At 36.7% G+C, this 50,218-nt stretch carries 51 protein-coding genes and 2 tRNA genes; 1 reads left to right on the plus strand and 52 read right to left on the minus strand.

The annotated features are described in order from the left end of the window. Nucleotides 1-281: 281 nt before the first annotated feature. The 43 genes from lysS to metG all read right to left on the minus strand — a co-directional run bounded on the left by lysS (nucleotide 282) and on the right by metG (nucleotide 42,706). Nucleotides 282-1,781 (minus strand): lysine--tRNA ligase, encoded by a 1,500-nt coding sequence (gene lysS, locus CN326_RS00005; RefSeq protein WP_098304938.1) that lies wholly within the window; start codon nucleotides 1,779-1,781, stop codon nucleotides 282-284. Between the two features lie 165 nt (nucleotides 1,782-1,946). After that, nucleotides 1,947-2,945, minus strand: coding sequence for a tRNA dihydrouridine synthase DusB (gene dusB / locus CN326_RS00010; RefSeq protein WP_098304940.1), 999 nt, complete (start codon nucleotides 2,943-2,945; stop codon nucleotides 1,947-1,949). A gap of 23 nt (nucleotides 2,946-2,968) precedes the next feature. After that, nucleotides 2,969-3,172, minus strand: coding sequence for a helix-turn-helix domain-containing protein (locus CN326_RS00015; RefSeq protein ID WP_098304942.1), 204 nt, complete (start codon nucleotides 3,170-3,172; stop codon nucleotides 2,969-2,971). Then, nucleotides 3,124-3,639 (minus strand): 2-amino-4-hydroxy-6-hydroxymethyldihydropteridine diphosphokinase, encoded by a 516-nt coding sequence (gene folK, locus CN326_RS00020; RefSeq protein WP_098304944.1) that lies wholly within the window; start codon nucleotides 3,637-3,639, stop codon nucleotides 3,124-3,126. Before folK ends, CN326_RS00015 begins: the two co-directional genes overlap by 49 nt. After that, entirely contained in the window at nucleotides 3,636-3,998 is a 363-nt protein-coding gene (gene folB, locus CN326_RS00025) for a dihydroneopterin aldolase (protein ID WP_098304946.1), read from the minus strand. The genes folK and folB overlap by 4 nt, the downstream gene beginning before the upstream one ends. A gap of 5 nt (nucleotides 3,999-4,003) precedes the next feature. Next, nucleotides 4,004-4,828, minus strand: a complete 825-nt coding sequence (folP, locus tag CN326_RS00030; protein ID WP_098304948.1) for a dihydropteroate synthase — start codon at nucleotides 4,826-4,828, stop codon at nucleotides 4,004-4,006. A gap of 1 nt (nucleotide 4,829) precedes the next feature. Further along, nucleotides 4,830-5,702, minus strand: a complete 873-nt coding sequence (gene pabC / locus CN326_RS00035) for an aminodeoxychorismate lyase (protein WP_098304950.1) — start codon at nucleotides 5,700-5,702, stop codon at nucleotides 4,830-4,832. Next, the gene (gene pabA, locus CN326_RS00040; RefSeq protein WP_098304952.1) at nucleotides 5,696-6,283 is read right to left on the minus strand and encodes an aminodeoxychorismate/anthranilate synthase component II; all 588 of its coding nucleotides are present in this window, start codon (nucleotides 6,281-6,283) and stop codon (nucleotides 5,696-5,698) included. The genes pabC and pabA overlap by 7 nt, the downstream gene beginning before the upstream one ends. Nucleotides 6,284-6,288: 5 nt before the next feature. Then, nucleotides 6,289-7,686: an anthranilate synthase component I gene (gene trpE / locus CN326_RS00045; protein WP_098305030.1), complete on the minus strand. Its 1,398-nt coding sequence runs from the start codon at nucleotides 7,684-7,686 to the stop codon at nucleotides 6,289-6,291. Nucleotides 7,687-7,914: 228 nt separating this feature from the next. Continuing rightward, nucleotides 7,915-8,838: a cysteine synthase A gene (gene cysK, locus CN326_RS00050; RefSeq protein WP_098304954.1), complete on the minus strand. Its 924-nt coding sequence runs from the start codon at nucleotides 8,836-8,838 to the stop codon at nucleotides 7,915-7,917. Between the two features lie 115 nt (nucleotides 8,839-8,953). Beyond that, the gene (hslO, locus tag CN326_RS00055) at nucleotides 8,954-9,829 is read right to left on the minus strand and encodes an Hsp33 family molecular chaperone HslO (RefSeq protein WP_098305032.1); all 876 of its coding nucleotides are present in this window, start codon (nucleotides 9,827-9,829) and stop codon (nucleotides 8,954-8,956) included. Nucleotides 9,830-9,835: 6 nt separating this feature from the next. Next, nucleotides 9,836-10,624 (minus strand): type III pantothenate kinase, encoded by a 789-nt coding sequence (locus tag CN326_RS00060; RefSeq protein ID WP_098304956.1) that lies wholly within the window; start codon nucleotides 10,622-10,624, stop codon nucleotides 9,836-9,838. A 330-nt stretch (nucleotides 10,625-10,954) separates the two neighbouring features. Beyond that, complete coding sequence (gene ftsH / locus CN326_RS00065; protein ID WP_098304958.1) at nucleotides 10,955-12,874, minus strand: ATP-dependent zinc metalloprotease FtsH; 1,920 nt, start codon at nucleotides 12,872-12,874, stop codon at nucleotides 10,955-10,957. A gap of 86 nt (nucleotides 12,875-12,960) precedes the next feature. Continuing rightward, on the minus strand, nucleotides 12,961-13,503 hold the full coding sequence (gene hpt / locus CN326_RS00070) for a hypoxanthine phosphoribosyltransferase (protein ID WP_098304960.1): 543 nt from the start codon (nucleotides 13,501-13,503) through the stop codon (nucleotides 12,961-12,963). Further along, entirely contained in the window at nucleotides 13,500-14,930 is a 1,431-nt protein-coding gene (gene tilS, locus CN326_RS00075) for a tRNA lysidine(34) synthetase TilS (protein ID WP_141524936.1), read from the minus strand. The genes hpt and tilS overlap by 4 nt, the downstream gene beginning before the upstream one ends. Before the next feature lie 329 nt (nucleotides 14,931-15,259). Beyond that, complete coding sequence (gene spoIIE, locus CN326_RS00080; RefSeq protein ID WP_141524937.1) at nucleotides 15,260-17,737, minus strand: stage II sporulation protein E; 2,478 nt, start codon at nucleotides 17,735-17,737, stop codon at nucleotides 15,260-15,262. 267 nt (nucleotides 17,738-18,004) lie between these two features. Further along, nucleotides 18,005-18,076, minus strand: a tRNA-Glu gene (locus CN326_RS00085). An 11-nt stretch (nucleotides 18,077-18,087) separates the two neighbouring features. After that, a tRNA-Met gene (locus CN326_RS00090) sits at nucleotides 18,088-18,161 on the minus strand. A gap of 166 nt (nucleotides 18,162-18,327) precedes the next feature. Next, nucleotides 18,328-18,810, minus strand: a complete 483-nt coding sequence (locus tag CN326_RS00095; RefSeq protein ID WP_098304964.1) for a S1 domain-containing RNA-binding protein — start codon at nucleotides 18,808-18,810, stop codon at nucleotides 18,328-18,330. Nucleotides 18,811-18,897: 87 nt separating this feature from the next. Next, a complete protein-coding gene (divIC, locus tag CN326_RS00100; protein ID WP_098304966.1) occupies nucleotides 18,898-19,257 on the minus strand; it encodes a cell division protein DivIC in 360 nt (119 codons plus the stop codon). Continuing rightward, entirely contained in the window at nucleotides 19,254-19,907 is a 654-nt protein-coding gene (gene yabQ, locus CN326_RS00105) for a spore cortex biosynthesis protein YabQ (RefSeq protein ID WP_098304968.1), read from the minus strand. Before yabQ ends, divIC begins: the two co-directional genes overlap by 4 nt. Then, nucleotides 19,904-20,212: a sporulation protein YabP gene (gene yabP / locus CN326_RS00110; protein ID WP_098304970.1), complete on the minus strand. Its 309-nt coding sequence runs from the start codon at nucleotides 20,210-20,212 to the stop codon at nucleotides 19,904-19,906. Before yabP ends, yabQ begins: the two co-directional genes overlap by 4 nt. A gap of 54 nt (nucleotides 20,213-20,266) precedes the next feature. After that, nucleotides 20,267-20,548 carry an RNA-binding S4 domain-containing protein gene (locus CN326_RS00115; protein WP_098304972.1) on the minus strand — a complete coding sequence of 94 codons (282 nt, stop codon included), beginning with the start codon at nucleotides 20,546-20,548 and terminating at the stop codon, nucleotides 20,267-20,269. Between the two features lie 12 nt (nucleotides 20,549-20,560). Beyond that, the gene (gene yabN, locus CN326_RS00120; protein WP_098304974.1) at nucleotides 20,561-22,024 is read right to left on the minus strand and encodes a bifunctional methyltransferase/pyrophosphohydrolase YabN; all 1,464 of its coding nucleotides are present in this window, start codon (nucleotides 22,022-22,024) and stop codon (nucleotides 20,561-20,563) included. Nucleotides 22,025-22,035: 11 nt separating this feature from the next. Next, nucleotides 22,036-23,637: a putative polysaccharide biosynthesis protein gene (locus CN326_RS00125; RefSeq protein WP_098304976.1), complete on the minus strand. Its 1,602-nt coding sequence runs from the start codon at nucleotides 23,635-23,637 to the stop codon at nucleotides 22,036-22,038. 377 nt (nucleotides 23,638-24,014) lie between these two features. Then, on the minus strand, nucleotides 24,015-24,551 hold the full coding sequence (gene spoVT, locus CN326_RS00130; protein WP_098304978.1) for a stage V sporulation protein T: 537 nt from the start codon (nucleotides 24,549-24,551) through the stop codon (nucleotides 24,015-24,017). Between the two features lie 135 nt (nucleotides 24,552-24,686). After that, the gene (gene mfd, locus CN326_RS00135; protein WP_098304980.1) at nucleotides 24,687-28,217 is read right to left on the minus strand and encodes a transcription-repair coupling factor; all 3,531 of its coding nucleotides are present in this window, start codon (nucleotides 28,215-28,217) and stop codon (nucleotides 24,687-24,689) included. Nucleotides 28,218-28,450: 233 nt separating this feature from the next. After that, complete coding sequence (locus tag CN326_RS00140) at nucleotides 28,451-28,675, minus strand: anti-sigma-F factor Fin family protein (protein WP_098304982.1); 225 nt, start codon at nucleotides 28,673-28,675, stop codon at nucleotides 28,451-28,453. Nucleotides 28,676-28,746: 71 nt separating this feature from the next. After that, the gene (gene pth, locus CN326_RS00145) at nucleotides 28,747-29,307 is read right to left on the minus strand and encodes an aminoacyl-tRNA hydrolase (protein ID WP_098304984.1); all 561 of its coding nucleotides are present in this window, start codon (nucleotides 29,305-29,307) and stop codon (nucleotides 28,747-28,749) included. Between the two features lie 69 nt (nucleotides 29,308-29,376). Next, nucleotides 29,377-30,330: a ribose-phosphate diphosphokinase gene (locus tag CN326_RS00150; RefSeq protein WP_098304986.1), complete on the minus strand. Its 954-nt coding sequence runs from the start codon at nucleotides 30,328-30,330 to the stop codon at nucleotides 29,377-29,379. 18 nt (nucleotides 30,331-30,348) lie between these two features. Then, nucleotides 30,349-31,728 (minus strand): bifunctional UDP-N-acetylglucosamine diphosphorylase/glucosamine-1-phosphate N-acetyltransferase GlmU, encoded by a 1,380-nt coding sequence (gene glmU, locus CN326_RS00155; RefSeq protein WP_098304988.1) that lies wholly within the window; start codon nucleotides 31,726-31,728, stop codon nucleotides 30,349-30,351. A gap of 323 nt (nucleotides 31,729-32,051) precedes the next feature. Continuing rightward, nucleotides 32,052-32,345, minus strand: coding sequence for a septation regulator SpoVG (gene spoVG / locus CN326_RS00160; RefSeq protein ID WP_000454042.1), 294 nt, complete (start codon nucleotides 32,343-32,345; stop codon nucleotides 32,052-32,054). 153 nt (nucleotides 32,346-32,498) lie between these two features. Next, entirely contained in the window at nucleotides 32,499-32,873 is a 375-nt protein-coding gene (locus CN326_RS00165) for a RidA family protein (RefSeq protein WP_098304990.1), read from the minus strand. A 389-nt stretch (nucleotides 32,874-33,262) separates the two neighbouring features. Next, nucleotides 33,263-34,111, minus strand: a complete 849-nt coding sequence (gene purR / locus CN326_RS00170; RefSeq protein WP_098304992.1) for a pur operon repressor — start codon at nucleotides 34,109-34,111, stop codon at nucleotides 33,263-33,265. A gap of 54 nt (nucleotides 34,112-34,165) precedes the next feature. Beyond that, on the minus strand, nucleotides 34,166-35,035 hold the full coding sequence (ispE, locus tag CN326_RS00175) for a 4-(cytidine 5'-diphospho)-2-C-methyl-D-erythritol kinase (protein WP_141524939.1): 870 nt from the start codon (nucleotides 35,033-35,035) through the stop codon (nucleotides 34,166-34,168). A 185-nt stretch (nucleotides 35,036-35,220) separates the two neighbouring features. Continuing rightward, nucleotides 35,221-35,400: an acid-soluble spore protein SspF gene (gene sspF, locus CN326_RS00180; protein WP_001985066.1), complete on the minus strand. Its 180-nt coding sequence runs from the start codon at nucleotides 35,398-35,400 to the stop codon at nucleotides 35,221-35,223. Between the two features lie 95 nt (nucleotides 35,401-35,495). Further along, nucleotides 35,496-35,771 carry a biofilm formation stimulator Veg gene (veg, locus tag CN326_RS00185; protein WP_098304996.1) on the minus strand — a complete coding sequence of 92 codons (276 nt, stop codon included), beginning with the start codon at nucleotides 35,769-35,771 and terminating at the stop codon, nucleotides 35,496-35,498. A 139-nt stretch (nucleotides 35,772-35,910) separates the two neighbouring features. Next, nucleotides 35,911-36,774, minus strand: a complete 864-nt coding sequence (gene yabG, locus CN326_RS00190; RefSeq protein WP_098304998.1) for a sporulation peptidase YabG — start codon at nucleotides 36,772-36,774, stop codon at nucleotides 35,911-35,913. A gap of 109 nt (nucleotides 36,775-36,883) precedes the next feature. Continuing rightward, nucleotides 36,884-37,759: a 16S rRNA (adenine(1518)-N(6)/adenine(1519)-N(6))-dimethyltransferase RsmA gene (gene rsmA, locus CN326_RS00195; protein ID WP_098305000.1), complete on the minus strand. Its 876-nt coding sequence runs from the start codon at nucleotides 37,757-37,759 to the stop codon at nucleotides 36,884-36,886. After that, the gene (gene rnmV, locus CN326_RS00200) at nucleotides 37,756-38,313 is read right to left on the minus strand and encodes a ribonuclease M5 (RefSeq protein WP_098305002.1); all 558 of its coding nucleotides are present in this window, start codon (nucleotides 38,311-38,313) and stop codon (nucleotides 37,756-37,758) included. The genes rsmA and rnmV overlap by 4 nt, the downstream gene beginning before the upstream one ends. Before the next feature lie 125 nt (nucleotides 38,314-38,438). After that, nucleotides 38,439-39,635, minus strand: a complete 1,197-nt coding sequence (locus CN326_RS00205) for a resuscitation-promoting factor (RefSeq protein WP_098305004.1) — start codon at nucleotides 39,633-39,635, stop codon at nucleotides 38,439-38,441. A gap of 142 nt (nucleotides 39,636-39,777) precedes the next feature. Further along, on the minus strand, nucleotides 39,778-40,545 hold the full coding sequence (locus tag CN326_RS00210) for a TatD family hydrolase (protein WP_098305006.1): 768 nt from the start codon (nucleotides 40,543-40,545) through the stop codon (nucleotides 39,778-39,780). A gap of 178 nt (nucleotides 40,546-40,723) precedes the next feature. Then, nucleotides 40,724-42,706, minus strand: coding sequence for a methionine--tRNA ligase (gene metG / locus CN326_RS00215; protein ID WP_098305008.1), 1,983 nt, complete (start codon nucleotides 42,704-42,706; stop codon nucleotides 40,724-40,726). A 367-nt stretch (nucleotides 42,707-43,073) separates the two neighbouring features. Here metG and CN326_RS00220 point away from each other — a divergent pair, with 367 nt between their 5' ends. After that, entirely contained in the window at nucleotides 43,074-43,358 is a 285-nt protein-coding gene (locus CN326_RS00220; protein ID WP_098305010.1) for a transition state genes transcriptional regulator AbrB, read from the plus strand. A gap of 28 nt (nucleotides 43,359-43,386) precedes the next feature. On the opposite strand, the gene rsmI is transcribed toward CN326_RS00220, so the two are convergent. From rsmI to CN326_RS00265, 9 genes are all read right to left on the minus strand, one after another. Then, a complete protein-coding gene (gene rsmI / locus CN326_RS00225; RefSeq protein ID WP_098305012.1) occupies nucleotides 43,387-44,253 on the minus strand; it encodes a 16S rRNA (cytidine(1402)-2'-O)-methyltransferase in 867 nt (288 codons plus the stop codon). Further along, on the minus strand, nucleotides 44,222-44,512 hold the full coding sequence (locus CN326_RS00230; protein WP_098305014.1) for a GIY-YIG nuclease family protein: 291 nt from the start codon (nucleotides 44,510-44,512) through the stop codon (nucleotides 44,222-44,224). The genes rsmI and CN326_RS00230 overlap by 32 nt, the downstream gene beginning before the upstream one ends. Beyond that, nucleotides 44,499-45,239 carry a tRNA1(Val) (adenine(37)-N6)-methyltransferase gene (locus CN326_RS00235; RefSeq protein WP_098305016.1) on the minus strand — a complete coding sequence of 247 codons (741 nt, stop codon included), beginning with the start codon at nucleotides 45,237-45,239 and terminating at the stop codon, nucleotides 44,499-44,501. Before CN326_RS00235 ends, CN326_RS00230 begins: the two co-directional genes overlap by 14 nt. 146 nt (nucleotides 45,240-45,385) lie before the next feature. Then, the gene (gene yabA / locus CN326_RS00240) at nucleotides 45,386-45,736 is read right to left on the minus strand and encodes a DNA replication initiation control protein YabA (RefSeq protein WP_141524940.1); all 351 of its coding nucleotides are present in this window, start codon (nucleotides 45,734-45,736) and stop codon (nucleotides 45,386-45,388) included. A 14-nt stretch (nucleotides 45,737-45,750) separates the two neighbouring features. Next, entirely contained in the window at nucleotides 45,751-46,578 is an 828-nt protein-coding gene (locus tag CN326_RS00245; RefSeq protein ID WP_098305020.1) for a PSP1 domain-containing protein, read from the minus strand. A gap of 4 nt (nucleotides 46,579-46,582) precedes the next feature. Next, nucleotides 46,583-47,566, minus strand: a complete 984-nt coding sequence (gene holB, locus CN326_RS00250) for a DNA polymerase III subunit delta' (protein WP_098305022.1) — start codon at nucleotides 47,564-47,566, stop codon at nucleotides 46,583-46,585. 32 nt (nucleotides 47,567-47,598) lie between these two features. Beyond that, complete coding sequence (gene tmk, locus CN326_RS00255) at nucleotides 47,599-48,225, minus strand: dTMP kinase (RefSeq protein WP_098305024.1); 627 nt, start codon at nucleotides 48,223-48,225, stop codon at nucleotides 47,599-47,601. 18 nt (nucleotides 48,226-48,243) lie between these two features. After that, entirely contained in the window at nucleotides 48,244-49,653 is a 1,410-nt protein-coding gene (locus tag CN326_RS00260; protein ID WP_098305026.1) for an aminotransferase class I/II-fold pyridoxal phosphate-dependent enzyme, read from the minus strand. An 82-nt stretch (nucleotides 49,654-49,735) separates the two neighbouring features. Continuing rightward, nucleotides 49,736-49,921: a sigma factor G inhibitor Gin gene (locus CN326_RS00265; RefSeq protein ID WP_098305028.1), complete on the minus strand. Its 186-nt coding sequence runs from the start codon at nucleotides 49,919-49,921 to the stop codon at nucleotides 49,736-49,738. Nucleotides 49,922-50,218: the final 297 nt, after the last annotated feature.

The raw sequence follows: 50,218 nt of genomic DNA on the forward strand, positions 1-50,218 counted from the left end.
GCATCATAAATAAAAATTGACGTTTCACGTTGTTTGTTTCGCTCAGTTTTCAAAGAACTTATCTGCCGCTCGAAGCGACTTTAACAATATAACATTTCGTTTCTTTTCTGTCAACAACTTTTTTCTTTCGAAGTTGTTTTCCTCGTTGCCGTTCGTGACAACGAATATAAATATATCAGTTCACAAATTAAATTGCAATAGTTTTTTTAATAAAATTTTTCACCTTATAAAATAACATAAAAATACAATAAAAAGAAAAGCTTTGGAGAAAACTCCAAAGCTTAGTCTTGTTTATGTCTCATTGCCGGGAATAGTAATACATCACGAATAGAAGGTGAATTTGTTAATAACATAACAAGACGATCAATACCGATCCCTAACCCACCTGTAGGAGGCATACCATACTCAAGCGCTTCAATATAATCATCATCCATCATGTGCGCTTCATCATTACCTTGTTCACGCTCTTTTAACTGCGCTTCGAAGCGTTCTTTTTGATCAATTGGATCATTTAATTCTGTAAATGCATTCGCATGTTCACGAGCGACAATAAATAACTCGAAACGATCTGTAAAGCGCGGATCTTCTTCATTCTTTTTCGCAAGAGGAGAAATCTCCACTGGATGACCATAAATAAATGTAGGTTGAATTAAATGTTCTTCTACTTTTTGCTCGAAGAACTCATTAATAATATGACCAACTTCCATTGTATCCTTAATTTCTATACCATGCTCTTTCGCTAATGCACGAGCTTCTTCTACGCTCATTGGGCTCCAGAAATCTGCTCCAGAATATTGTTTGATTGCATCTACCATGTGTAGTCTTGTCCACTCTGGCTCTAAATTAATTTCATATTCACCATATTGAACTGTCGTTGTACCTAAAACTTCTTTCGCAATATGAGCAACCATGTTTTCTGTTAATTTCATGATATCCTTATAATCCGCATATGCTTCATATAATTCAATCATTGTAAATTCTGGATTATGACGAGTTGATACACCTTCGTTACGGAATACACGCCCAATTTCGTACACTTTCTCTAATCCACCCACAATTAGACGTTTTAAATGCAGCTCAATTGCAATACGCATATAGAATTCCATATCTAACGCATTGTGATGTGTAATAAACGGACGCGCAGATGCTCCGCCTGCAATAGCATGCAACATCGGTGTTTCTACTTCAAGATAACCATTGTTATCTAAATATCTTCTCATCTCACGAATAATTTTACTGCGAGTTACAAACGTTTCGCGACTTTCCATACTCGTAATTAAATCTAAATAACGTTGACGATAGCGCTGTTCAACATCTTTTAGGCCATGATATTTGTCAGGAAGCGGACGAAGAGATTTTGTTAATAATGTAAAGCTAGTCACTTTAATTGAAAGTTCTCCAACTTTTGTCTTAAATACTTTACCTTCAATCCCTACTAAGTCACCTAAATCTGCCGCATTAAATAGTTCGTACTGCTCATCACCAACCACATCTTTACGAACGTAAATTTGAACTTGTCCATGTAAATCTTGAATATGTGCAAAACCAGCTTTTCCTTTACCGCGTTTTGTCATAATACGACCAGCTATAGAAACAGGAATTTCTTTCTCTTCTAATTCTTCTTTAGAAAGTTCTCCGTACAAGCTGAATAATTCTTTTGTTGAATGTGTACGTTCAAAACGTTTACCAAATGGGTCCATTCCTTGTTCTCGTAAGTTATGTAGCTTCTCGCGACGAACGAGCAATTGATCATTTAATTCTTCGTGGTTCATGTTATCCATGGTATTGATATCACTCCAGCTCTATTAAATTTTACAATATATATAGTATAGCATTTTCTATCCAACTAGAAAAACTGCCAGCAACGCGCTGGCAGTTCTTATTTCTTAGACGTAATTATAGGTAGTAAGAACAGGAATGTCAAACACCCCTTCTATTTCCTTCTATTATCCAACTTGAATAGATTTTTGTTCCGCTTCTACCTCTTCTACAAATGTTGTCAATAAAGAAGCAAGATCTGCACGTGTATTACAACTATTAATTTCATTACGCACTCTTGCATTACCGCGAACACTCTTTAAATACCATGCAGCATGTTTGCGCATTTCTCGAACTGCAATGTCTTCATTCTTTAGATCAATAAGACGCTCTAAATGCAACATACATACATCAATCTTTTCACGCACAGATGGCTCCGGCATTAATTCACCAGTTTCTAAATATTTTACTGTACGGTAAATCATCCACGGATTACCAAGCGCTGCACGGCCAATCATTACACCATCTACGCCAACTTCATCTAACATGCGCTTTGCATCTTGCGGCGTTTCTACATCACCATTTCCGATAACCGGAATATTGACAGCTTGTTTTACTTGCTTAATGATATTCCAGTCTGCTTTCCCTTCATACATTTGAACACGGGTACGTCCGTGAACTGCAACCGCCTGACCTCCCGCACGTTCAACTGCCTGAGCATTTTCAATTGCAAAAATGTGGTCTTCGTCCCAACCGATACGCATTTTTACTGTAACTGGCTTCTCGACCGCATCTACCACCGCGGCTACCATTTCGTACACCTTGTTCGGATCAAGCAACCACTTTGCACCTGCATCACATTTTGTGATTTTCGGTACTGGACATCCCATATTAATATCAATAATGTCTGCTGTTGTATTTTTATCTACATATTTTGCCGCTTCTACAAGCGTTTCTTTTTCCCCACCAAAAATTTGCAGACTTAATGGCTTCTCTCTCTCATCAATATATAACATGTCTAGCGTTTTTTTATTGTTAAATAAAATCGCCTTATCACTTACCATTTCCGCACATACTAATCCTGCACCAAATTCTTTTACCGTTAAACGGAATGCAGAGTTACATACTCCTGCCATTGGCGCTAGCACAACCGGATTTTTCATTTCAATGTTTGCAATCTTTAACACTCGATTACCTTCCTTCGTTATTCCTACTTCGGCATTAATTCTTCTATTGAAACTTTTAATGTCTTCGCAACTTCTATAACAAAATCGTGAGACGGAACTCGATTCCCTCTCTCCACTTCACCTAAAACAGATACAGATACCCCTAATTCTTTCGCAAACCCTTCTTGTGTATAGCCTTTTAATTTGCGAAAAGCGCGAATGCGTCTTCCCCATTTCTCTGCTTCCATACCGTTACTCCCTCTCGCCTTTTCATTTCTTCTACTTGTGAACGTGAAATGTTTCGGTTAATTTCTTGATTAATTTCCATCAACGGAACGATAACAAAAGCTCTTTCAAACATCCGCGGATGCGGAACAATAAGATTCTCTGCTTCAATATTTTCGTGATTATAGAGCAAAATGTCAAGGTCAATGGTACGAGGCCCCCATTTAATTTTCCTTTTTCTCCCTAGCTCATTCTCCACTTTTTGTGTCATCATCAATAATTCTTGAGGAAATAAATTGGTAGAAACTTTTATAACTAAGTTTAAAAATTGCTCTTGATCTGTATATCCAACTGGATCCGTTTCATAAACAGATGATACATCCTCAACCTCAATAGCCGGATGCTTACGCAACAACTCTATCGCTTGTGATAAATACGTATAGCGATCATCCATATTCGAACCCAAAGCAATATAAACTACATTATTCATGAGCGCCCTCTCTCAATCTCAACCGCCACCGCACGGTAATGTCCCGGAATTGGCGGATCTGGTTTAATAACTTTTACAATACAATTCATAATGCAATCGTACCGCCCTAATATATCCCTTGCAATATTTTCCGCGATACTTTCCAAAAGCTTATATGTTTTCTCTTCTACAACACTTCTACATAACTCGTATAATTCTCCATAATTTACAGAGTGCTCTAAGTTATCAGTTGTTCCCGCTCGCTTTAAATCTAACTCTACAGTTAAATCCACCTTAAATCGCTGCCCTAACTTATTTTCTTCAGGAAATACACCATGATAACCGTAGAACTCCATATCATGAACAAAAATTTTATCCAAATCTTTTACCCCCTTAACATAGCATCCATCATATTCGCCATGCGGGACATCTCTTTCACATCATGCACGCGTACGATTTCACAACCTTTTTGAATGCCAAGACAAACCGTCGCACCAGTCCCTTCTAAGCGTTCTTCTACAGGCAAATCTAACGCATGGCCAATAAACGATTTTCGAGAAGTTGCGAGAAGGAGCGGATACCCCAAAACTTTCAACTGTTCTAGATTTCGCATTACTTCTAAATTTTGCTCAAACGTTTTCGCAAACCCAATACCCGGATCTAAAATAATATTCTCATCGCGCACACCTGCATGTTTCGCAATTGTAATACTTTCATACAGATCAGCAATCATATCCGCCATGAGATTTCGGTAGTTTGTATTATCACGATTATGCATCAGAATAATTGGCACGTCGTAATGTGCTGCTACTTTTGCAATTTCCGGTTCCGCTTTCGCACCCCAAATATCATTAATAATATGCGCTCCGGCTTCAATAGCTTGTTTTGCAACCTCCGCTTTGTACGTATCAATAGATATAGGTATATCTACCGCTTCCGATACAGCTCGAATCATTGGTAAAACACGTCGCAATTCTTCTTCCTCTGACACTTTAGCAAAACCAGGACGAGTAGACTCTCCGCCAATATCAATAATATGCGCTCCGTCAATTACCATCTCTTTTGCATGACGGACAGCTGCTTCCACCTCATTGTAATTACCACCATCAGAGAAAGAGTCAGGCGTAACATTCAAAATCCCCATAATGAATGTCTTTTCATTTAAATTCAAGGCATATTCACCACACTGTATCTCATAACTCCATTGCATATTAGCCCTCTCCTCTTAACAATTCATTTCGACTCCATAGCTTTTCACGGCATGTTTCATATACACGTATAAGCTGATTTGTAACAAATCCTTCTTTACCTGGAAAATGCACTTCTCCGATGCAACAAAGCGGCACAATTTCCTGAATGGAATTCGTAACAAACACCTCATCAGCCGCAAACAGCTCTTCTTTTAAAAATAACCCTTCTCTCACCTCAAGCCCTAACATTTCAGCGGCTACCAATATAAAAGCACGAGTAATCCCATTTAAAATTCCAGTCTGTAATGACGGTGTATGCAATATGCCATTTTTCACGAAAAAAATGTTCGAAACAATCCCTTCCGCAACATACCCTTCTTTCGTAAGAAAAATTCCTTCTTTCGTAGTTGTATTCCCAATCTCACGTTTTCCTAAAATATTATTTAAATAATGATGTGACTTTAAACGAAACTCTCCCTCTGGCGTATTACGGGTTTGCCTTAAAACCACTCCTTCTTTTTCAATTACATCTCCAGGAGCTTGTAAAGGCTTTATAAAAATAATAATAGAAGGCTCTTCGTAAATCTCCGTCTGCAAACCGATTTCACCAACACCAGCAGACACATTCAAACGAACATACGCATTTTGCAAATGATTCCTTACCATTAACTCTTTTAAAATGCTTTTCACATCATCTTTTGTCATTTCCCATGCAATATGCAGCGACGAAAGAGCGGTAATAAGCCGCTCATAATGATCATCTAATAAGAACGGATGTCCGTTGTAAATACGAAACGTCTCAAACACACCAAGACCATATAAATATCCGTGATCATACGGAGATATTTTAGCTTCACTCGCCTCTACAAATGAACCATTCACATAAATTAGCATGTAGAAGCACTCCGGCTATAATGACGAATGAAATTTTGCAGCAATTCCTTACCATGGGAAGTCATAATGGATTCCGGATGGAACTGCACACCTTCAATTGGTAATGTTTTATGACGAAGTGCCATAATTTCTCCTTCCTCTGTCCAAGACGTTACTTCCAAGCACTCTGGTAATGTTTCTTTTTTGACAATTAGAGAATGGTAACGCGTCGCTGTAAACGGATTTGGAATATCAGTAAAAATCGTTTTCTCATTGTGATGCATCAAGGACGTTTTCCCATGCATTAAACGATCGGCACGAACAACATCTCCCCCAAATACTTGAGCAATCGATTGATGCCCTAAACAAACACCAAAAATCGGGATTTCTCCTGCGAAATGTCGAATCACATCCATACTCACCCCGGCTTCATTCGGGCTGCACGGCCCCGGAGAAATCATTAAGAAATCGGGCTGCATTTGTTCAATATCTTCAATTGTAATTTCATCATTACGCTTGACGATAAGTTCTTGTCCTAACTCTCCAAGAAATTGTACTAAATTAAACGTAAAGGAATCATAATTATCAATCATTAATATCATTTCGCTCACCTAACCGTTTCTTCGCTACTTTCTTTCGCACTCCATAAAGCTATTGCTTTCTTTAACGACTCTTTATACTCATTTTTCGGATTAGAATCAATAACAATTCCCGCACCTGCTTGTACATACGCTTGTCCATCTTTTGCAAGTAATGTGCGAATAACAATGTTTAATTCCATATCCCCCGAATAACCAATCCACCCAATCGAACCTGTATAAATACCACGGCGAACTGGTTCTAACTCTTCAATAATTTCCATCGTACGAATTTTCGGCGCCCCGGTAATCGTCCCACCTGGAAATACAGCCTTTACACCATCAAAAGCATCTTTTCCTTGCTGTAATTCTCCGCGTACATTTGAAACGATGTGCATAACATGGGAATATTTCTCAATCACCATGAATTCATCTACTTCTACCGTTCCATACTCACAAACACGCCCTAAATCATTTCGCTCTAAATCAACAAGCATAACGTGTTCTGCACGCTCTTTTTCATTTTCAATTAACTCTTTTGCAAGTTCTTGATCTTCTTGCTCATCTTTCCCACGAGAGCGCGTACCCGCAATTGGACGCGTACTCATTTCATTCCCTTGCTTTTTAATCAACAATTCTGGTGAAGCACTTACAATTTGGAAATCTCCAAGTTCTAAATACCCCATGTATGGTGATGGATTAATTTCACGAAGCTTCGTATAAACTTCTAGCGGATGCGTTTGCAATGTTTTTTCTTGTCTTGTAGACAAGTTCACTTGAAACACATCTCCCGCTCCAATATACTCTTGAATTCTTTGAACAGCTTCCATAAACTCTTTTTCTGTAAATGAAACTGCTTCTTTATTTGTTTCAGGACGAGTAAACGACATCGTCACTTCTGGCACTTCTTGTAACCAAAGCCCTTTTAATTCATTCAAATGTTGTTCAGCTTGTTTCTTATCATTTGTATAATGAGTAATAATCCATAGCATTTGTTCTTTCTGATCATAAACAAACACATCATCAAACAATAAGAAAAATATATCTGGTACATTCACATCATCTTTTGCAAGAGAAGGAATTTTCTCAATATAGCGGATGCAATCATAACTAAAATAACCAATCGCGCCACCTTGAAATGGCGGATACGCATCATTATGTTCCGTTTTCCATTGTTCCATATATCTTTGCATAAGGTGCAATGGATTCCCCTTTTCTATTGTTTCCTCTCCACTTTCCCATATATATAATGTGTCATCTTTCCCACGAACGATTGCTACAGGATCAAATCCAGCAATACTATAACGCCCTCCACGACCACTTTCTAAAATGATATGATGAGGTTTATTTTGTGAAAGAAATTTATATTGTTTAAAAAAGTCTAACCGATACGGAACTGAAATAGCTAAAGATTTTCGTCGCTGCATATAAACACCTCGTTTTATTTTATCCCGCATTAACAGGCAGTAAGACCCCCACCTCAAGATTCAGAGACAAGCGAAGAAGATAGGCGGGGGATAACTGTCCGTAAAAGCCCATTTAGTTTAACTAATACTTATTTTACATGAAGTTTTCTAGTCATTCACTCTTTTCCTATTTTCAAACGAAAAAAGAAAAGCATCCCTTTTTCGAGGAATGCTTTTCATACATTAAGCTTATGATTCAAATTGATAAAGTGGTGTACTTAAGTAACGCTCACCATTACTTGGAATGATAACAAGTACTTTCTTTCCTTTTCCAAGTTTTTTTGCAACTTCTGTCGCTGCATAAATAGCCGCTCCAGAAGAGATACCTACTAAAATACCTTCTTCGCGAGCTACTCTTCTTGCATATTCAAATGCTTGTTCTGTTTTTACCTGAATCACTTCATCATACACATCTGTATCTAACGTTCCAGGAACAAATCCAGCACCGATACCTTGAATTTTATGAGGACCCGGTTTTCCACCTGATAGTACCGGAGAATCAGCAGGCTCTACTGCATAAATTTTGATATCTTTATACTTCTCTTTTAACACTTCACCAGCACCCGTAATCGTTCCGCCTGTACCAACTCCTGAAATGAATGCATCTAATTGATCACCCATTTGTTCAACAATTTCCGGACCTGTAGTTAAACGATGAATTTCTGGATTTGCATCGTTTTGAAACTGTTGCGGTATAAAGTAGCCATGTTCTTTTGATAACTCTGTTGCCTTGCGAATTGCACCGCCCATTCCTTCCGATCCTGGCGTTAACACTAATTCTGCTCCATAAGCACGCAATAAATTACGACGTTCAACACTCATCGTTTCCGGCATAACCAGAATCGCCTTATATCCTTTGGCCGCCGCTACCATCGCTAAACCAATCCCAGTGTTTCCACTTGTCGGTTCAATAATTGTATCGCCTTCTTTTAATAGCCCTTTTTTCTCAGCATCTTCAATCATCGCTAATGCAATTCGATCTTTTACACTGCTTCCAGGATTCATGAACTCTAGTTTTAAATAAATCTCTGCACTACCTTCTTCTACGATGCGGTTCAATTTAACAATTGGCGTTTTTCCGATTAAATCTGAAACTGATTGTGCCACTCGCATCTCCGTCACTCCCAACACCAAGTATTTTTATTGGATTTATATACATATTGTCAAAGAAAAGGTTATTTGTCAACCTATTCAGATGATTCGAAATAGATAAATAACCTTTTCTTCCTTACAAACTTTCTATTAAGTTTGTTATGTCTTCTTTAGAGAACTTGTATCGTTCGTTACAAAAATGACAATGTACTTCTGTCTCTTCTTCCTCATCACGCACTTGCATTAATTCTGTTTTCCCTAAACTCATTAATACGCCTTCAATACGCTCACGAGAACATGTACAGTTAAATTGTACATCCATCGTCTCTAAAATCTTCACATTATCTTTCCCTAATAACTCATATAGCAACTCTTCTGGAGTTAGACCTTGTTCAACAAGCTTAGAAACAGGCGGAATTTTTTGTAGGCGCTCTTCAAGAATTGAAATTGTCTCTTCTTGCGCATCAGGCATGATTTGTAAAATAAATCCACCCGCAGCTAAAATACTATCATCACCATTAACAAGAACTCCAACACCAACAGAAGAAGGCGTTTGTTCAGAAGCAGCGAAATAGTATGTGAAATCTTCTCCTAATTCACCAGAAACAAGCGGAACTTGACCAATAAATGGTTCACGCATACCAATATCTTTAATAACTGTTAAAAAACCTTCTGTTCCTACAGCTTGGTATACACGTAGTTTCCCTTGCTCTGTCGCTTCAAAATCAACATGCGGATTCGTTACATAACCACGTACATCCCCATTTGCATGTGCGTCTACTAAAATCGGACCAAGAGGACCATTGCCTTCTACTTTAATTGTAAGTTTCTGATCACCTTTAAGCATTGCACCCATCATTGTACCTGCCGTTAAAGAACGACCGAGTGCCGCAGAAGCAGTTCTCCATGTATCGTGACGTCTTTGCGCTTCACTCACCGTATTTGTTGTGTGCACACTATAAGCACGAACTTCTCCATTAAACGCTAGCGCCTTTACTAAATAATCTTTCATTCGCATTTATTCACCTTTCTCGTGCTGTAAATTGGCATTACGCTCATATAACATATATAGACCTTTAAGCGTTAAAAATGGATCGACAATATCAATAACATTCGATTCCTCTGCAATCAATTTTGCTAATCCACCTGTCGCGATAACAGTCGGTTCTTGTTTAGCTTCCTCTTTCATTCGCTTTACAATACCTTCTACTTGTCCAACATAACCATATAAGATACCGGCTTGCATTGCACTTACTGTATTCTTTCCAATGATGCTACTTGGTCTTGTAATTTCAATACGCGGAAGTTTCGCTGCCCTATTATATAAAGCTTCAGCTGAAATCATAATACCTGGTGTAATGACACCACCCATATACTGTTTATGTTCGTCAATATAACAATATGTTGTCGCCGTTCCAAAATCGACTATAATAAGCGGGCTTCCATACATTTGAATACCAGCTACCGCATTTACAATGCGGTCAGCCCCTACTTCGCGCGGATTTTCATACTTAATATTTAAACCTGTTTTAATACCAGGCCCCACCACAAGAGGCTTAATTTTAAAATACTTCTCACACATACGCTCTAAAGCAAACATAATAGGCGGTACAACAGAAGAAATAATAATTCCTTTTATATCATGAAAAGTAATTCCTTCGTGTTCAAGTAATTGTTTCACGAGCATCCCATATTCATCTTCCGTTTTATGACGATCTGTTTCCATACGCCAATGTTGAAGAAGCTTACCATTTTCAAACACACCAAGTACTGCATTTGTATTCCCTACATCCAATACAAAAATCATATTCTCACCACTTATCTTATTTAATGTATATTTGCGCAATATGTACAGAACTTATCCTTCTACTTTCAGGCAGTAAGATCCACACCTCAAAATTTAAAGAAAGCTAAGAGGATAGATGGGGGAACTGCCCGTAAGAGCCCGATTAGTTCCACTAACCATCAGCCAGACATGAAGAACCTTCCATTGATAGAAGTTTCACTTTATAACCTCATCATACCATATTTATACACATGTTCAGCTTTCCCATCCTCACCATTTTACAAAAATCCATTTCCCTTTTTCAATATTTAAGTCCAGTTACATCGCAAAGAAAAAAAGGAGTGACAATTGTCACTCCTTCGGTTCTTCTTTATCCCCTGACGCTTCATCTTCTTTTTTCATTGTGATGTTTACCTTTACATCACTTTCAGAAGATGTTTTACGCTCCGGTAATGTACCATGTTCACATAAATGGTTGATTTGCTCTGCATCTAACGTTTCCACTTCAAGTAACGTTTTTGCGATAATATCAAGCTTATCACGGTTTTCAGTAAGAAGTTGTTTTGCACGAGCATAACACTCTTTCATAATGCTTTGCATTTCCGTATCAATGTCATGCGCAATTGCATCACTGTAGTTTTGTTCAGAATGGAAGTCTCTTCCTAAGAATACTTGACCACCCTGTGAGCTACCAAATTGCATCGGTCCAAGCTTATCACTCATACCGAACTCTGTTACCATGCGTCTAGCTATTCCTGTCGCACGTTGGAAGTCATTATGAGCGCCTGTACTTACTTCTCCAAATACAATTTCCTCAGCCACTCGTCCACCAAGTAGACCAGTAATTTTATCAAGTAATTCTGGTTTTGTCATGAAGTAACGATCTTCTTTCGGAAGCATTACTGCATATCCACCAGCTTGACCACGTGGCACAATTGTTACTTTATGAACGATATCTGCTTCGTCAAGTACTACACCAATTACAGTATGCCCTGCTTCATGGAATGCAACGATATTTCGTTCTTTCTCAGAGATAACACGACTTTTCTTAGCTGGACCTGCAATAACGCGGTCAGTTGCTTCATCAATGTCACTCATATCGATCTTCTTCTTATCTTGTCGTGCTGCTACAAGAGCTGCTTCATTTAATAAGTTTTCAAGATCAGCACCAGAGAAACCTGGTGTACGCGTTGCTATAGCACGTAGGTTAATATTTTCATCAAGCGGTTTGTTGCGGGCATGTACTTTAAGCACCGCTTCACGACCGTTTACATCTGGACGATCTACCGTAATTTGACGGTCAAAGCGTCCTGGACGTAATAACGCTGGGTCAAGAATATCAGGTCGGTTTGTTGCAGCAATGATAATAATACCTTCATTTGCTCCAAAACCATCCATCTCTACAAGCAATTGGTTTAATGTTTGCTCACGCTCATCGTGACCGCCACCAAGACCTGCCCCACGTTGACGACCTACCGCATCAATTTCATCAATGAAAATGATACAAGGTGCGTTTTTCTTTGCATTTTCAAATAAGTCACGTACACGAGAAGCACCGACACCGACGAACATCTCTACGAAATCAGAACCACTAATAGAGAAGAATGGAACGCCAGCTTCACCTGCAACAGCACGTGCAAGCAATGTTTTACCTGTCCCTGGAGGTCCAACTAATAAAACACCCTTTGGAATACGAGCACCAACCTCCGCAAACTTACGAGGGTCTTTTAAGAACTCTACAACCTCAACAAGCTCTTGCTTCTCTTCATCCGCTCCAGCTACATCTCTAAAACGGACTTTTTTCTTATCATCATTGTATAACTTCGCCTTACTTTTACCAAAGTTCATAACACGGCTACCGCCGCCTTGCGCTTGGTTAAGTAGGAAGAAGAATAGGATGAAGATAATTACAAAAGGAATGATGGAAGTGAAGAACGTTACCCAAGCACTTGTTTCTTCTGCTGGTTGATATTTCACTTCTGTACCTGGTGCTTTGTCATTAATTTTCTTTTGTAATTCTTCAGTGTTAGGTGCATAAGTTATAAATTGTTGTTCTTGACTATCTGTACTGAATTGTCCTTTTACTTCAAATACACCATTTTTCGGTTGAAGTTGCACATTACGAACTTCACCCTTTTCAAGTTTGGTAATGAATTTATCGTAGCTAATTGGTTTCGTTTTTTGTGTTGAACCATTAAAGTAACTTACAATACCAATTACCACTAAAAATATTAGTAAATAAAAGATGGTATTACGGAAGATCCGATTCATCCCTAACCTCCTCTCACAGCATACAAACTATAATAGTAAATAGTACCATAGAAAAACTTTCCTATCCAATTGTAATGCTTATATTATTAATTTGAATATACGCTCGGTTTTAATACACCAACATAAGGAAGGTTACGATATTGTTCCTTATAGTCTAATCCATATCCCACAACAAATTCATGTGGAACAGTAAATCCAACATAATCTGCTTGAAGATCAACTTTTCGACCAGACGGCTTATCCAATAATGTTACAATCTTCACAGATTTTGCTTTACGATATTTAAACAAATCTACTAAGTAGCTTAATGTAAGACCGCTGTCGATAATATCTTCTACGATTAAAATGTCGCGTCCTTCTACAGAAGTATCTAGATCTTTTAAAATTTTCACTTCACCAGTTGAAACAGTAGAATGACCGTAGCTAGATACAGCCATAAAATCCATTTCAAGATATGTATCTGTTCGCTTTAATAAATCTGCCATAAATGGCATTGCACCTTTTAATACACCGATTGCAAGAGGTACTGTATTTTTATAATCCTCTGCAAGAATTGCACCTAATTCCCTTACCTTGTCTTGTATTTGCTCTTCAGAAATTAATACTTTTTCAATATCTTGATTCATCATTTGACTATCCTCCTGGAAGACTCCTTGCTTTTGTAATGAATAATAATATATGTATCCTTATCTACTGTTTCTTGCGAAATAGCAAATGCAGATCGTTTCAACAATGGAACCCAAATAATATTTCCGCTGGCATCACAAATAATTGGCCAGTCTGCTCTTTTTTCCTTCGGTACTTTCGCCTCGATAAAAATGGACTTTATCTTCTTCGTGCCATTCATACCTTGTATCGACATTCGATCTCCGTTTTCTCTCGAACGAACCATAAGTGGATATGCTATTTCATTATGTTTTGCAATAAACGTCATATCATTCATCATAATAGGCACACAATTGCTGATCTCCACTTCGAGCTCATCACCATTTACTAATGTTACCTTTCCCGGCACTTGTAACATACAAGGAGAAAAAGTAACTTTTTCTTCTCTAAATCGGAAACTACATTCTTCATATGTACGAACAATCTCCAATCCGCCAGGAAAATGAAGCATACCAGAAGGATGGGTTCGTTTGAAAAACTCAATCACCTTGCCAATATGTACAGAAGAAAGTGAAGATGGAATCTTATATTCATAAAGATAGTTTAATATTAGTTGAATCCCTCTCCTTTGTAAAGGTATAGGCATAGATTCAAATGCAGGAATTGATAAGACCATTCTTTTTGCGTCTTTTTCCTTAATTACTTTATTCATTTTTTCAAAAGCTAATTCCTGCAAATATGCTTCATCCTCTTGCATGGACGTACTAAAAGCTTGAAAACGCTCATGAACATTTGGATTCTCCTGCTTTAAATGAGGAAGAACGTGCTTTCGCAATCGATTCCGTGTATACGTTTCCTTTGTATTACTAGGGTCAATGCGAGGTTCAACATCTTTTCTGTTGCAATAATCAAGAATTTCTTCTTTCGTTACTGCCAGCAAAGGCCGAATCAAAAAGCCTTTATTGAAAGCGCGCTTTGCAAGAATTCCAGCATAACCTTGCGGAGTACTTCCACGTACAAGACGCATTAAAATTGTCTCAACCTGATCATCACCATGATGACCAAGAGCTAAATACTGTGCATTATACTTTCTCATTATTCTTTCCAAAAATGCATATCGACATTCTCTTGCCGCAACTTGTGCACTCATTCGATTTTGTTTTTGATATCGCGTCACATCAATTTGTGTTGTTTCACAGGTAACATTAAGATTGTCACACAACTGTTTCACAAATTGTAAATCTTCCTGTGATTCCTCGCCGCGAAACATATGATCAACGTGAGCGACTACAATTTGCAACTGCTTCTCTTCACGCTTCTCCAACAAATAGAAGAAAAGCGCTAAAGAATCTGGCCCTCCTGATACACCTACAACAACAGTAGAATGTGCCTCTAACAAATCATGCCTTTCTACAAAAGCATCTACCTTTTTAACAAATTCATCTTTCAATGCTGCAATCACCTTTCATTGAGCTAGAACGATAGCATACCTTGATATAATGGTACAACTTTTACAGACTTTCTGCAAAACAAAGATGTATAAATTTCACAATTTATCTTACATATAAATTTTTTCTTTAGACTCGGAAATAAGTAAAATTAAACATACGAATATATAACAAACAGGCCTCAGGTATATTCCTGAGCCCTGCTCCAACAAACAGTGAGACCCCCACCTCAAGATTAAGGAAGATAGGCAGGAGATCACTGCTGGCATTCGCCCGATTGGTTCAACTAACTATCAACGAGGATAAAACCCTCATTAATAGAAGTTTCACTTTATTGTGCTTGTTTACTAACAATAGGAATTGTCGCCCATTTCGGCATATTCTTTTTTATCTTCGCTACCACAATTGTCATATCATCATTAATATATCCATTGTCAGTGCGAATTACATCTTCCATAATAATATCAGCAATCTCTTGTGGATCTTCCGTTTCCAATTCTTTAATCTTCCGCTTCATCCACACTTCATGATTCTCTACATGTTTTGCACCTTCAAAAATCCCATCACTCATCATTACTAAAATATCACCGGATTTCAATTGTTCACCGACAACATCTACTTCAAAATCTTCAATAATTCCCATCGGTAAATTACTTGCTTCTATTTTAAATACCTGATTGCCACGTTTTATAAAACTTGGAGTAGAACCAATCTTTAAAAATTTAGCATTTGCATCACGTAAATCAATCATCGCTAAGTCTAACGTTGTAAACATTTCTTCTGTCGTTCGCAATGAAAGAATAGAATTAATCGATTTAATTGCAATTTCCTCATCAATACCTGATTGCAATATCTTTTGCAGTAACTTAACCGTTTCTTTACTTTCCATATGCGCACGCTTTCCATTTCCCATTCCATCACTAATAGCAAGCGCATATTTCCCTACACTTAATTCCATCATGGCATAGGAATCACCAGATACAAACCCTCCTCCTTTAGCCGCTGTAGCAAGCCCTGTATCTACAGAAAATGTTTTCGCTGAACCAAACGACACTGTACTGTAACCATTCGGATATGCCGATTGTTCTTCATGTTTCACAACAACTGTTTCTCGTAAAATATCAGACAACATTGGAGCAACAAGTTTTTCGCACTCCCCATGCTGATTACATGCAGCAGGGATCATCATTTCAATATCAACGCTCCCTCGATCTAAACAATAAATATCAACGTGTTCAACCTCTACTCCAAAGTCACGAAATGCTTGTAAAATTTGTTCCTCTTGTGCTTGATGATTCTCCCTTTCCTTTTGAATCTCTTTAGAAAAATCCGCCATTACTTTCGAAACACCCATAAGTTGTTCCGCAACAATTCTACGATTATCTCGCATTTGTTTCCTTAACTTTTGTCCTTCATAAAAATGCCCTAATTCACCTTCTATTAAACCTGCTACTTTTGTTCCTCTCACACAATATTTTTCAAAATCACGAAGCAGTTTACGATTATTCTGCAATGTACCTTCCTCTGTTTCATCCATAAGTTGCCTCATATAATCGTATGTTTTATCAAAATTCACAACCCAACATTGATCCTTCTTAAAGCATGTTTGGCATGTCTTGGCAGTAATTGTACTTAAAAATAAATCCGTCTCCGTATCCTTATCCTCATCTTCTACATATCCGTATACAGAAAAACTATTAGATAACGCTTCAAACACATTTGCAAACTGATTAATTTTGTTTGCCGTTACATCACGCATTCTTCGCAAATATTGCTGTTGGTCATTAGAATGCTCCTGTGTTCCCGGCATATATTTAGAAAGACGTTCAATGATGAATTTAGGCATCAATAAAAATAAAGCAATCGCTACACCCGATTCTAACAAAGTCGTCACAATACTTGCTTGTTTATCTACGTATAACGTAATTAAACTTGTGCCAATTAACAAACCTAAACTTACACCTATTCGCCTTCCTTCTTTCAATAACCCTCCTAACAGCCCAGAAAACGCCAATAAACTCAATTGATATAAGCTTGCTACATTCGCTAAGCTTAAAATTAAACCTGTTACAACACCCACTGTAGAGCCTGTTGCTGCTCCTGCTACAAAGGCAAACACTAATACTAAATATCTCGTAAAAATATGCTGAACTGATAAATCGTAAATAAACCAATCTGTTGTACCTGTTAGTACAGATGCCAGCAATATAATTAAACAAACAATTTCTTCAGTTTCTAATGATTGTTGTTTTCCTTTTCGTTCTATTAAAAGTGGAACACTTTGCAAGAAAATCATCGTTAGTACGAAGCTTAATCCTGCTTCAATTGTACTAACCAGCAAATCATACATACCAATTGCGCCTTGCGCGAAATAGACAACGATGAGATGAGCCGTTAACGCAGAAATAAATACTTGAAACGGTACAAGCCCAATCGTCTTATTTGTAAAACGACTAAAGAAGATATTATAGACGAAGAATGTAAATATAGATGCAAAGGCAAAGAATAGATTTTCTAATGAAACTGAAAATGCACCAGCCATTACTGCGAGGAATGCAAGAGCCATTTTATCGCGTTTCATCACATATACAGCAGCGAAAAACGGCAAAGCAAAAGGTAAAATGTTCGTTAAAATATATGCTCGTCCTAAAAGAAAACCAACTAACGCAACTACAAATCCCCACCGAAAGAAAATTTGTTCCAGTTTCACTTTTAATTTGCTTATCCACTTTACAGTTGTCATTTGCCCACGGCCTATAGCAAGCGTACTAGAATTCGAATTGACAGTATTCCTTCCTGCTCTTGGCATATTTTGAACACCACCCGCATATTTTATTACTTGTAATTATAAAAGGAATTTTACGGAATTTTTGTCAAAATAACAGTTTGTAGTCCAATAATTGTTCGACTTTTTATACAAAATAGCACCATATATATACAGGCTTACACTTAAAGACCTTATTCGGTGATTGAATTTTCAGAAAATAATAGTTGTTTTTGTAGAAGAAACGCATAACATTCACAATTTCTCAACACAAAAAAAGATCATGCATATTTGCATGATCTTTTTCATTTATGACCCGTACGGGATTCGAACCCGTGTTACCGCCGTGAAAGGGCGGTGTCTTAACCACTTGACCAACGGGCCGTTAAAAAATATAGCGGCGGAGGGGATCGAACCCCCGACCTCACGGGTATGAACCGTACGCTCTAGCCAGCTGAGCTACACCGCCATGTCGTATTTAACGGACAATTAGTATGATATCTTAAATAGCATTTAAAGTCAACGTATTTTAAATATTTTTTTATTCTTTTTTCTACACACTGTTTTCACCATAAAAAAGCACCCTGAGTGAACACTAAGGGTGCTTCTCTTTATTTTAAAATAAACAGCAAGTTTTATCCGCGACGAGCGCCACGGCCGCCACGTTTTGACTCCGTATTACGCTTTAAAGAAGTTAAACGGTCTTCACTGTCTTTTAAAAAGCGAGCCATCTTTTGCTCAAATGTTTCTTTTTGGTTTCGGTTATCACTGCCACCACGATTATCTCTGTTAAAAGAGCGATTGCGTTGAGGACGTCCAGCGCGTTGATTATCACGTTGATTATCGCGTTGATTATCGCGTTGTTCACCTTCTGCTCTTTCACGTTCTTTCGCTTTTTTAATAGATAAACCAATTTTACCGTCTTTCTCAACGTTAATAACTTTTACTTCTACTTGATCACCTACTTTTAAGTGATCATTAATATCTTTTACATAATTATCAGCAACTTCACTAATATGAACAAGACCTGTTAAGCCTTCTGGCAGCTCTACAAAAGCCCCAAAATTCGTAATACCTGTTACTTTACCCTGTAACTTGCTGCCTACCTCGATTGACATAAAAAAAACGCTCCTCCTTAGTGGTTAAAAAGTCAAATTTTATTTCATTATATATAATCTTAAAATATAGTGTCAATACGACACCCACTACTTAGAAATAGGAAAAATTATCTCTTCAGGCTTTGAGAAGTAATAATCTCTTCTAGCAATCTCTAAAACATAGTCCTCGTCATGTAACTTTTGGACTTCATCTTTCAGCTTTTTCTCTTTCGTCGTTAACGTATCCATTTCTTTTTTTAACTCTTTTACTTTTGCTTCTTTAGCATTAATCGCACTATTTTGTTTATAAAACGTCACACTGACACTTACAATAATTACAAAAGCAAACACAAAAAATAAAGCTAATCGACGATACAAGCGCTTCTTACTGTCGTTCGATTGTATTATATGTTCTTTGGCAGAAATTGGATTCTGTTCTGATACATATCTTTGCCTTAGTTCCCTCATTTCCGAGGTCCCCCTAACTTCTTTTTTATACGTTCCCAAATTAGGAATATATGCTTCTTCATTTTCTTGACATATTTTAAAAGTCCTGCTTGTCTCTTTATAAAAATTTTAACACGGTTAGGGAGAAGTTTCCATATAACAAAAAAAACAAATCGAACAGGAATAAGAATACTTTTCCATATTAAACGTAATATTGCTATAATAAATCGCCACAATCCCATTCCAAATCCAACCAAAAGACGAAATAAAAATAAAGCAAGCGCTATAATTAAATGAATCAAAACTGTAATTGGCTTAACAATAAATAATTGGAAAACACGAACACAAAAATAAAATGTTTGAACAAAAATGTGAATCAGAAAATTTAACACTTTCATGTACAATGACTTTAACAAACTTTGATATGCAGCAAACCCACAAAGCAATGCTAGAAATACGTACATACGTAACTCTGCTTCATTTACAAGCAATAGCACATAGAATACAAAAAGAGCTTGGACAATCCAAAATAAAATATCATAAATAAATACAAGCCAACGCTTTCGCTCTCCGCGTTTCAAAAAACGATGATACGTATCTAAAGCTGCTCCAAGCGAAGCGCCCATTCCAATCATCGAAAGCATTGTATATAGTTGAATAGTTAGGCTCATTTAAACAACTTGCTAAAGAACCCTTTAGCTTTCTCCCCTTGATGCTCATCAATGTAAGCCATCTCATATATTTTTCCTTTAATGGATACAAGTCCTTTTTCAACATCAAGGTTTTTCATTTGCAGATTTTGACCACGTATTGTTAAAAATCCCATAACTGTTTCTAATAAAAATTCTTCGCTATCAAAACTTTCTACTTGCTTGACTCCTGTAATATCGAGAATGCGTCTTCCTCTCATTACGACATCATGTTCTACAGTAACATTTTGTTGATTAGAAGACGACATTGAATAGCCTTTGTTCACGTCCATCCCCCCATAACTTTATACTAGTACCAATGTATGAGGAGACAAAATTATTTAGAACAAGCTATCCTCTGCTTTTACTTCGACTTTCTCTTCACGAACAACAGTGTATAAATTTGCAGCATCTTCTTTTTTGGTTGTTTCTTTTAGTTCATTAATTTTCACAGTAACAATTTTTTGGCCAAAACGAATTGTTAATTCGTCTTCTACCTTTACAGTTGAACTAGCTTTTGCAGCTTGGCCGTTAATCATAATGCGGCCTTGATCCGCAACTTCTTTTGCTAACGTTCTTCTTTTGATAAGACGAGATACTTTTAGAAATTTATCTAAACGCATGACGACTCCCCCTTATTCGTTCTCTATTCGTTTTGCCTCTTCCCATAGTGCATCGAGCTCTTTTAAAGAAAGATCTTTCATTTCTTTCTCCATACTAGCAACCTTTGCTTCCATGTATAAAAAACGACTCATAAATTTTTCATTTGTTTTATGAAGCGCTTCTTCTGGATTGATTTTATAGTAGCGGGCAATATTTACAAATGCAAATACTAAGTCACCAAATTCCGCTAACATCTTCTCTTCTTCCATAGCTGTCACTTCACGTTGAAATTCTTCCCATTCTTCTCCTACTTTTTCCATCATTGGCTCGACATCATCCCAATCAAAACCAACCTTTGCTGCTTCTTTTTGAATTTCATAAGCGCGCATTAGCTGAGGTAAACTTTTAGGAATGCCTGATAAAATAGACTCTTTTATATTTCCTTTTTCCTGTTTTTTAATTTCTTCCCAATTCACAACAACATCAGCAGCAGTCTCTACACTAACATCTCCGAACACATGAGGATGACGACGTACCATTTTTTCAGACAACGTACGAATTACATCATCAATTGAGAACCAACCTTCATCTTCGCCAATTTGTGCATGAAGCATAACTTGTAAGAGAACATCACCAAGCTCTTCAACAAGATGATCATCATCTTCCTCATCAATAGCCTCTAACACTTCATATGCTTCTTCAATTAAATATTTCTTTAACGATTGATGCGTTTGTTTTTTATCCCACGGACATCCATTTGGTCCACGCAACTCTGCAATAATATTTCGCAATACATCAAATTGTTGGTATAACGATTGGCGATTTAACACAGGCGGCACGTACACACTCGTTAAATTGTTAAGTTCTGCCTCATGATCTAATAAATAAAGCGGTACTTTTTTCACTTGTTCAAATGACGTTCCAGCTGCGGTTACAATATATACTTCATAATCATCTGGAAGCATTTCCATTAACGTTAGTTTGACTTCAGATGCTATAAACGCATCGTACACTTGGCAGAAAATCAAGTGCTGACGAAGTTCTAATTGTCCTCGCTCGAACGACGTTGCATCAATCAACTGAAACCCTTCAATCGGGTCGATTTTCAAACTTGCAAACATTGGATCTAAAAAGCTTTGTCCACCTTCGATACGCACATCAATATTCTCTTTTTCTCCTTTTTGCAGCAAAAGTTGTACAGTACGCTCTGCCACAAGCGGATGCCCTGGAACTGCATATAAAATATCAGTATCCTTAGCTTTTTCAATCAATGTGTTAGAGATTGTTTCATACACTTCATCAAATGTATCATACGCTTCGTATACGGCATCAAAAGATGTATATAATACACCTTCTTTCTCGAGTTCCATTATAACTGGATGCTCTTTTGTTCGAACGTACATATGTGCCGCTTCTTTTACTTTGCGATATACGCCCATTGTAAGCTGATCTAATTCACCAGCCCCTAATCCTAAAATCGTAATTGTTCGTTTCATAAAATCCACCTCTATCCACTCTTCTTCAACGAAGTTTGTACTTTTTCATGTTTCATAACTGATCCAAGTTCCTGCGCTGTAAATACACGGAACTTTAAAATAAGAAATACATATAGTAGGCCACCGACACCGATACCGAGCAGCGCTTGAATCATTGCGATACCTCTATGTTCATCGGTAGCTTGTAACCCCAGCCAATCAAACATATACATAAATCCAGCGAGCACTAACACCATACTTAAAGCTCCAATTGTCATACCTACAATGGACTTTCTCTGCATAAGCGACTCATTAACAACTCGAATCAGCAACATGCTATTCAGTAATGCAATGCACATCAATGCAGCCACAGTTGCAATCGCTGCACCGATTGCACCAAAATGCGGCATGAGTATACAATTGAGTAATAATTTCACACATGCACCAATTACAACAAATAAAGCTGGCTTTACCGTTTGTCCCAATCCTTGCAAAATAGATGCCGTTGTAATTGCGAGCGAACTAAACAAGATAGAGATAGATAAAACCCCTAGCACATCGGAGCCGGCGCTATTCTCAAATAGCATAATATTTGCAGGCCGAATGATACTCGCGAGTCCTAATGATGCAGCAAGTCCAATCACAAATGTAATTTTCATTGCTAGCTGTACTTTTTCGCGAATAAATACATAATCTCCTCTCTCTTTTGCCGCTGTAATCATCGGAATTAAAGAAAGGGAAAACGATGTTGTCACGACTGTCCCGAGCTGCATAAGAGGAATGCCACGATCGTATATACCTTTTAGCATTTTTGCTATTTCTACCGACTCTCCGTTCTGAACAAGTAAACTATAAAATGAAACAGAATCCGCCATTTGCATAAAAATTAAAACTAAATTACTAATACAAATAGCAATTCCTTGCCAAAACAATGTACGAATAATGACCTTTTTATTACGAATCGCTTTAAAACTTTGCAAAAAAATAGCACGAAAATCTTTTCGCAAATAAAAAAACAATACAATTACACCGATCAAGCCACCTGCTATAGAACCAAACATAGCGCCTGCTCCCACCGTATATAAATCAAATCCTTTTGTTATAAGGAATAATGATAGAAATACAATAATGGATACACGAATCGTTTGTTCTATTACTTGCGATACAGCTGTCGGCACCATATTTCCAAATCCTTGAAAATAACCACGTGCTACAGAAAGAAATGGCATTAATAAAAAAGAAAATGCAATTGTACGAATTAACTTGTCCAAATGAGCATCTCCCATTAAAGATGCAATTGTATGTGCCCCAAAAAACAATACAATAAACCCAATGCTTCCGATAGCTAATAAAAACCAAAAAGAAATACATATAATGGACTCTGCTTCTTTTCGTTCTCCTCGTTCTAAACGCTCTGCAATCATTTTTGAAATTATGATTGGGAAACCATATGTCGCTAAAATTAAACAAAACCCGTAAAACGGGTAAATTTGCTGATAAATGTAAAAGCCAATGTCACCAGCTATATTTTGATATGGAATACGGTAAAAAGCGCTTAATACTTTTGTAACAAAGCTCGCAATTGTTAATATAATCGCTCCGCGCCAAAAAGCGTGGTACTTCTTCGTCTCCATGACCATACAATCTCCCTTTTTTCTATACTCATCCTACGTATTATATCACAAAGAAAAAAGCGGTCTTCGACTTTGAATACTATCACGTAAAAAAGGTAGCAAAATGCTACCTTTACACAAATATATAATTTCATTTCAACAGGCGGTATGTTAAGGTGTATCGCAAAGCACGACCGCCTGCACGAGCCCAATTTGCGGGCTAACCATGAGTAAGAAGAACGTCACTTTATCCCGCATTAACGGGCAGTAAGACCCCACCTCAAGATTCGGAGAAAAGCAAAGAAGATAGGTAGGGGATAACTGCCCGTAAAAGCCCGATTGGTTCAACTAACCATCAGTGGGGGATGAAGAAAATCCCCACTGATGGAAGTTTCACTTTATTGCTCCATCTGTTTTGCTAAGAAGCTTGCTGCTGTATCAACAGCTTTGTGTTCTACATCACTAATGATGGCTTCTTTTGAAAAAATGATAACAGCTCCAATCGGGTCACCATTTGCGATAATTGGACCAATTGTATAAGATTGTATCTTCTCCGTTACTCCATCGATAATGGAAATTTCGCTTTCATCTGTCATTACGACTGATTTGCGTTCTTCCATTGCTTTCTCAATTAGATCTCCAACACTTTTATTTAAGTATTCTTTTTTTGACACGCCAGCGACAGCAATAATTGAATCACGGTCGCAAACAAGCACGTTATGTCCTAAACTATCATATATAGCATCTGCATATTCTTTAGCAAAATCACTTAATTCGCTAATCGGAGAATATTTCTTTAAAATAACTTCTCCATCGCGATCAACAAAAATTTCTAACGGGTCGCCTTCCCGAATACGGAGAGTTCTGCGAATTTCTTTCGGGATAACAACCCTTCCTAAATCATCAATTCGACGTACAATTCCAGTTGCTTTCATTCTAATGCTGCCTCACTTTCTACTGATGATAAAAGTCGTGATTTTACCTGTTCATGTAAAAATCACCAACTATTAAGCATAGTATTTTACACATTAGTTCTTCTATACACGCCGAATTGTATTTTTTACCCTAATTTAGGCATTTATCTCTTCTTTTTTCACATCTTTTAAGCCTTTTAGTAAATTTTCGGCAATTGTGAGCCACTTCGATGTTTCTATTTCACGAACGTTCATCACAATTTTCAAACGAGAACCTTCCATACCAAGACCAATCATACGTCCAAAACTGCTGCCAAGCATAAATAATTTTCCGCCATCAATATTTTGACTAGCCTTTTCAGAAAATAACATCGTAACTTCTTGTTTCGTTTGTTTAATTAACTCAATTTTCTCTTGCATTGCTAACACTTTAATATTTGCAATTTGCAGTAAGTATCCGACTTCTTGCGGATAATCGCCGAAGCGATCAATCATCTCTTCTTGTAATTCCTCAATATCCTCAATAGTAGAAACGCCCCTAAATTGCTTATACATCATAATTTTTTGTTTACTATCGGAAATATACGCATCCGGTAAGTATGCATCTACTTCAAGGTCAATTTCAATATCAAGCGCTTGCTCTTCCATGTTCGTACCTCTACGCTGCTCGATTGCATCTTTTAACATTTGTGAATATAAATCAAAACCAACAGAATCAATAAAGCCATGCTGCTCTGCACCTAATAGATTACCAGCCCCGCGAATGGATAAATCGCGCATTGCAATTTTAAACCCAGACCCGAGCTCCGTAAATTCTTTAATGGCTTGCAAACGTTTTTCTGCAACCTCAGATAGCACTTTATCGCGTTTATAAGTGAAATATGCATAGGCAACGCGATTTGAGCGTCCTACTCGACCACGCAATTGATACAACTGCGATAAACCCATACGATCTGCATCAAATACGATTAATGTATTTACATTCGGAATATCAACACCTGTTTCAATAATCGTTGTACTTACAAGTACATCATGTTGCCCCTCTAAGAAGGAAAGCATAACAGATTCTAATTCACTTTCATTCATCTTTCCATGCGCAAAGGTTACCCGCGCATCAGGAACAAGCATTGAAATTTCATCTGCTTTTCGCTCAATATCTTCAACACGATTATATAAAAAGTATATTTGACCACCTCGTGCAAGCTCACGTTCAATTGCCTCGCGCATTAATGCCGGATTATATTCCACAACGTACGTCTGCACTGGGAAACGATTTTCTGGCGGTGTTTCAATAACAGATAAATCGCGAACACCTAACATAGACATATGAAGTGTACGTGGAATTGGCGTTGCTGTTAATGTTAGTACATCGATATTGGCTTTTAGTTGCTTAATTTTTTCTTTATGTGTCACACCAAACCGTTGTTCTTCATCAATAATAAGTAGTCCTAAGTCTTTATATATGACATCTTTCGATAAAAGGCGATGTGTGCCGATAACAATATCAACGGTACCGTCTTTTAATCCTTTAATCGTTTCATTTTGCTGTTTTCTCGTACGGAAGCGACTTAATAACCCAATATTAATTGGATAATCTTGAAAACGCTCTCGAATTGTTTCATAATGTTGCTGCGCTAAAATTGTCGTTGGTACTAAAATCGCAACTTGTTTTTCATCCATAATTGCTTTAAAGGCAGCACGAATTGCCACTTCTGTTTTTCCATATCCAACGTCACCGCAAAGTAGGCGATCCATCGGACGACCGCGCTCCATATCCTTTTTAATTTCTGTAATTGAGCGTAGCTGATCTTCTGTTTCTTGATAAGGGAAAGACAATTCAAATTCCTGTTGTTCAGAAGTATCCGGAGTAAAGGCGTATCCTTTTGAAGCCTCACGCTCTGCATACAATTTAATTAAATCATCTGCAATATCTTGGACAGATTTTTCTACCTTTGTCTTAACTTTCTTCCAATCATTTCCACCGAGTTTATAGATTTTCGGATCTTTCCCTTCAGATCCTACATACTTCTGCACTTGGTCAATTTGCTCAATTGGGACGTATAATTTATCGTTTCCTTGATATTTGATATGCAAATAATCTTTATGAACACCATTAATCTCTAGCGTTTCAATCCCTAAAAATTTACCAATACCATGGTTTACGTGAACAACATAATCACCAACTTTTAGTTCAGAGTAGCTTTTAATTCTCTCTGCATTCGAAAGTTTTTGCTTACGCTGTGATTTTTTTACCTTTTTATTAAATAATTCTTTTTCAGTAATAATCGCAAGCTTTTGCATCGGCATTTCAAAACCTGCATGTAGGTCACCCACAGCAATCTGAACACGCCCCGGAAGCAATACATCCGTTCCCTCAATAATATCTGCTTCAATATCATAATCATTTAAAATATGTTGCAATTTCTTCGTTCGCTCTTCATTTGCGCCTAGTACAACCGTTGTAAAATGACTTTTCGTCCATCTATCAATTTCTGTTTTTAATAAATTCATTTGACCATGAAAGTCTTGCATTGTTTTACATGTTAAATTCACAATATTTTGCGGATGTGTATGCGGAATATGGCGTAAAAATAAATTTAAGTATAAGAAACTTCGTTTTTTATGGTGCAAAAATTGTGCAAAATTATGAGAAAAAGATAAATCTTGAACAATTGCACCTTCCCCAAGAAGCGATATATACCATTCTGCTTCTTCTGTTTCTAAATGATCCGCTGTTTCTTGAATTCGAGAAACCTCATCTAGAATAACAACACCATTTTCCGGTAAATATTCTATTAGACTAGCAGGTTCATTATAAAATAAGGATAAATATTTAAACATCTGCTCGATGGTCTGTCCATTTTTCAATAATTCTAGCTCATATGTTACTGTTTCTAATATCGTCGTTTTTAATTTCTCATCGGATACTTTTTTTAATGTATTAGCTAAGCTTGATTCTAACTTCTGCACACCAAGTGCGAGTTCTTCTTTAGAAAATACAAATTCCGTGGCAGGGCCAAATGATACGCTTTCTATCTTCTCTTGCGAACGCTGCTCTTCTACAGTAAAGGAACGAATAGAATCTACTTCTGTATCAAAAAACTCAATACGAATTGGCAGTTCTTCCGTTAATGGATAGATATCTAATATCCCACCGCGAACACTAAATTCTCCAGGTGCCTCTACCATAGATTTACGTTCATATCCCATGGTCGTTAACACACGAAGCAATTCATCAAGATCAATTTCTTGCCCCATGTTTAATTCAATTTGCTGTTTCTTCCACATCTCTTTTGTTGGTAGAAAACGACGTAAACCTGCAACAGGAGCCACAATAATTCCCTTTTCCCCAGCTGCTAAGCGGTTCAATACTTCAATGCGCTGCGCCTTCAGTTCCGGACTTGCAACACCGATTTCTGATGCAATCGATTCATTGACAGGATATAACCAAACATTCTGCTCTCCAATTAATGAAACTAAATCTTCATATACTTTTTGCGCTTGATATAAATTATGTGTTATGACAAGCTGTGACTGCTGTGTTTTTTTATATAAACTAGCCATTAACAATGAACGAGAAGACGTTGCCATCCCCGAGATAAGCTGTTCTTTTAATCCTTCTTGTAACCCATCTATAATCGTTCCTATTTCTTTATTTTCGTAAAACTGCTCTAGTAAACCTATCATTTTTCAAGACTCCTCTCAACATAAAGAGCAAGCTATTATATTTTATGCAAATATTTTGGAAAAAGAAAACAGAAAAATGCTTTGGACAAGCCAAAGCGAAAACATTGCATCCCATCCTCTATAAGCAATAAGCCTTCCATCTCCATATTTAGAAAAAAGGAGGATAGAAGTTTACCTATAATCGTTCAACTAACTATCAGTGGGGAAAACATACTCTGATAGAAATTTCATTTTTATTGTAAGAACAGTTCATATTCATAGTACTCAGGATAGGATGCGAGCGTTTTTTGACACGATTCACAAATTGTTTTTATATATATATTTCCGTTTTCATCAAAATGAATCATTTCTAATCGCTCTTGCTCTGTTAGTTGACCCAATACAAAGCCATATACTTTTTCTGCTGCAATACTACCTATCTTACATCCACAATGTCTGCAGTGATAATGTCCGTCCATAAATTCCTCCTAGCCGTACAATTACTACTATTATGGATATAAGTACAAGAAAATATTCCATTTCCAAAACGTTAGTTATTAAAAGTATTCATAACTTGTAAAAATGGAGTTTTCAGCCATTCTTCACATGCACCTGCACTTTTTTCAATTGCTCGCTCTACCTCTGGCATCTCATCTACTGTAAAACGACCTAAAACATAATCGACTACCTTCATCCCATTTTTAGGACGATCGATCCCCATACGAATACGTTGAAATTCCTGTGTCCCTAAATGTGCAATTGTTGATTTTACACCATTATGACCACCAGCACTACCTTTCATACGAAGACGTAATTTCCCAACCGGAATATCTAAATCATCGTACATCACTACAAAATCTTCAATATCAATTTTATAGTAATCCATAAGTGGACGAATACTTTCTCCAGATAAATTCATATATGTAAGGGGCTTTAATAAAATAACTTTTTCTCCATTCACAAAACCCGCACCAAATAACCCTTTAAATTTCTGTTCATTTAACGGTATATTCCAACGTTTAGACAATTCATCGATAGCCATGAACCCAATGTTATGCCTTGTTAATTCATATTCTCTCCCTGGGTTACCAAGTCCTACTATTAATTTCATTGTAACACCACTTTCTTTTTTCGATACGAAAAGACGTAACCAAAATTGGTTACGTCTCATTCTATCCAATTAATTAAATAGTACACTTACAGATTCTTCTTCGTAAACACGAATAATTGCTTCTCCAATTAATGGAGCAACAGAAAGTTCTTGTACTTTATCAATTTTCTTCTCTTCTGGTAATACGATAGAGTTTGTTACAACTAACTCTTTAATGTTTGAATTTTGAATACGTTCAATTGCTGGACCAGATAAAACTGGATGTGTACAGCAAGCATATACTTCAGAAGCACCGTTCTCTACAAGAGCGTTTGCTGCTAATGTAATTGTACCAGCTGTATCAATGATGTCATCAATTAAAATTGCTGTTTTACCTTCGATATTACCTACGATATTCATTACTTCTGCTACGTTTGGACGCGGACGGCGTTTATCGATAATAGCGATTGGTGCTTTTAAACGATCTGCCATTTTTCTCGCGCGCGTTACACCACCGTGGTCAGGAGATACAATTACGATATCCTTAAGACCTTTCTTCTCAAAATAATCAGAAAGAATAGGTACACCCATTAAATGGTCGATTGGAATATCAAAGAATCCTTGAATTTGTGGAGCATGTAAATCTAGAGTAATTACACGAGTAGCACCCGCTGTTTCAAGTAAGTTTGCAACAAGCTTCGCTGTAATCGGCTCACGAGAACGCGCTTTACGATCTTGACGTGCATAGCCATAGTAAGGAATAACAATGTTAATTGTTTTCGCAGATGCACGTTTTAACGCATCAATCATAATAAGCAATTCCATAATATGCTCGTTTACTGGGAAACTTGTAGATTGGATGATAAATACATCGCAACCACGAATACTTTCTTCAATGTTAATTTGAATTTCTCCATCACTAAAACGTGCAACAGAACATTTTCCTAATTCTACTCCAATGTGCTTTGCAATTTGCTCAGCGAGCGCCTTGTTAGAGTTTAAAGAAAACACTTTCAAATTGGAATTTAGATATTGATTCGACATCTAGATTAACCCTCCACATTATGATTTTTTCTTGTTCAGCAATTGAGAAACATAGTCTTCTTTGTTAACTTGACGTGCACGTGCAATTGATAATGCTTTTGATGGAACATGCTCTGTAATTGTAGAGCCTGCCGCAACATAAGCACCATCTTCAACTGTTACAGGAGCAACAAGGTTTGAATTACAACCAATAAATACGCCATCTCCGATAACCGTTTTAAATTTATTCTTGCCATCGTAGTTCACCGTAATTGAACCGCACCCAAGATTCACGTCTTCTCCAACTTGTGCATCCCCGATATAACTTAAGTGTGAAGCTTTACTTCTATTACCAAAGACAGTCTTTTTAATTTCCACGAAGTTTCCAACACGTACTTCATTACCAATAACAGATTGCGGGCGGATATGAGCGAACGGCCCAATTGCAACATCAATACCAATCTTACTATCATGAACTGTAGATTGGCGAATTGTTGTATTATCTCCCACTTCACTATCACGGATTACTGTATGCGGTCCAACTTCACAATTTGACCCAATAACAGTATAACCTTCAATAATTGTCCCCGGATAAATAACCGTATCATTACCGATTTTTGCATCGACAGAAATATACGTGTTGTTCGGATCAATAATTGTAACACCATTCACCATGTGTTTACGGTTAATACGTTTTTTCATAATGTCTTCCGCTTGCGATAGAGCGACTCTGTCGTTAACTCCTAACGTTTCATCAAAATGCTCCGTTTGATAGGCAGATACAATATGACCTTCATTTTTCAAAATCTCAATTACATCTGGAAGGTAATATTCCCCTTGCACATTTTCATTAGAAACTTTAGAAAGAGAAGCAAATAGCGCTTTATTATCAAAACAATACGTACCTGTATTAATTTCTTTAATAGCTCGTTCTTCTTCGTTTGCATCTTTATGTTCGACAATTTTTTCAACGTGACCATTTTCATTACGAACAATTCGTCCATAACCAGCAGGTTCCTCAATGCAGGCTGTTAGTACCGTTGCCTTTGCACCTGCTTCTCCATGCTGTTTTAACAGAGCTTCCATTGTTTCCGCTGTAATAAGAGGCGTATCACCACAAATTACTAATGTTGTTCCTTCTTCATTATCCAGTGCATCAGCTGCTTGCATAACGGCATGTGCTGTTCCTAGCTGCTCTGTTTGTAATGCAAATTCACTTGCACTTCCTAATTGATCTTGTACCTTTTCAGCGCCGTGTCCAACAACCGTAACAAGCTTCTGTACTTCTAGCTGAGAGACTTGATCAACTACATGCTGTACCATCGGTTTCCCACATACAGGATGAAGCACTTTGTATAGACTTGACTTCATACGCGTACCTTTTCCTGCAGCAAGAATCACTGCAAATCTTTTTGACATATAGACCCTCCATCGCAACCTATTTATCCATTAAAGATATTATCTTAAATAATTATATATTTCAAGAAACACTGCATAACTATTAAATTTTACCATAACTTTTATGTAATGTTTTAGTATTTAGTATCTTTTTTTATGAAATAAGCTATACTATTTCTTTTTAAGGGGAGATTGAAGAAGAAAGTATATAAAGGGAAGCTTCCATCGTCGGGAGTCTTACTACCCGCGAATAGTGGGATAAACAAAAACAAACTCCCGTAAATACTTACAGGAGTTTGCCAAAATTATAGAGCCCTTATTATAGAGCTCTTCTTCTTCGAATTTTACGAAGCTCCAGCTTCTTCAAACTCAACTTCTTCTAACTCGCCTAAACGGTGATACTCAGTTAAAACCGCATCTTGAATTTTAGAACGAGTATTAGAATTAATTGGATGAGCAATATCACGGAACTCTCCATCTGGAGTACGTTTACTTGGCATTGCTACAAATAACCCATTATTGCCATCAATTACACGAATATCATGAACAACAAACTCATGGTCTAGTGTAATAGAAGCAATCGCTCTCATGCGGCCTTCTGTGTTTACGCGGCGTAATCTTACGTCAGTCACTTCCATCTTGTGTTCACCACCCTTTTTCTAAATAAGCGATATATTTCTATAAATTCCACAAATTTTCTATTTTTCCTTCAATTTTTTAAAAATTTTTAAGATAAAAATTTTTATTTTAATTGAATATAAAAATAAACGGACGTTGTCGCTTACAAATTCTTACTTCACAAGGGCAATGACTTCAATTTCAACCGATACATCTTTCGGTAATTTTGCTACCTGTACACAAGAACGTGCTGGTTTATGTACAGAAAAATATGTACTATATACTTCATTTACCGCATCAAAATCATTCATATCTTTTAAAAATACAGTTGTTTTTACAACTGTTTCAAACGATGCTCCAGCTTCTGTTAATACTGCCTGTAAATTTCGAAACACTTGCTCTGTTTGTTCCTTTACATCTCCAGTCAAAAGTTCACCAGCTACTGTTAAAGGAATTTGTCCAGAACTGTAAAACATATTATTTACAATCATACCTTGTGAATACGGGCCGATCGCCTGTGGTGCTTCATTTGTTTGAACTACTTTCATCGTTTTTCACCCTTTAATATTTTTTATCCCACTTTCGTAAACTACTCCCAATAGGGGAACTGCAGTTTTAGCAGGCGGTAAGCCCCCCAGAATTGGGAGCCTACCGTCTACTAAAACCCATCGATTACAATCGATCAAGAATCCCCAGAATAAAAAAATTAGGTGAGAGCTTATTATCAATAAGAATGAACTATCCTTATTGATAATAGTTTCACTTTACAAAAAAAGATAAAGCAGTTGCTTTATCTTTTCTCTACTCTAGCGAACAACATCTTCGTTAAATCAATCTATTGAGAAGGTTGTTTCTTCCGCTACTCGCAACCCGATTGGTAAGAACTTTTCATCAGTGAGGGCTAAAAACCCTCTACTGATGAAAGTTTCACTTTATCTTACTCAGTTTCTCCAATCATGTCAGCAAACGGACTTAAAGAGTAATTTCCTTTTTCCACTTGAATCGTCTTTTCTTTCACATCTACTTCAGACAAACGAATTAACGAAACAAAGTCATCAACAAGTCTTTCCTCAATATCACTTGATTCCACTAAAACACCAATACCTACTACATTTGCATTAAATTCCTCAAGCATGCTCATCATACCTTGCACAGTTCCGCCAGCTTTCATAAAATCATCGATAATTAATACATTTGCGCCTTCTGGAAGGCTGCGCTTTGCTAATGTCATCGTTTGAATACGCTTAGAAGAACCTGATACATAATTAATACTTACTGTTGGGCCTTCTGTTACTTTATTATCTTTTCTAGCAATCACAACCGGAACATCTAAGTAATTGGCTACTGCATATGCCAAGGGAATCCCTTTCGTTGCAACTGTCATAACAGCATCAATTGGCTGTCTCGCAAATACAGAAGCAAAGAGTCGCCCTGCGCCATTAATATAGCGTGGGTTACTTAAAAGGTCCGTCATATATAAATAACCGCCTGGAAGAATACGATCAGGATTCTCAAATAATTTGCAAAGCTCATTAATAATTTGCGTTGCTTCCTCCTGGCTTATATATGGGATATATTTCACTCCTCCTGCTGCACCTGGTACCGTTTGTAATGTGCCGACTCCTTGTTGTTCAAACGTTTGTTTAATAATGACTAAATCTTCACTAATAGAAGATTTAGCAGATTGATACCGTTCAGCAAAAAAAGTGAGAGAAACTAACTGACGAGGATTCTGAAGCAAATAATAAGTCATATCGACCAACCTTGTACTTCGTCTGATTTTCACGCTCTCACCTCAAATTACGAATATTTTAAACAAATCATAACTTATTATACGTCTTTATTCAAGACTTTCTCGCTCTCCTAATAAACGTACTGCATATACTTGATCACAAAATCCTTTTAATCCGTTATAAATACGGTGCATGCGTGAATCATGACGAACTAGACCAAAAACCGTTGGCCCACTACCACTCATTAAAACTGCATCTGCACCAAAACGTTTCATCTGTGCTTTAATATGTGCAACTTCAGGATGCATTGAAAATGTTACATCTTCTAATACATTACCGACTGTATGACAAATTCCTTCGTAGTCACCATTTTGAATCACTTCCACCATACGATCTACATTTGGGTGTGTTACACGATCTAATCGTAAATTTCCATATACATCCGCTGTTGATACACCAATATGTGGCTTTGCCAAAATAACCCAGAAAGAAGGCGGTGTCTTAATATGTTCAATTTTCTCTCCACGGCCTGTTGCAATGGCAGTCCCACCATATACACAAAATGATACATCTGATCCAATTTCGGCACCTAATTCTGCAAGTTCATCAATTGTAAGTCCAAGATTCCATAATTTATTCAAACCTCGTAATGCTGCAGCCGCATCGCTGCTTCCACCTGCTAGTCCCGCTGCAACTGGAATCGTTTTTTCAATTGCAATGGATACTCCTCTTTTTACTTGAAAGCGTTCCTTTAACAGCTTTGCCGCTTGATAAGCTAAATTTCTTTGGTCGTCTGGGACATAGCGATTATGAGATACGATTTCAATCCGGTCTTCAGATAAATCTGTTAGTTCTAACCGATCTGCTAAATCAATTGTTGTCATAATCATTTTAACTTCATGATAACCGTCCGGCCTTTTTCCTAGTACATCTAACGACAAATTAATTTTTGCTGGTGCTTTAACTAGTAGCTTCAATCTATTCACCTACTCTATGTGCTCAATCTTTTATCGTTTATTTTACCATAAATTTATAGTAGAACGATGACACTTCCCTAATTATAACGAAAAGCATCAAGAATGAAACTACTTATACCACTTTTTCGCGTGCAAAAAGCCGAGGAGCATCTCCTCGGCCACCGTAGCATAGAAGTATCTTACCGTTACTGGTTTTGTTTCATCAATTGCTGCTCTGCAATTTCAATTGCACGCTTGACCATGTTACCAGCATCTTTCGCACGAATTCCGCCCCATCCCTCTTTTTGCACAACATCATAAAATCCAAGTTCTTTCGCAAGCTCTTCTTTAAATTGATTTGACATGACTCCTCTTCGTCTACTCAATGCAAGCCCCCCTTTATAGCTACGGTACATTTAGTATGTGACACTGCCACTTTCTTCAATTCCGGAAAATATATGTAATCAAACAAAGAACATTTTTAAACAGACTGTTCCCCTAACATGACCTCATTATCTTGCGCATCATAAAATGTAAGCTCAACTGTTTCTGTTAATACGTCTGCATAACTGTAAGAAACACGCTGAAATGTATCTTCTTGTTGGTCAAGTTGAACTACAAAAACAGAACGGTATGTTTCTGCTAACACACCAGATCGTTCTATCGTTTTTCTTCGTCCACTATTCGCTTTTAGCATAAGCCTCTGACCAAGATGATGGTCCAGTGCACTTTTGATTTCGTCTAAACGTTTCGACATATCGTGCTACACCTCGCTGTAATTGGGATGGAAAGTATAAAAATATAAATCATATATGTATAGTCTGTACGTTCTTATACTTTTTTATCCAAATTTCCAAAAGCAAGCATATGAAAAGCAAGGCAAATGCTTACCTTGCTCACTCGTCATAATATTGAAAAGGCAATCCCGTTCGCAAAATCCCTTTCGTTTCAATTCCGCCAAGCCCCTTCTCACCAGTTACTGTATTGCGTATGACATCCCATACATTGACCCGTTCCATAAAAGAAGTAAAGCTCACTTTTGCTACAACATATACCGGATCTAACGCATGAATATTAATACGAGACGGCGAACTTGCAAAATTGGCTCCGGCTCGAATAAGGGCTTCAAAATGCGATTGACACGCCCCAGCAAAAATAACAGGATGATCTAATGAGGGGTACTTCTTTCGTACTGTACGTACAGCCTGTACAAAGTGCTTAGAATGACGATAAGCTGCTAAATCTCCCATTTCCCCTTTTGACTTTGTATAGGCATCATGCCCAGTAATTACTAAGATATCAGGACGAACATGTTCAATTAAATCTAGAACCTTCTCGTGCATCTCTGTTTCTTTACAATGAATACCCTGTACTGGCACACCGATTTTCGTATATAAATCTAAACATTTTCTTAAATATAAAGGATCCCCGTCAAGGTGAAGCACTTTTCCTGGCATTTGAAAGTAATTTACTTCATTTGTATAACCACCTGTTGATTGATATTCATTACGTTGCCTCATTAATACGTAATCCTGTTGGAATAAACGATATGTCTTTTCCATTGTTTCTCGTTCCTGCTTTACCCTTTTCGTATAATCCCGTTGATCAACAAGAACTAAATCTTCTATTGGTGCATCTGCTACGAGCCGAAATTCTTCTCCAAACAAAATTGCTATCGTATCTTTTATTTCTGTTACTCGAAAAAGAAGATCGCGCTGATAAGACTTTCTCTCCACTAAATCTCCAACGTGTACAGCCATTCTTCTACCTCCAAACTCGTAGGGACATATAACTCACTACGTTCTTTTGTAGCCTATGAACTTATAGAAAAAAGGGTGACAAAAAAGGCAGCTCAGAACGAGCTACCTTTTACATTTTATATGAAAATAAAGCGTTACTTAGCTTTGCAAACTCTTCAATTGATAATGTTTCTCCTCTTCGTTTCGGATCAATTTCAACTTCTGCTAATATACGCTCAAGTAATATTTTATCCTTTGGAAAACCATTTAAGTTATTAGATAAGTTATTCATTAATGTTTTACGTCGCTGCGCAAAGCTAGCTCTCACCACTTCAAAGAAGAATGTTTCATCCTTTACCTCTACAAGTGGCTTTGGACGTCTTAATAAACGAATAACTGCTGAATCTACATTTGGCTGTGGTACAAATACTGTACGCGGAACCGTCATCACTGTTTCAGGTTCTGTATAATATTGAATGGCAATTGATAATGAACCATAATCTTTTGTTCCTGGACGAGCTGCTAAACGATCAGCTACTTCTTTTTGCATCATGACCACAAAACCACGCACAGGTAATTGCTCTTCTAATAACTTAAATAAAATTGGCGTTGTTACATAGTATGGCAAGTTTGCTACTACCATTACATCTTGGACCTCTTCAAAACGCTCTTGAAATACTTCATTTACATCCGCTTTTAAGATGTCCTTATTGATTACCGTTACGTTATTATAAGGCGCTAATGTCTCTTCCAAAATAGGTAAAAGACGTTGATCAATTTCAAACGCTACAACTTTCTTAGCGCGTTTTGCCAATTGCTCTGTTAACGCTCCAATACCAGGCCCAATCTCAATTGCCCCACTCTCAGATCCAATTTCTGCGTAATCCACAATACGATTTAACACATTTGTATCAATTAAAAAGTTTTGCCCTAAACTCTTTTTAAATGAAAATCCATACTTTTCAACAATATCTTTCGTCCGATTTGGTGTTGCGATATCTTTCATTTCTTTTCCTCCTGTAATACTTGCTCATACGCTTTTGCAAAATCCTGCTTTGAAATCTGGAACATTTGCAAACGTTTATGTAACTGTTTTGCATTTGTATAACCGATCTTTAATAGCTTACCCATTCGTTCTCTGCGACTTTTTGCTTTTTCTCCGCCAACGAGTCCGGCTTCTACTAAGTCAATCCAATCAATTTCGCTCGTGTATGCTTCCATCTCCCCGTGTAAATTTTCTAAAGCACGTCGAATAGATTCATTAGAAGCATGCTCAATTCCCACACCCTTCTTCCGCTTCGCTAATGCTTCTTCTTTCGGTAAGAAGGCGTGTTTACACCCTGGTACTTTCTCAGAAATAATTTTACGAATACGCTCTCCTGGGTAATCGGGATCTGTAAAAATAATCACACCTCGTGTTTGCTGCGCTAATTTCACCTGTTCAATAACATGATCTCCAATCGCTGAACCGTTCGTTTCAATTGTATCTGCATCTACTGCACGCTTAACGGCAACCGTATCATCCTTACCTTCTACAACAATTATTTCTTTAATCTTCATAACTTCCTCCACACTCATTTCACATCTCTAATTAGTAAAACAAAAAAACGCCTACTTTTCCATTATTATTTTCCTATTAATACAATTTAAAAAGCAGAGGAGAAAAAATCCCTCTGCTTACAATATTATTGTAACACTTTAATTTTCACCTGTTTTCTTCCCCAAGAGTATGCTTGTGATTCCGTTGGCATAAGAACATCGATACGATTTCCTTTAATCGCTCCGCCCGTATCACCAGCAACTGCATATCCGTATCCTTCTACCCATACCCTTGTTCCGAGCGGAATAACGCTTGGATCTACTGCAATTAATTTCATATTGGGATTTGCCATATAATTATAGCCTCCTGCACTTACACCTTCGCAGCCCCCACAGTACGGAGAATATGCTGTTGCTTGTACATAAAATTCTTTGACAGCTACACCTTCTTCACCATCTGAAGTATGCTCTTCTTCTTTTTTTGTACCAACAGCTACAATACGATTTTTCACTTCTTGCACCACTTCTTCTTTCTGTAAGTCTCTTGAGACTTCATTTCCGTCCTCTTTTACAACTTCAAATATTTTCTTCCTTTTTCCTTCTATTCCCTCTTGAATCACTTTTTCAGTTCCCGTTAAGAGTGAAGAATCTTCTTGTCTTACTTCCGTAAAGGGAATTGGTTCTTCCACTGCATCGCTGACTTTTTCTACTCGAGTTACCTTGACCTTCATATTTCGTTGCATCACTTCCTGCAAAGCGGGTTCCACTTTATCTATTTCACTTAGTGACACTTGTCGTTCTTTCAAAAAGTCAGCGACAGTAGTCGAAGTTGACCATACTTGCTGCTCTTGACCGCTAACAGTTAACGTAACCGGGAATGCTTTTTGAATCATGACTTTTTTCGTACCCTCTAAATCTGTATGCAAACTAGGATATATTTTATCATGTTCATTAATTTCAATATGTTCTTCTACTAACAAATCTTTTACTGTCTTTGCTGTTGATTGTACTTGTTTCTCTTTCCCATCGACCATAATCATAAATGGCCTTGCTTTTTCTACATTCACCTTCATTTCACCCTTAATTTTTGTAGAAAGTGCTGGATATATATGATCTTTTTCTGTTACTTGAATCCCCTCGTCTTGTAACAATTCGCTTACAGTATTTGCATGCGTATAAATTTCTTGTTTCTTTCCATCTACTTCAATAATAATTTTATCCGTTGTCCCTGCATAAGCTACGGTCCCAACAGACCCTGAAATGATTAATGCACTCGTAAATTTTACTGCTAATTTTTTGCTCGCTTCTAACCTGGATAATAAATTCCTTGCATTTACAATCACAATAAAGTGCCCCCTTTGTCCCTGTCTAGATCAGAATTACTGAATCTCATTCTCCTACTCTTTCAAGTAGTATTACTCATCTGAAGACAAACATAGGTGAAGGAAGAAAAAGTGAGAGGAGGGATTCCTCCTCTACTTCTCATTATTGAATGCTGAATAGTCTTTTTGCATTTTCTGTTGTTTTTACCGCTACTTCTTCATAAGATAATCCTTTTAATTTTGCAATTTCCTCCGCAACAAGCTTTACGTAGCTCGGTTCATTTCGTTTTCCACGAAACGGATGAGGAGTTAAATACGGACAATCTGTTTCGATTAAAAGTTGTTCCATTGGAATTTCCATCGCAACTTCTTTTGGTTTCTTTGCATTTTTAAAAGTTACTGGCCCACCTAATGAAATAAGGAAATTCATATCAATACACTGTTTTGCGACTTCAACACTACCGCTAAAACAATGCATAATTCCTCCTACTTCAAATGCGTTTTCTTCTTTTAAAATATCTACGATGTCTTGCGTTGCGTCGCGATTATGTATGATGATTGGTAATTTCACCTTTCTCGCTAGTCTAATCTGTTTACGAAATACTTCCTTTTGCACATCTTCCGGAGACTTGTCCCAGTGATAATCTAAGCCCATTTCACCAAGTGCAACAACTTTTGGATGATTTGCTAACTCTTCTAACCATTTTAGGTGCTCTTCTGTCATATCAATTGCATCAACAGGATGCCAACCAACAGCTGCATAAATAAAGTCATATGTTTCTGCTAATTCGATTGCCTTTTTGATTGTCACTTCATCAAAACCAACTACAACTGTATAAGAAACACCAGCTTCTTTCATTCTTGCAATTACTTCCTGTAAATCCTCTTCAAATTGCTCTGCATTTAAATGTGAATGTGTATCAAACAACATAACAATAACTCCTTTTATTTGAAATAAATTCTATCATAGGTAAAAATTACTTTCCTAACAACGTAATAACAACCATATTACAATTTTGATACAAAAAAGGAAATTTTAGAAAGATTTTCGACAAGAAAAAAGATGCTTCACGAATGTTACACGTGAAACATCTCTCATTTTGTCGTTATTACTTAATTTTTGTACCATTTGGTAAATTTTGATCGACTGTTGCTAACGATAATTTTCCGTTTTCTTCGCCCGCCAAAATCATACCTTGTGATAATTCACCACGTAGTTTTACCGGTTTTAAGTTTGTAACACAAATGACCTTTTTCCCTTTTAATTCTTCTGGAGAATAAAATTTAGCAATTCCAGATACAACTTGTCGTTTTTCTGTGCCTAAATCAAGTTGTATCTTTAACAGCTTGTCTGCTTTTTTCACAGGTTCTGCATCTAACACTTCTGCTACACGTAGATCTACTTTAAAGAAATCGTCAATTGTAATTTCTTCTGCCTTTGGCTCCGCTTCTTTCTTCTCTTCTACTTTTGGAGCAGCGCCTTTCATTTGTTCTTTAATATACTCTACTTCTACTTCTACTTCTAAACGCGGGAATACAGGCTGCCCTTTCGCAACTTTTGTGCCAGTTGGAATGCAACCAATTGTAGAAAGGCTGTTCCAAGTTTTATATTCTTCATCTGTAATCCCAATTTGTTCAAAGATTTTTCCTGGTGTTTCTGTTAAAAATGGCATTAACATAATCGCTGTTTGTCGAAGTGCTTCTGCAAGATGCGCCATAACAGAAGCGAGTTTCTCACGATCACTTTCATCTTTTGCTAATACCCAAGGTTGTGTTTCATCTATATATTTATTTGTACGGCTAACAAATTGCCAAATTGTGCTTAGTGCTACCGAAAACTCCATGTTTTCCATTGAAGCTTCTACTTTTTGCAATGTATCTTTTGCAAATGTTACTAAAGTTTCATCAAATTCTGTTACATTTGCTTTGTAGGCTGGAATTTCCCCACCAAAATATTTATCAATCATTGCTACTGTACGATTTAATAAATTTCCTAAATCATTCGCAAGATCGAAGTTAATACGCTCAACAAATCCCTCTGGTGTAAATACACCATCTGATCCAAATGGTACCTCACGAAGTAGGTAGTAACGAAGTGCATCTAAACCGTAACGATTAATTAATGTGACAGGATCTACTACATTTCCTTTTGATTTACTCATTTTTCCGTCTTTCATTAAAATCCAACCATGTGCAAATACTTTTTTCGGAAGTGGTAAATCAAGAGCCATTAAAATAATTGGCCAATAAATTGTATGGAAACGAACAATTTCTTTTCCTACTAAATGAACATCTGCTGGCCAATATTTTTTATACTTTTCTTCATTCGCTGTTCCGTAACCTAATGCCGTAATATAGTTAGATAATGCATCTACCCACACGTAAATAACATGCTTCGGATTACCCGGTACACGAACACCCCAGTCAAAAGAAGTACGAGAAACAGCTAAATCTTCTAATCCTGGTTTAATAAAATTATTAATCATTTCATTTTTGCGTGATTCTGGTTGAATGAAGTGTGGATTATCTTCATAGAACTTTAATAGTCGATCTACATATTTCCCCATTCTAAAGAAATATGATTCTTCACGAACAAGTTCTACTGGATGACCACTATCTGGGCTCTTTCCACCAATTACTTTTCCATTTTCCATCACTGGGTCAACAAGTTGATGCTCTGTATAGAATGTTTCATCTTGTACAGAATACCAACCTTCATATTCATCAAGATAAATATCACCTTGATTAACAAGTTGCTTAAAGATTTTTTCTACAACTTCTTTATGACGATCTTCTGTTGTACGGATAAAATCATCATAAGAAATATCCATTTTTCCCCACAACTCTTTAATTCCTGCTACAATGTTATCAACATACGCTTGTGGTGTAACATTTAATTCTTCTGCTTTCTTTTGAATCTTTTGTCCATGTTCATCAGTGCCTGTTAAATAGTAGACATCATATCCTTGCATACGTTTATAGCGTGCCATTGCATCCCCCGCTACCGTCGTATAAGCATGTCCGATGTGAAGTTTTCCACTTGGATAATAAATCGGAGTGGTAATGTAAAAGGTCTTATTTTCCTCTGTCATTGTTTTGAACCTCCCAAATGACCTCATATGTATTTATAAACAGTATATCAAAAACTTAGGTATAAAGACGAGTGAATGCTCTATATCTTTATCATCTATTACTCATATTAAGAAAAAATATACATTTTAACACTTCGGAATTATCAATAAAATTAAGATAATAAAATAAATCTCTCTATACATCTATTATTTTTTAGTATATATAATAAGTAGATGCGAAAATCTACAAAACTTTTATAAATTTTACAATTAAAGAATTGACGGAAATGTCAATGATTGGTATCATATGTGCATAGGGTATTTTGTCGAAAAATGACGAATTCAAATAGATGTACAAACTTGCAAAATATGAGGAGGAGAAACAAATATGAAATCTACTGGTATCGTTCGTAAAGTTGATGAATTAGGCCGCGTTGTAATTCCAATTGAATTACGCCGCACACTAGGTATTGCAGAAAAGGATGCTCTTGAAATCTACGTTGATGACGAGAAAATTATCTTAAAAAAATATAAGCCAAACATGACTTGCCAAGTAACTGGTGAAGTTTCTGATAGTAACCTTTCATTAGCTGAAGGTAAAATCATTTTAAGCCCAGAAGGCGCAGAGCAAATCTTAAAAGAATTACAACAATTTATCGCAGCAGCAAAATAAAGCTTCTCTAATAGAGAAGCTTTATTTTTTAAACATGGTATGCTTGATATACATCTCGTTTCGACATATTTCGATCTTTTGCAACTATTTTAATTGCTTCTTTAGAAGAAAGGCCTTTCTCCTCTATGTAGTATTCAACATGTCCCTCAACAGTTAACGTTTCCCACCACGCTTCTTCATCTACAGCTTCTTCCGTAGAACCTTCTACTAGAACACAAAACTCTCCGCGCACTTCATTTTCCTTTGCCCAATGAATGACTTCCTCTAAGGAACCACGAATAAATTCTTCAAATTTCTTCGTAAGCTCACGACACAATACAACATTTCTATTCCCTAACACATCTTTCATAGAAATTAATGTTTCTCCTAATCGATGTGGCGCTTCGTAAAACATCATTGTATTTGGAATATAGCGTAACTTCTCTAATTCTGCTTTACGCTCTTTTTTATGTCTCTGTAAAAATCCATAGAAATAAAAGTGCTTTGTCTCTAATCCAGAGGCAATTAATGCTGTAAGCGCAGCATTTGGACCAGGAAGGGGCACAACTGAATACTGCTGCTCTACTGCTTGTACAACGATGTCATAACCAGGATCCGAAATACATGGCATACCTGCATCACTGACAATTGCTACCGTTTTTCCTTGTTCTAACATATCTAAAATTTTTCGACCGCTCACTTCTTTATTATGCTCATGATAACTCATTACCGGTGTTTCAATTTCAAAATAATTACATAGTTTTTTCGTTTGCCTTGTATCCTCTGCTGCAATAAAGTCTGCTTCTTTTAATATACGAATCGCGCGAAATGTCATATCTTCTAAATTTCCAATTGGAGTTGGAACTAAATATAATGTTCCTCTCTCATTCATTTGAAAGCTTTTTTGCTGCCACATAATAGTCTCCTTTTTGTATATACTCATCTTTTTGTTTCCGTTTTAACTGCTTAAAACGATATTCTGCCTGCATTGCAGTCCTTTTTTCTTCATAAGTTTCAAAGTATTTTAACCTAACAGGACGCCTTGCTCTTGTATAGCGTGCTCCTTTTCCGCTATTATGAGCTTCAATTCGCTTCTCTAAATGGTTTGTATATCCCGCATAGTAGCTCCCATCGGCACATTCAACAACATAAAAATAATGCTTATTCTGCTCCATATAAAATCGCGTTCATTTCTTTCGTATATTCGTTATTATCTTTATATACAAAAAGAGGCGGCAAAATTTTCAAATCAGCATTCCCATCTTTAATACCTTCAATTAATAACGTATTGGCTTCTTTACCTACTTTTGGATATACAAATTGGAGGCGTTTTGGTTCAATTTTATATTTTCTCATAAGCGTTACAATATCAAGTAAACGGCCAGGACGATGTACAAAGGCCACTTTTCCCCCTTGCTTAACAAGTTGGCTGCTAACACGTACAACGTCTTCTAACGTACACATAATTTCGTGACGAGCAATCGCTAAATGCTCATTAAAATTTTGTTCAGAAGGTTTTGGTGTTTGAAAGTATGGTGGATTGCATGTAACAACATCAAACTGATGTCGCCCTATTTGCTCTGGCATATGCTTTAAATCACCATGAATAAGCTGTATTCTCTCTTCTAAATCATTATATTGAACACTTCTAACACCCATGTTGTAAATACGCTCTTGTATTTCAACTCCCGTAATCTTCCCTTTCGTACGGGAACTTAATAAAAGAGGAATCACTGCATTTCCTGTGCACAAATCTAATATATTCCCTTTCTGAATTGGCATCCACGCAAAGTTTGCTAATAATACTGCATCTAATGAAAAATTAAATACTGACGGACTTTGAATAATTTTCATATCTTTTGATAGTAAATAATCTAAACGTTCATCTCCATACAATTGCATATATTTCTTTCCTTCCTCATCATTCAAGCTTATTTTAACAGACGTTAAGACAATCTATGCTATGTTCATAACAGTCTAATCTGTTTTACTTATATTTTGGTTATATGTACAAAAAATTACCTTTCCAATTTATTGGAAAGGTAATTTTATTTTTTATTTAAAAAGGATAAACAGAATAAACAATCCCCTTCTTTACGTACACTTCCATAATGCAAATTACAAATATGAAAACCCTCTTGATACAGGCGTGCCAAATTATCATATCCTTCACCGATATCTATTTTAGGCTTTATCTCTTTTCGTTTATTCGACTTTTGTTTCTGCTTATTCTGAATTTCTTCAAAACGATTTCGCAAATTTTCATTTTCCATTTTAATATGTTGGTTTTCTTCAAGTAGCTCTGCGAGATGCTGCTTTAGCTCTCCCAACTGTTTATAGAGATATCCAATTTGCTCTTCCATACTAGAAACCGCTGCAAAAATATCTTTTTTCTCCACAAGCACCCACCTCATTAATCTGTGGTTTGACTCGAAACGACCCCTTTATTTATTAATTCATCTAACGTATATTCTACTATCCGTTCCTTGTCTACTAATTCCACTTGAATTAATCTTTCTAAAATATTTAACCCGATTACACGACCAAGACCATGCGGTGTTTGTATTTTTTCATCTAAATCTGGAAGCTGCTCTTTTGCTGCTTCATATTCATCATTTTCATACTTTAAACAACACATCAGTCGACCACATAACCCAGAGATTTTCGCAGGATTTAATGATAAATTTTGATCTTTTGCCATTTTAATGGATACAGGTTCAAAATCCCCTAAAAAAGTAGAACAGCACAGCATTCGACCGCATGGACCAATACCGCCAAGCATTTTTGCTTCATCACGAACACCAATCTGTCTTAACTCGATTCTTGTCCGAAAAATAGCGGCTAAGTCTTTTACAAGCTCACGAAAATCAATACGACCATCCGCTGTAAAATAAAAAATAACCTTATTGCGATCAAATGTATATTCCACGTCAACAAGTTTCATATCAAGATCATGCTCGACTACTTTTTGCTGACAAACTTGATACGCTTCTTTTGCTGCACGTTTATTTTCCTCAACAATTGTACGATCATTTTCATCTGCGATACGGATGACTTTCTTTAATGGGAGTACAACATCATTTTCATCGACTTGTTTCTTCGTGATGACAACTTTCCCATATTCAATTCCCCGTACTGTTTCCACGATCGCAAATTCATTTTCTGAGATATCAAATTGATTTGGGTCAAAGTAATACACTTTTCCGGCCTTCTTAAAACGAACACCTACTACATCATACAAACGGTCATCCCTCCTGCAACCGCAACACTAACTGTTCGAACACAAGCTGCGCATTTACATTAGCGTTGATTCTATTTTTTGCTTCTAATATATTGAAAAGAGCCGATACAATGCGCTTTTGAGAATAGGAAAAAGATTGGAATAACCCTTTTTGGTCTTGAAAAACTAGACGATCTTCTTCTCCCAATTGAACATATAATAAATCCTTATAAATAAGGAGCAACATATCTAATCCTAACTGTAATTGTTCTTTCTCTCCAAAATGCTTCACCCACTTCTCCTGTACAAAAAAAAGAGACGTGGTATCTTTCTCTAGGGCTTCACATAATTTTATCACTAAAGTTCGTGCTTGTGCAAACCATTCATCACCACAAAACGATAATGCCTCATCAAAACTATTTGTAAGTTCAGCCGCAAGATTCCCTAAAGAAAAACTTACTTCTTCCCTTTGTAACCGATTTACCAGAGCATCTTTTGGAAGAGAGCGAAATGTAACAATTTGACATCGTGATAAAATGGTACTTAAAATTTGATGACTTTGCTCCGTTAATAAAATAGCTGTCGTATCACTGCTCGGTTCTTCTAAAAATTTAAGCAATGTATTCGCGGCGTTTGTCGTCATCTTATCTGCATGCTCAATAATATATATTTTTTTAGTTGCTTCTAGACCGGTTTTAGAAAACTCTTCTTGTAATTCGTGAATTTGCTGTTTCTTAATTGATAGCCCATCTGGTGTAACCGTATATACGTTTGGGTGATTACCCGAATGAATACGTCGGCAATTCGTACATGTATGACAAGGTTCTACTCCATTTCGCTGCAAACAAAGAAAACTTTTCGCCATTTGCATAGCTGTTTCAAGCTTCCCTGTTCCTTTTGGCCCTTCTAACAAATAAGCGTGGGATATACGCTCTTTTGCAATACTATTCATTAACATTTTTACAACAATGGGTTGTATAAGAGACAGTTGTTCCCACGTCTTCGTCATGTTTCATACCTCACTTTTTATACTTTCTTCTATTATAACAACTTTTGTTCAATAAGCTGAGTAACTTCTTCTACAACAGCTTCCATTGGTCGATCTGCATTTACAACGACGATGCGATCCGCAAATCGATCTACTAATTGTAAATATCCTTCACGAACACGTTTATGAAACTCCATACTTTCTAAATCTAAACGGTTTACTTCTCTATTATCATCTTTTCTAATACGTGCTAAGCCAACCTCTGGATCAATATCTAAATAGATTGTAATATCCGGCATACAATCTTCTGTCGCAAAACGATTAATTTCAAACACCTTGTCGACACCAAGACCTCTTGCATATCCTTGATAAGCAAGGGAGCTATCAATAAAACGATCACATATTACAATATAACTATCTTCTAAGGCTGGCATGACTTTCTCTACTAGATGTTGTCTGCGTGCTGCAGCATATAATAATGCTTCTGTACGTGCTTCCATCATTGTATGCTCTTTTTTATGTAAAATGGTACGAATTTCTTCTGAAATTGTAATACCACCTGGTTCGCGTGTTGCCATTACTTTTTGTTCCTTCTTCTCAAAGTACGGCAATAATTTTGTAATTAATGTAGATTTTCCTGATCCTTCTGGTCCTTCAATTGTTACAAACAATCCCTTCATCTATAAAAACCTCTTTCTCTATATATCATATACAGTAATATTTTTTGTATTTCCTTGAAAACGTGCACCAGTCTCTTCTAAATAAGAAATTTGATTTATATGCTCTAACGTAATTTCTTCTCCATACATAAGCAAAGGAATCCCTGGTGGATACGGTATAATCATCTCGGCCGCAATCATACCTAACGCCTCCTGTAAAGGTACAACTTTTTTCTTATACTTCTCCAACTCCTTATATGTAAACGATAAAGAAGATAAATTTTCTTTATCAGGATAATAAATACACGGCCTAGTATCTTCTACATCATATGAGCATAGTGCACCTTGTAGCCTATCAATTACTTTTATATAATCCTCATTTACTTGGAGTGGTAAGATAAGTAAAACATTATAGGGATCTGCCATTTCAACATACATACCGATCTCTTCAAATACACGTTGTAATTCATATCCAGAGAGCTTACAGCGTGTTTGCACTGTTACTTTTAATGCATCTTGTATTGGATACTCTAAAACAGCAAATTGTGGAATACGATTTAATGCTGTACGAATTTGCTGAGTAAATGTAGCAATCTCCTTACAACCTTCTTCTTTTATCTTCGCTAATGCAAAACGGGCTATATCTAATGAAGCCATTATTGGATAAGACGGACTACTAGATTGCAATATATTTAAATAAGAAGAAACCTTTTCTTCATCAACGAGAGTGCTATTTACATGTAAGTATGATCCCATTGTCATTGCTGGTAATGTTTTATGAGCTGAATGAACAACGATATCAGCTCCGTATGCAAGTGCCGATTTTGGAAAAGGCTCTCCAACACAAAAATGCGCTCCATGTGCCTCATCTACCAAAACAGGAATACGATGTGCATGTGCTAATGCAACACTCTTTTCTAAATCTACACCCATACCATAATAATTGGGATGCGTTAAAATAAGAGCTTTCGCTTGTGGATATTGTTGAATTGCAGCTTCAATCACTTCATAAGGAACACCCACCGGTACACCATACTTTTCATCAATCCATGGCTCTAGAAAGACAGGACGTGCCCCAGCTAATTTAAGACCATTCATAATGGATTTATGAGCATTTCTTTGTACAAAAACCGTATCATGTTCATTACAGCATGCTAACAGCATAGCTAAATTCCCAACGGTTGAACCATTGATTAAAAAATAACTTTTTTGTGCTTCATATAAATCTGCTAATAATTGTTGTGCTTCTTCTATACATTCAAATGGACTATGAAGATCATCAAGTCCAGTAAGCTCTGTTACGTCAATAGAAAGTATATCATGAAAATACTCCTGTGCTTCATCTGGAAAATTCGTTCCACTTTTATGACCTGGAACATGAAAGGATACTGGCTTCTTACTTACAAAGGTCTTTAATGCTTCATATAAGGGCATTTTTCTTTGATCCATACTCACTCTTCCTTATTATTCATTCTCTCTACATTATACCGAGATTTGTACAAAAAAAATAATAGGCAAATATGCCTATTTTCTAACGCGATACTTGTATCTTTCGCAATTGCTGTAAATAAAACATATACTTCGGATTATTTGTACTTGTTTCTATCATTTCTCGCTCACATGATTCACATATAAAACTCGTATACAAATGAATTCCACTATCCTTCTTATGTTCACACACAATACAAATCTCTTCTTTTGTTGTAACGTACCCCATATATTCGCTTATTTATCGTAGTCTATCTAACCATCATTATATAAAACTAGACAAACGATAATTAAGCCTTCCTCCCCTCTATACGAAATGAAACAATACATTTATAAGCGTTAACACTTTTTTAAAATATATACGTCCTTTTACACTTTTAGTGTATGAATCATTTCTAGGCAAAGTGTCTGTCTGAGAAATAGTTGAATCAACCTGCCCTTATAGACGGTACCCCATCTATTTCTTAAGAGTGAATCCTACTACTCGAGAATACCGGGGTAAAAATAAAAAGACGAGTCCAATGAC

The organism is Bacillus sp. AFS018417, assembly GCF_002560985.1.
Lineage (GTDB): Bacteria > Bacillota > Bacilli > Bacillales > Bacillaceae_G > Bacillus_A > Bacillus_A rhizoplanae.

What these genes read in the sequence shown, in the direction of transcription:
- lysS (WP_098304938.1), bottom strand. Translation starts at nt 1,781, where the DNA reads ATGGATAACATGAACCACGAAGAATTAAATGATCAATTGCTCGTTCGT.
- CN326_RS00015 (WP_098304942.1), bottom strand. Translation starts at nt 3,172, where the DNA reads ATGGAAGCAGAGAAATGGGGAAGACGCATTCGCGCTTTTCGCAAATTA.
- folK (WP_098304944.1), bottom strand. Translation starts at nt 3,639, where the DNA reads ATGAATAATGTAGTTTATATTGCTTTGGGTTCGAATATGGATGATCGC.
- folP (WP_098304948.1), bottom strand. Translation starts at nt 4,828, where the DNA reads ATGCAATGGAGTTATGAGATACAGTGTGGTGAATATGCCTTGAATTTA.
- pabC (WP_098304950.1), bottom strand. Translation starts at nt 5,702, where the DNA reads ATGCTAATTTATGTGAATGGTTCATTTGTAGAGGCGAGTGAAGCTAAA.
- pabA (WP_098304952.1), bottom strand. Translation starts at nt 6,283, where the DNA reads ATGATATTAATGATTGATAATTATGATTCCTTTACGTTTAATTTAGTA.
- trpE (WP_098305030.1), bottom strand. Translation starts at nt 7,686, where the DNA reads ATGCAGCGACGAAAATCTTTAGCTATTTCAGTTCCGTATCGGTTAGAC.
- cysK (WP_098304954.1), bottom strand. Translation starts at nt 8,838, where the DNA reads ATGCGAGTGGCACAATCAGTTTCAGATTTAATCGGAAAAACGCCAATT.
- hslO (WP_098305032.1), bottom strand. Translation starts at nt 9,829, where the DNA reads ATGAAAGATTATTTAGTAAAGGCGCTAGCGTTTAATGGAGAAGTTCGT.
- CN326_RS00060 (WP_098304956.1), bottom strand. Translation starts at nt 10,624, where the DNA reads ATGATTTTTGTATTGGATGTAGGGAATACAAATGCAGTACTTGGTGTG.
- ftsH (WP_098304958.1), bottom strand. Translation starts at nt 12,874, where the DNA reads ATGAATCGGATCTTCCGTAATACCATCTTTTATTTACTAATATTTTTA.
- hpt (WP_098304960.1), bottom strand. Translation starts at nt 13,503, where the DNA reads ATGATGAATCAAGATATTGAAAAAGTATTAATTTCTGAAGAGCAAATA.
- spoIIE (WP_141524937.1), bottom strand. Translation starts at nt 17,737, where the DNA reads ATGCCAAGAGCAGGAAGGAATACTGTCAATTCGAATTCTAGTACGCTT.
- CN326_RS00095 (WP_098304964.1), bottom strand. Translation starts at nt 18,810, where the DNA reads ATGTCAATCGAGGTAGGCAGCAAGTTACAGGGTAAAGTAACAGGTATT.
- divIC (WP_098304966.1), bottom strand. Translation starts at nt 19,257, where the DNA reads ATGAGGGAACTAAGGCAAAGATATGTATCAGAACAGAATCCAATTTCT.
- yabQ (WP_098304968.1), bottom strand. Translation starts at nt 19,907, where the DNA reads ATGAGCCTAACTATTCAACTATATACAATGCTTTCGATGATTGGAATG.
- CN326_RS00115 (WP_098304972.1), bottom strand. Translation starts at nt 20,548, where the DNA reads ATGCGTTTAGATAAATTTCTAAAAGTATCTCGTCTTATCAAAAGAAGA.
- yabN (WP_098304974.1), bottom strand. Translation starts at nt 22,024, where the DNA reads ATGAAACGAACAATTACGATTTTAGGATTAGGGGCTGGTGAATTAGAT.
- CN326_RS00125 (WP_098304976.1), bottom strand. Translation starts at nt 23,637, where the DNA reads ATGGAGACGAAGAAGTACCACGCTTTTTGGCGCGGAGCGATTATATTA.
- spoVT (WP_098304978.1), bottom strand. Translation starts at nt 24,551, where the DNA reads ATGAAAGCAACTGGAATTGTACGTCGAATTGATGATTTAGGAAGGGTT.
- mfd (WP_098304980.1), bottom strand. Translation starts at nt 28,217, where the DNA reads ATGATAGGTTTACTAGAGCAGTTTTACGAAAATAAAGAAATAGGAACG.
- CN326_RS00140 (WP_098304982.1), bottom strand. Translation starts at nt 28,675, where the DNA reads ATGGACGGACATTATCACTGCAGACATTGTGGATGTAAGATAGGTAGT.
- pth (WP_098304984.1), bottom strand. Translation starts at nt 29,307, where the DNA reads ATGAAATTAATAGTAGGACTTGGTAACCCAGGGAGAGAATATGAATTA.
- CN326_RS00150 (WP_098304986.1), bottom strand. Translation starts at nt 30,330, where the DNA reads ATGTCGAATCAATATCTAAATTCCAATTTGAAAGTGTTTTCTTTAAAC.
- glmU (WP_098304988.1), bottom strand. Translation starts at nt 31,728, where the DNA reads ATGTCAAAAAGATTTGCAGTGATTCTTGCTGCAGGAAAAGGTACGCGT.
- spoVG (WP_000454042.1), bottom strand. Translation starts at nt 32,345, where the DNA reads ATGGAAGTGACTGACGTAAGATTACGCCGCGTAAACACAGAAGGCCGC.
- CN326_RS00165 (WP_098304990.1), bottom strand. Translation starts at nt 32,873, where the DNA reads ATGAAAGTAGTTCAAACAAATGAAGCACCACAGGCGATCGGCCCGTAT.
- veg (WP_098304996.1), bottom strand. Translation starts at nt 35,771, where the DNA reads ATGTCGAAACGTTTAGACGAAATCAAAAGTGCACTGGACCATCATCTT.
- yabG (WP_098304998.1), bottom strand. Translation starts at nt 36,774, where the DNA reads ATGGCTGTACACGTTGGAGATTTAGTGGAGAGAAAGTCTTATCAGCGC.
- rsmA (WP_098305000.1), bottom strand. Translation starts at nt 37,759, where the DNA reads ATGAAAGATATCGCAACACCAAATCGGACGAAAGATATTGTTGAAAAG.
- rnmV (WP_098305002.1), bottom strand. Translation starts at nt 38,313, where the DNA reads ATGAAGATTAAAGAAATAATTGTTGTAGAAGGTAAGGATGATACGGTT.
- CN326_RS00210 (WP_098305006.1), bottom strand. Translation starts at nt 40,545, where the DNA reads ATGTTGTTTGATACACATTCACATTTAAATGCAGAGCAATTTGAAGAG.
- metG (WP_098305008.1), bottom strand. Translation starts at nt 42,706, where the DNA reads ATGACAGAGGAAAATAAGACCTTTTACATTACCACTCCGATTTATTAT.
- CN326_RS00220 (WP_098305010.1), top strand. Translation starts at nt 43,074, where the DNA reads ATGAAATCTACTGGTATCGTTCGTAAAGTTGATGAATTAGGCCGCGTT.
- rsmI (WP_098305012.1), bottom strand. Translation starts at nt 44,253, where the DNA reads ATGTGGCAGCAAAAAAGCTTTCAAATGAATGAGAGAGGAACATTATAT.
- CN326_RS00230 (WP_098305014.1), bottom strand. Translation starts at nt 44,512, where the DNA reads ATGGAGCAGAATAAGCATTATTTTTATGTTGTTGAATGTGCCGATGGG.
- CN326_RS00235 (WP_098305016.1), bottom strand. Translation starts at nt 45,239, where the DNA reads ATGCAATTGTATGGAGATGAACGTTTAGATTATTTACTATCAAAAGAT.
- holB (WP_098305022.1), bottom strand. Translation starts at nt 47,566, where the DNA reads ATGACGAAGACGTGGGAACAACTGTCTCTTATACAACCCATTGTTGTA.
- tmk (WP_098305024.1), bottom strand. Translation starts at nt 48,225, where the DNA reads ATGAAGGGATTGTTTGTAACAATTGAAGGACCAGAAGGATCAGGAAAA.
- CN326_RS00260 (WP_098305026.1), bottom strand. Translation starts at nt 49,653, where the DNA reads ATGGATCAAAGAAAAATGCCCTTATATGAAGCATTAAAGACCTTTGTA.
- CN326_RS00265 (WP_098305028.1), bottom strand. Translation starts at nt 49,921, where the DNA reads ATGGGGTACGTTACAACAAAAGAAGAGATTTGTATTGTGTGTGAACAT.